This window comes from Nonomuraea sp. NPDC049625 (assembly GCF_040675285.1).
Lineage (GTDB): Bacteria > Actinomycetota > Actinomycetes > Streptosporangiales > Streptosporangiaceae > Nonomuraea > Nonomuraea angiospora_A.
This window is the reverse complement of the sequence record NZ_JBFAOQ010000001.1, coordinates 1,040,344-1,094,935: the sequence shown is the minus strand read 5'-3', so window position 1 is coordinate 1,094,935 and position 54,592 is coordinate 1,040,344. Positions and strand designations below refer to the sequence as shown.

Annotated in this window: 54 protein-coding genes and 2 pseudogenes (1 of these 56 cut by a window edge); 33 read left to right on the top strand and 23 right to left on the bottom strand. The window is 70.5% G+C overall.

The window, feature by feature from the left end; all coding sequences use genetic code 11:
- Positions 1-461, bottom strand: partial view of an extracellular solute-binding protein gene (locus tag AB0J87_RS05365; RefSeq protein WP_363962732.1) — the start only. Its footprint begins 898 nt before the window's first position; the window shows 461 of its 1,359 coding nt (coding positions 1-461); the start codon lies at positions 459-461; the stop codon falls past the left edge of the window.
- A 192-nt stretch (positions 462-653) separates the two neighbouring features.
- Complete coding sequence (locus AB0J87_RS05360; protein WP_350729881.1) at positions 654-1,649, bottom strand: LacI family DNA-binding transcriptional regulator; 996 nt, start codon at positions 1,647-1,649, stop codon at positions 654-656.
- 238 nt (positions 1,650-1,887) lie between these two features.
- Between AB0J87_RS05360 and AB0J87_RS05355 the strand changes: the two genes are divergently transcribed.
- Positions 1,888-5,169, top strand: a complete 3,282-nt coding sequence (locus tag AB0J87_RS05355; RefSeq protein WP_363962731.1) for a discoidin domain-containing protein — start codon at positions 1,888-1,890, stop codon at positions 5,167-5,169.
- On the opposite strand, the gene AB0J87_RS05350 is transcribed toward AB0J87_RS05355, so the two are convergent.
- Positions 5,166-6,038, bottom strand: coding sequence for a sugar kinase (locus AB0J87_RS05350; RefSeq protein WP_363962730.1), 873 nt, complete (start codon positions 6,036-6,038; stop codon positions 5,166-5,168). The genes AB0J87_RS05355 and AB0J87_RS05350 overlap by 4 nt on opposite strands.
- Before the next feature lie 176 nt (positions 6,039-6,214).
- On the opposite strand from AB0J87_RS05350, the gene AB0J87_RS05345 reads away from it, so the two are divergent.
- From AB0J87_RS05345 to AB0J87_RS05330, 4 genes are all read left to right on the top strand, one after another.
- On the top strand, positions 6,215-6,949 hold the full coding sequence (locus AB0J87_RS05345; protein ID WP_355191304.1) for a hypothetical protein: 735 nt from the start codon (positions 6,215-6,217) through the stop codon (positions 6,947-6,949).
- A 137-nt stretch (positions 6,950-7,086) separates the two neighbouring features.
- A complete protein-coding gene (locus tag AB0J87_RS05340) occupies positions 7,087-7,791 on the top strand; it encodes a DUF4344 domain-containing metallopeptidase (RefSeq protein WP_363962729.1) in 705 nt (234 codons plus the stop codon).
- Positions 7,792-7,808: 17 nt separating this feature from the next.
- Positions 7,809-8,513 (top strand): maleylpyruvate isomerase family mycothiol-dependent enzyme, encoded by a 705-nt coding sequence (locus AB0J87_RS05335; RefSeq protein ID WP_363962728.1) that lies wholly within the window; start codon positions 7,809-7,811, stop codon positions 8,511-8,513.
- Positions 8,514-8,535: 22 nt separating this feature from the next.
- Positions 8,536-8,766, top strand: a complete 231-nt coding sequence (locus AB0J87_RS05330) for a DUF6343 family protein (RefSeq protein WP_350729871.1) — start codon at positions 8,536-8,538, stop codon at positions 8,764-8,766.
- An 8-nt stretch (positions 8,767-8,774) separates the two neighbouring features.
- Here AB0J87_RS05330 and AB0J87_RS05325 read toward each other — a convergent pair whose 3' ends face one another.
- From AB0J87_RS05325 to AB0J87_RS05315, 3 genes are all read right to left on the bottom strand, one after another.
- A complete protein-coding gene (locus tag AB0J87_RS05325) occupies positions 8,775-9,011 on the bottom strand; it encodes a DUF3040 domain-containing protein (protein WP_355191299.1) in 237 nt (78 codons plus the stop codon).
- Positions 9,012-9,125: 114 nt separating this feature from the next.
- Positions 9,126-9,377, bottom strand: a complete 252-nt coding sequence (locus AB0J87_RS05320) for a type B 50S ribosomal protein L31 (RefSeq protein WP_350729869.1) — start codon at positions 9,375-9,377, stop codon at positions 9,126-9,128.
- Positions 9,378-9,405: 28 nt separating this feature from the next.
- The gene (locus AB0J87_RS05315; RefSeq protein ID WP_363962727.1) at positions 9,406-10,191 is read right to left on the bottom strand and encodes an SDR family oxidoreductase; all 786 of its coding nucleotides are present in this window, start codon (positions 10,189-10,191) and stop codon (positions 9,406-9,408) included.
- A 98-nt stretch (positions 10,192-10,289) separates the two neighbouring features.
- Here AB0J87_RS05315 and AB0J87_RS05310 point away from each other — a divergent pair, with 98 nt between their 5' ends.
- Both AB0J87_RS05310 and recQ read left to right on the top strand, forming a co-directional pair.
- Positions 10,290-11,486 carry an MFS transporter gene (locus tag AB0J87_RS05310; protein ID WP_363962726.1) on the top strand — a complete coding sequence of 399 codons (1,197 nt, stop codon included), beginning with the start codon at positions 10,290-10,292 and terminating at the stop codon, positions 11,484-11,486.
- Between the two features lie 537 nt (positions 11,487-12,023).
- The gene (recQ, locus tag AB0J87_RS05305) at positions 12,024-13,835 is read left to right on the top strand and encodes a DNA helicase RecQ (protein ID WP_363962725.1); all 1,812 of its coding nucleotides are present in this window, start codon (positions 12,024-12,026) and stop codon (positions 13,833-13,835) included.
- Positions 13,836-14,129: 294 nt separating this feature from the next.
- Here recQ and AB0J87_RS05300 read toward each other — a convergent pair whose 3' ends face one another.
- The 3 genes and pseudogenes from AB0J87_RS05300 to AB0J87_RS05290 form a co-directional block, all read right to left on the bottom strand.
- The gene (locus AB0J87_RS05300; RefSeq protein WP_350730364.1) at positions 14,130-14,438 is read right to left on the bottom strand and encodes a hypothetical protein; all 309 of its coding nucleotides are present in this window, start codon (positions 14,436-14,438) and stop codon (positions 14,130-14,132) included.
- Positions 14,439-15,113: 675 nt separating this feature from the next.
- Positions 15,114-15,218 (bottom strand): annotated as a pseudogene (locus tag AB0J87_RS05295) (maleylpyruvate isomerase N-terminal domain-containing protein); the annotation flags it as partial.
- The gene (locus AB0J87_RS05290) at positions 15,200-15,598 is read right to left on the bottom strand and encodes a hypothetical protein (protein WP_363963119.1); all 399 of its coding nucleotides are present in this window, start codon (positions 15,596-15,598) and stop codon (positions 15,200-15,202) included. The pseudogene AB0J87_RS05295 and the gene AB0J87_RS05290, both read right to left, overlap by 19 nt.
- A 14-nt stretch (positions 15,599-15,612) precedes the next feature.
- On the opposite strand from AB0J87_RS05290, the gene AB0J87_RS05285 reads away from it, so the two are divergent.
- Positions 15,613-16,020: a CocE/NonD family hydrolase gene (locus AB0J87_RS05285; RefSeq protein ID WP_363962724.1), complete on the top strand. Its 408-nt coding sequence runs from the start codon at positions 15,613-15,615 to the stop codon at positions 16,018-16,020.
- 354 nt (positions 16,021-16,374) lie between these two features.
- Here the strand turns inward: AB0J87_RS05285 and AB0J87_RS05280 are convergent, their stop codons facing one another.
- Positions 16,375-16,842, bottom strand: a complete 468-nt coding sequence (locus tag AB0J87_RS05280; RefSeq protein WP_363962723.1) for a nuclear transport factor 2 family protein — start codon at positions 16,840-16,842, stop codon at positions 16,375-16,377.
- A 136-nt stretch (positions 16,843-16,978) separates the two neighbouring features.
- Between AB0J87_RS05280 and AB0J87_RS05275 the strand changes: the two are divergent.
- From AB0J87_RS05275 to AB0J87_RS05260, 4 genes and pseudogenes are all read left to right on the top strand, one after another.
- Positions 16,979-17,113, top strand: a pseudogene (locus AB0J87_RS05275) (Ada metal-binding domain-containing protein); the annotation flags it as partial.
- A 42-nt stretch (positions 17,114-17,155) separates the two neighbouring features.
- Entirely contained in the window at positions 17,156-18,049 is an 894-nt protein-coding gene (locus tag AB0J87_RS05270) for a helix-turn-helix domain-containing protein (protein ID WP_363963107.1), read from the top strand.
- Positions 18,050-18,287: 238 nt separating this feature from the next.
- Entirely contained in the window at positions 18,288-19,073 is a 786-nt protein-coding gene (gene thyX, locus AB0J87_RS05265; RefSeq protein ID WP_363962722.1) for an FAD-dependent thymidylate synthase, read from the top strand.
- A 396-nt stretch (positions 19,074-19,469) separates the two neighbouring features.
- Positions 19,470-19,769, top strand: coding sequence for a hypothetical protein (locus AB0J87_RS05260; protein WP_350729856.1), 300 nt, complete (start codon positions 19,470-19,472; stop codon positions 19,767-19,769).
- Here AB0J87_RS05260 and AB0J87_RS05255 read toward each other — a convergent pair.
- Entirely contained in the window at positions 19,762-20,586 is an 825-nt protein-coding gene (locus tag AB0J87_RS05255) for a lysophospholipase (protein WP_363962721.1), read from the bottom strand. The two genes, AB0J87_RS05260 and AB0J87_RS05255, sit on opposite strands and share 8 nt — an antisense overlap.
- Before the next feature lie 173 nt (positions 20,587-20,759).
- On the opposite strand from AB0J87_RS05255, the gene AB0J87_RS05250 reads away from it, so the two are divergent.
- Genes AB0J87_RS05250 through AB0J87_RS05235 form a run of 4 tightly spaced genes read left to right on the top strand, consistent with a single transcriptional unit; the run spans position 20,760 to position 22,838 of the window.
- The gene (locus tag AB0J87_RS05250) at positions 20,760-21,248 is read left to right on the top strand and encodes a methylated-DNA--[protein]-cysteine S-methyltransferase (RefSeq protein ID WP_363962720.1); all 489 of its coding nucleotides are present in this window, start codon (positions 20,760-20,762) and stop codon (positions 21,246-21,248) included.
- The gene (locus AB0J87_RS05245; protein ID WP_363962719.1) at positions 21,245-21,958 is read left to right on the top strand and encodes a 2OG-Fe(II) oxygenase; all 714 of its coding nucleotides are present in this window, start codon (positions 21,245-21,247) and stop codon (positions 21,956-21,958) included. Before AB0J87_RS05250 ends, AB0J87_RS05245 begins: the two co-directional genes overlap by 4 nt.
- Positions 21,955-22,212, top strand: a complete 258-nt coding sequence (locus tag AB0J87_RS05240; RefSeq protein ID WP_350729851.1) for an Ada metal-binding domain-containing protein — start codon at positions 21,955-21,957, stop codon at positions 22,210-22,212. The genes AB0J87_RS05245 and AB0J87_RS05240 overlap by 4 nt, the downstream gene beginning before the upstream one ends.
- On the top strand, positions 22,212-22,838 hold the full coding sequence (locus tag AB0J87_RS05235) for an alpha-ketoglutarate-dependent dioxygenase AlkB (protein WP_355191462.1): 627 nt from the start codon (positions 22,212-22,214) through the stop codon (positions 22,836-22,838). The genes AB0J87_RS05240 and AB0J87_RS05235 overlap by 1 nt, the downstream gene beginning before the upstream one ends.
- Here AB0J87_RS05235 and AB0J87_RS05230 read toward each other — a convergent pair.
- From AB0J87_RS05230 to AB0J87_RS05215, 4 genes are all read right to left on the bottom strand, one after another.
- On the bottom strand, positions 22,822-23,499 hold the full coding sequence (locus tag AB0J87_RS05230; protein ID WP_363962718.1) for a helix-turn-helix domain-containing protein: 678 nt from the start codon (positions 23,497-23,499) through the stop codon (positions 22,822-22,824). The two genes, AB0J87_RS05235 and AB0J87_RS05230, sit on opposite strands and share 17 nt — an antisense overlap.
- An 81-nt stretch (positions 23,500-23,580) precedes the next feature.
- Positions 23,581-25,176, bottom strand: coding sequence for a serine/threonine-protein kinase (locus tag AB0J87_RS05225; protein ID WP_363962717.1), 1,596 nt, complete (start codon positions 25,174-25,176; stop codon positions 23,581-23,583).
- Between the two features lie 48 nt (positions 25,177-25,224).
- A complete protein-coding gene (locus AB0J87_RS05220; protein WP_363962716.1) occupies positions 25,225-26,028 on the bottom strand; it encodes an alpha/beta hydrolase in 804 nt (267 codons plus the stop codon).
- Between the two features lie 32 nt (positions 26,029-26,060).
- Entirely contained in the window at positions 26,061-26,507 is a 447-nt protein-coding gene (locus AB0J87_RS05215) for a helix-turn-helix domain-containing protein (RefSeq protein WP_363962715.1), read from the bottom strand.
- 41 nt (positions 26,508-26,548) lie between these two features.
- Between AB0J87_RS05215 and AB0J87_RS05210 the strand changes: the two genes are divergently transcribed.
- Complete coding sequence (locus AB0J87_RS05210; RefSeq protein ID WP_350729842.1) at positions 26,549-26,911, top strand: nucleotide pyrophosphohydrolase; 363 nt, start codon at positions 26,549-26,551, stop codon at positions 26,909-26,911.
- 329 nt (positions 26,912-27,240) lie between these two features.
- A complete protein-coding gene (locus tag AB0J87_RS05205; RefSeq protein WP_363962714.1) occupies positions 27,241-28,281 on the top strand; it encodes a hypothetical protein in 1,041 nt (346 codons plus the stop codon).
- 320 nt (positions 28,282-28,601) lie between these two features.
- Here AB0J87_RS05205 and AB0J87_RS05200 read toward each other — a convergent pair whose 3' ends face one another.
- Positions 28,602-30,098, bottom strand: a complete 1,497-nt coding sequence (locus AB0J87_RS05200; RefSeq protein ID WP_363962713.1) for an MFS transporter — start codon at positions 30,096-30,098, stop codon at positions 28,602-28,604.
- 89 nt (positions 30,099-30,187) lie between these two features.
- Between AB0J87_RS05200 and AB0J87_RS05195 the strand changes: the two genes are divergently transcribed.
- Complete coding sequence (locus AB0J87_RS05195; RefSeq protein WP_363962712.1) at positions 30,188-33,343, top strand: BTAD domain-containing putative transcriptional regulator; 3,156 nt, start codon at positions 30,188-30,190, stop codon at positions 33,341-33,343.
- 3 nt (positions 33,344-33,346) lie between these two features.
- Here AB0J87_RS05195 and AB0J87_RS05190 read toward each other — a convergent pair whose 3' ends face one another.
- Positions 33,347-33,790, bottom strand: a complete 444-nt coding sequence (locus AB0J87_RS05190) for an SRPBCC domain-containing protein (protein WP_350729830.1) — start codon at positions 33,788-33,790, stop codon at positions 33,347-33,349.
- Between the two features lie 97 nt (positions 33,791-33,887).
- Between AB0J87_RS05190 and AB0J87_RS05185 the strand changes: the two genes are divergently transcribed.
- Both AB0J87_RS05185 and AB0J87_RS05180 read left to right on the top strand, forming a co-directional pair.
- Complete coding sequence (locus AB0J87_RS05185; RefSeq protein ID WP_363962711.1) at positions 33,888-35,102, top strand: amidohydrolase family protein; 1,215 nt, start codon at positions 33,888-33,890, stop codon at positions 35,100-35,102.
- An 11-nt stretch (positions 35,103-35,113) separates the two neighbouring features.
- Positions 35,114-36,142, top strand: coding sequence for an alpha/beta hydrolase-fold protein (locus AB0J87_RS05180; RefSeq protein WP_363962710.1), 1,029 nt, complete (start codon positions 35,114-35,116; stop codon positions 36,140-36,142).
- Here AB0J87_RS05180 and AB0J87_RS05175 read toward each other — a convergent pair.
- Positions 36,139-36,681 carry a TetR/AcrR family transcriptional regulator C-terminal domain-containing protein gene (locus AB0J87_RS05175; RefSeq protein WP_363962709.1) on the bottom strand — a complete coding sequence of 181 codons (543 nt, stop codon included), beginning with the start codon at positions 36,679-36,681 and terminating at the stop codon, positions 36,139-36,141. The two genes, AB0J87_RS05180 and AB0J87_RS05175, sit on opposite strands and share 4 nt — an antisense overlap.
- Before the next feature lie 80 nt (positions 36,682-36,761).
- On the opposite strand from AB0J87_RS05175, the gene AB0J87_RS05170 reads away from it, so the two are divergent.
- The 3 genes from AB0J87_RS05170 to AB0J87_RS05160 are packed head-to-tail and all read left to right on the top strand — an operon-like array spanning position 36,762 to position 39,439.
- Positions 36,762-37,916: an FAD-dependent monooxygenase gene (locus tag AB0J87_RS05170; RefSeq protein ID WP_363962708.1), complete on the top strand. Its 1,155-nt coding sequence runs from the start codon at positions 36,762-36,764 to the stop codon at positions 37,914-37,916.
- Positions 37,917-37,957: 41 nt separating this feature from the next.
- On the top strand, positions 37,958-38,584 hold the full coding sequence (locus tag AB0J87_RS05165) for a TetR family transcriptional regulator (protein ID WP_363962707.1): 627 nt from the start codon (positions 37,958-37,960) through the stop codon (positions 38,582-38,584).
- Between the two features lie 15 nt (positions 38,585-38,599).
- Positions 38,600-39,439: an NAD(P)H-binding protein gene (locus tag AB0J87_RS05160; RefSeq protein WP_363962706.1), complete on the top strand. Its 840-nt coding sequence runs from the start codon at positions 38,600-38,602 to the stop codon at positions 39,437-39,439.
- Positions 39,440-39,460: 21 nt separating this feature from the next.
- Here AB0J87_RS05160 and AB0J87_RS05155 read toward each other — a convergent pair whose 3' ends face one another.
- Together AB0J87_RS05155 and AB0J87_RS05150 are read right to left on the bottom strand one after the other, a co-directional pair.
- Complete coding sequence (locus AB0J87_RS05155; protein WP_363962705.1) at positions 39,461-40,465, bottom strand: hypothetical protein; 1,005 nt, start codon at positions 40,463-40,465, stop codon at positions 39,461-39,463.
- A gap of 142 nt (positions 40,466-40,607) precedes the next feature.
- Complete coding sequence (locus AB0J87_RS05150) at positions 40,608-41,339, bottom strand: alpha/beta hydrolase (protein WP_363962704.1); 732 nt, start codon at positions 41,337-41,339, stop codon at positions 40,608-40,610.
- Between the two features lie 297 nt (positions 41,340-41,636).
- Between AB0J87_RS05150 and AB0J87_RS05145 the strand changes: the two genes are divergently transcribed.
- On the top strand, positions 41,637-43,058 hold the full coding sequence (locus tag AB0J87_RS05145; RefSeq protein WP_363962703.1) for an ankyrin repeat domain-containing protein: 1,422 nt from the start codon (positions 41,637-41,639) through the stop codon (positions 43,056-43,058).
- 106 nt (positions 43,059-43,164) lie between these two features.
- On the opposite strand, the gene AB0J87_RS05140 is transcribed toward AB0J87_RS05145, so the two are convergent.
- A complete protein-coding gene (locus AB0J87_RS05140; protein WP_363962702.1) occupies positions 43,165-44,007 on the bottom strand; it encodes an SDR family NAD(P)-dependent oxidoreductase in 843 nt (280 codons plus the stop codon).
- Positions 44,008-44,097: 90 nt separating this feature from the next.
- On the opposite strand from AB0J87_RS05140, the gene AB0J87_RS05135 reads away from it, so the two are divergent.
- Positions 44,098-44,676, top strand: a complete 579-nt coding sequence (locus AB0J87_RS05135; protein WP_350728649.1) for a TetR family transcriptional regulator — start codon at positions 44,098-44,100, stop codon at positions 44,674-44,676.
- 226 nt (positions 44,677-44,902) lie between these two features.
- On the opposite strand, the gene AB0J87_RS05130 is transcribed toward AB0J87_RS05135, so the two are convergent.
- Entirely contained in the window at positions 44,903-45,301 is a 399-nt protein-coding gene (locus tag AB0J87_RS05130) for a VOC family protein (RefSeq protein WP_363962701.1), read from the bottom strand.
- A 92-nt stretch (positions 45,302-45,393) separates the two neighbouring features.
- Between AB0J87_RS05130 and AB0J87_RS05125 the strand changes: the two genes are divergently transcribed.
- Positions 45,394-46,383, top strand: coding sequence for a YafY family protein (locus tag AB0J87_RS05125; protein WP_363962700.1), 990 nt, complete (start codon positions 45,394-45,396; stop codon positions 46,381-46,383).
- A 329-nt stretch (positions 46,384-46,712) separates the two neighbouring features.
- Here the strand turns inward: AB0J87_RS05125 and AB0J87_RS05120 are convergent, their stop codons facing one another.
- Positions 46,713-47,723 carry a LacI family DNA-binding transcriptional regulator gene (locus AB0J87_RS05120; RefSeq protein ID WP_363962699.1) on the bottom strand — a complete coding sequence of 337 codons (1,011 nt, stop codon included), beginning with the start codon at positions 47,721-47,723 and terminating at the stop codon, positions 46,713-46,715.
- Between the two features lie 222 nt (positions 47,724-47,945).
- On the opposite strand from AB0J87_RS05120, the gene AB0J87_RS05115 reads away from it, so the two are divergent.
- The 6 genes from AB0J87_RS05115 to efeB all read left to right on the top strand — a co-directional run bounded on the left by AB0J87_RS05115 (position 47,946) and on the right by efeB (position 54,424).
- Complete coding sequence (locus AB0J87_RS05115; RefSeq protein WP_363962698.1) at positions 47,946-49,232, top strand: extracellular solute-binding protein; 1,287 nt, start codon at positions 47,946-47,948, stop codon at positions 49,230-49,232.
- Complete coding sequence (locus AB0J87_RS05110; RefSeq protein ID WP_363962697.1) at positions 49,229-50,188, top strand: sugar ABC transporter permease; 960 nt, start codon at positions 49,229-49,231, stop codon at positions 50,186-50,188. Before AB0J87_RS05115 ends, AB0J87_RS05110 begins: the two co-directional genes overlap by 4 nt.
- Positions 50,185-51,027, top strand: a complete 843-nt coding sequence (locus tag AB0J87_RS05105) for a carbohydrate ABC transporter permease (RefSeq protein WP_363962696.1) — start codon at positions 50,185-50,187, stop codon at positions 51,025-51,027. The genes AB0J87_RS05110 and AB0J87_RS05105 overlap by 4 nt, the downstream gene beginning before the upstream one ends.
- A 137-nt stretch (positions 51,028-51,164) precedes the next feature.
- The gene (gene efeU / locus AB0J87_RS05100) at positions 51,165-51,998 is read left to right on the top strand and encodes an iron uptake transporter permease EfeU (RefSeq protein WP_350728642.1); all 834 of its coding nucleotides are present in this window, start codon (positions 51,165-51,167) and stop codon (positions 51,996-51,998) included.
- An 11-nt stretch (positions 51,999-52,009) separates the two neighbouring features.
- Positions 52,010-53,155 carry an iron uptake system protein EfeO gene (efeO, locus tag AB0J87_RS05095; protein ID WP_363962695.1) on the top strand — a complete coding sequence of 382 codons (1,146 nt, stop codon included), beginning with the start codon at positions 52,010-52,012 and terminating at the stop codon, positions 53,153-53,155.
- A 15-nt stretch (positions 53,156-53,170) separates the two neighbouring features.
- A complete protein-coding gene (gene efeB, locus AB0J87_RS05090) occupies positions 53,171-54,424 on the top strand; it encodes an iron uptake transporter deferrochelatase/peroxidase subunit (protein WP_363962694.1) in 1,254 nt (417 codons plus the stop codon).
- The last annotated feature ends 168 nt before the right edge of the window (positions 54,425-54,592 follow it).

Sequence of the window (54,592 nt, the reverse complement as noted above, 5' to 3'; positions counted from 1 at the left end):
TGGACGTTCGGCACGCCGTACACCTTGCCGTCCTTGGTCACCATCTCGCGCACGTCGGGGCGCAGGTCGTTCCAGTTCTTGATGGTGCTGGTGTACTGCGTGATGTCGAGCGCCTGGCCCTGGCCGATGACGTCGTTGTAGTTCGTCACCGGGACCACGAAGACGGTCTCCATCTGGCCGCCGGCCAGCTTGGGGCCGAACGTCTTGGGGTCGAAGCAGGGCTGCTGGTCCGTGCTCTTGACCGTCACGCCCGGGTGCGCCTTCATGAACGTGGCCACGTCGTCGTCCCAGGCCTGGCGCTCCTTCGGCGCGGACTTGGCGGGCTGGCAGGCCACCGTGATCGTCACGGCCTTGGCGCCGCCGCCGGCGCCGGCTGACGGGGTGGCGGGGTTGCTGGAGCCGCAGGCTGTGGCTGAGAGGCCGAGCACGGACACGAGCAAGAGCCCAGTGGATCTCCGCATGGTCTGACCCTTCTGATGCGAGGTGCCCACACCATAGGATCGGGGACGGATGTTCGCAATATTTCGACTGCATATTGCAAGATAACGACTGGATTACGCCTGCGTGGCGACGCCTCTCACCCACCGCACGGGCTGAGGTCCCTTGGGGAGGAGAGGGGGCACCGGCCGAGACCCCCAGAGAGGAGGGGGTCCCTAGACCGTCGCGCGGGCGCGGGCGGTGGAGGCGCGGACCACGAGCTCGGGCTCGAACAGCAGCTCGTCCGCCGGCACCACCGCCTTGTCGATCTGCGCGACCAGCAGGTCCACGGCGGCCCGGCCCATGGCGTCGATCGGCTGGCGGACCGTGGTCAGCGGCGGGTCGGTGCAGTTCATCAGGGCCGAGTCGTCGAAGCCGATGACCGAGATGTCCCCCGGCACGGTGAGCCCGGCCCGGCGGGCCGCCCTGATCGTGCCCAGCGCGAGCAGGTCGCTGGCGCAGATCACGCCGGTCACCCCGCGCTTGACCAGCCGGGCGGCGGCCGCGTGCCCGCCCTCCAGCGAGAACATCGTGTGCTCGACCAGCCCGGGATCCCCGCCCTCCGCCTGGAACGTCTCCAGCTTGCGCCGCGACGGCATGTGGTCCTTCGGCCCGAGCACCATGCCGACCCGCTCGTGGCCGAGCGCGCGCAGGTGGGCCAGGGCCATCTCGGCGGCCACCGTGTCGTCGCACGACACCTGCGGGAAGTCGAGGTGCTGGACGGCCGCGTTCACCAGCACGGTCGGCAGCTTGCGCTCGTGCAGCAACTCGTAGTGCCCGTGCGCGGCGTCGGCCTGGGCGTAGAAGCCGCCGGCGAAGACGACGCCGCTGACCTGCTGCTGGAGCAGCAGGTCCACGTAGTCGGCCTCGGAGACGCCGCCGACCGTGCGGGTGCACAGCACGGAGGTGAACCCCTGCTGGGCCAGCGCGCCGCCGACCACCTCCGCGAAGGCGGGGAAGATCGGGTTCTGCAGCTCGGGGAGCACGAGGCCGACCAGCCGGGCCCGGTCGCCGCGCAGCTGGGTGGGGCGCTCGTAGCCGAGCACGTCGAGGGCGGTCAGCACGGCCTCGCGGGTCGCGTCGGAGACCCCGGGCTTGCCATTGAGCACCCGGCTCACCGTCGCCTCGCTGACTCCGACTTTCTTGGCCACCTCTGCGAGTCGTCGCGTCATGCGCAAACTATACGGCCTTCAGCGCAAGCGCTTGCAACGGCTTACGTCGATCCTACGTAGGGCTTTGCACCGCCCCACAGCCGTCTCCGCAGCCCGGGCGACTTCCTGACCAGCGAGGAAACACTGCATGCGGTGATTCTTGTCAGTCAACTGTTTGCGAAATCTCGTCGAAATATTGCGGCTATCTGCTCGACATCCTATGGTTCGGCCATCCGCCTTACCCGGAAGGGCCACCCCCATGAGAGCACTCTTAGCCGCCCTTACGTTAGCCCTCGGATTCCTGGTAGCCATCGAATTCCGTGCCGCACCCGCCAACGCGGCGGCCGACACCAACCTCGCGGCGGGCAGAACCGCCACCGCGAGCAGCTTCACCGAGGTGTACGCCGCTCCCAACGTGACCGACGGCAACCAGGCCACCTACTGGGAATCGGCCAACAACGCGTTCCCGCAATGGGTCCAGGTCGACCTCGGCGTCAGCGCGAGCGTCAACAAGCTCGTGCTGAAGCTGCCGTCCGGCTGGCCCAGCCGTACCCAGACGCTGACCGTCCAGGGCAGCACGAACGGCTCCGCCTTCAGCACGATCGTCGCCTCGGCGACGTACACGTTCAACCCGACCGCGACGATCACCTTCGCCGCCACGACCGCCCGCTACGTCCGGCTGCAGATCACCGCGAACACCGGCTGGCCCGCGGGCCAGCTCTCCGAGTTCGAGGTGTGGGGCAGCGCGCCGGACAACCCGCCGCCGGGTGGCGCCAACCTGGCGCTCGGCAAGGCGATCACCGAGTCCTCGCACACCCACACGTACGTGGCCGCCAACGCCAACGACGACAACCTCCAGACGTACTGGGAGGGCGCGGCCTACCCCAACACGCTGACCGTGCAGCTCGGCGCCAACGCCGACCTGACCTCGATCACCCTCAAGCTCAACCCCGACCCGGCCTGGGCCAGGCGGACCCAGAGCATCCAGGTCCTCGGCCGTGAGCAGAGCGCCGCCGGCTTCACCAGCCTCGTCTCCTCGGCCACGTACACCTTCGACCCGGCCACGGGGAACTCGGTGACCATCCCGGTGACCGGCAGGGCCGCCGACGTCCGGCTGCAGATCACCGCCAACTCGGGCGCTCCGGGCGGGCAGGTGGCCGAGTTCCAGATCTTCGGCACGCCGTCGGCCAATCCCGACCTGACCGTGAGCGACCTCTCGTCCTCCCCGGCCGCGCCGGTGGAGACCGACGCGGTCACGCTGTCGGCCACGGTCAGGAACGCGGGCACCGCGGCCGCCGCCGCGACCTCCGTGAACTTCTACGCGGGCGCGACCAAGGTCGGCAGCGCGAGCGTGGGCGCGCTGGCCGCGGGGGCGTCGACCACCGTGTCCGCGAACATCGGCGCCAGGGACGCCGGGACCTACCAGCTCTCCGCCAAGGTGGACGAGGACGGCAAGGTCGTCGAGCTGAACGAGGCCAACAACACCGCCACCGGCACCCTGACCGTGAAGCCGGTCGACACGGCCGACCTGGTCGCCTCCCCCGTCGCCTGGACGCCGGGGAACCCGGCCGCGGGCAACACGGTGACGTTCTCGGTGGCGATCAAGAACCAGGGCACGGTGGCCTCCAGCGGCGCCTCCCACGGCATCACGCTCACCGTCACGAACGACTCCGGCACCGTCGTCAAGACCCTGACCGGCTCGACCGGCGGCGCCATCGCGGCGGGCGCGACCACGAGCCCGGTGAGCCTGGGCACGTGGACCGCGGCCAACGGCAAGTACACGGTCAGGACGGTGCTCGCCGACGACGCCAACGAGCTGCCCGTCAAGCGCGCCAACAACACCAGCGAGCTGCCGCTGTTCGTGGGCCGCGGCGCGAACATGCCGTACGACACGTACGAGGCCGAGGACGCCGTGATCGGCGGCGGGGCCACGCGCGTGGGCCCGAGCAGGGACATCGGCACGATCGCCGGCGAGGCCTCCGGGCGGCGCGCGGTGACGCTCAACCAGACCGGCGCGTACGTCGAGTTCACCACCAGGGCGGACACGAACACCCTGGTCACCCGCTTCTCCATGCCCGACGCGGCGGGCGGCGGCGGGCTCAGCTCGACCCTGAACGTCTACGTCAACGGCTCGTTCCTCAAGGCCGTCAACCTGACCTCCCGCTACGCCTGGCTCTACGGCGCCGAGGCCAGTCCGAGCAACTCCCCCGGCTCGGGGCCGCCCAGGCACATCTACGACGAGGCGAACGTGCTCCTCGGCGCCACCGTGCCCAAGGGCAGCACGATCAGGCTGCAGAAGGACTCGGCCAACACCCAGACGTACGCGATCGACTTCGTGGACTTCGAGCAGGCGACCCCGGTCGCGAACCCGGACCCGGCGAAGTACGCCGTACCGACCGGTTTCACCCACCAGGACGTGCAGAACGCGCTCGACAAGGCCCGCATGGACGCCAACCTGACCGGCGTGTACCTGCCGCAGGGCGACTACCAGACGTCGAGCAAGTTCCAGGTGTACGGCAAGTCCGTCAAGATCGTCGGCGCGGGCCCCTGGTTCACCAGGTTCTCCTCCCCTGCCGGGCAGGACAACACCGACGTGGGCTTCCGCACCGAGGCCTCGGCCAACGGCTCGACGTTCGCGAACTTCGCCTACTTCGGCAACTACACCTCGCGCATCGACGGCCCCGGCAAGGTGTTCGACTTCTCGAACGTGGCGAACATGACGATCGACAACGTCTGGGCCGAGCACCAGATCTGCCTCTACTGGGGCACGAACACCGACAACATCACGATCAAGAATTCACGGATCCGCAACCTGTTCGCCGACGGCCTGAACATGACCAACGGCAGCACCGGCAACCACGTCACCAACGTCGAGGCCAGGGCCACGGGCGACGACAGCTTCGCGCTGTTCTCGGCCACCGACAACAACCCCGGCGAGCAGACCGGCAACGTCTTCGAGAACCTGACCTCGCTGCTCACCTGGCGGGCCGCGGGCGTGGCCGTGTATGGCGGCTACGACAACACGTTCAGGAACATCTACGTCGCGGACACGCTGACCTACCCGGGCGTCACGATCAGCTCGCTGGACTTCGGGATCCCGATGAACGGGTTCGGCGCCAGCCCGCCCACGACGTTCGACAACATCTCGCTGGTCCGGGCCGGCGGGCACTTCTGGGGGCAGCAGACGTTCCCGGCGCTGTGGCTGTTCTCCTCGTCCAAGGTGTTCCAGGGCATCCGCGTCAACAACCTGGACATCGTGGACCCGACGTACAGCGGGATCATGTTCCAGACCGGCTACTCCGGCAGCGCGCCGCTGAACCCGGTCAAGGACACGATCCTCACGAACGTGTCGATCAGCGGGGCGCAGAAGAGCGGCGACGCCTTCGACGCCAAGTCCGGGTTCGGCATCTGGGTGAACGAGCTGCCCGAGCCCGGTCAGGGCCCGGCCGTCGGGTCGGCCACGATCAACAACCTGAGGTTCGCGAACAACTTCCAGAACATCAAGAACACGACCTCGACCTTCACCCTCACCACCAACTAGAGGTCTGACCTGGTGGGCAACCCCTGCCAGTCGCTGACGCTGGTCACCGCGGCGGCGCTCAACAGCGCCCCGCGGTGCAGGCGTTCCTGGGGGATGAGGCCGTCGAGCGCGGCGCTGATGTAACCGGCCGCGAACGCCTCCCCCGCGCCGGCCGTGTCCACGATGGGGACCTGCCAGCCCTGCACGTCGTAGCGCATCCGGTCGGCGCGCACGCTCGCGCCCTTGGCACCGCGGTCCACCACGACCTCGCGCTCCGCCGTGAGCGCGGGCTTGACCAGGTCGAGCTCGTCCTGGCGGAGGAAGAGCAGGTGCGAGTCGCAGGCCAGCTCGCCGAGCACCTCCTCGGCCTCGCGTACCGACGGCCACAGCTCGGGCACGTAGTCGACGGAGAAGGAGACCATCACCCCGGCGTTCTTCGCGGCGCTCACGGCGGTGCGCACCGCGTCGAGCGCGTCCCGGCCGAGGCCCGCCGTGAGACCGGTCACGTGGAGCATCTTCGACGCCGCGATCCGGTCGATCGGCACGTTGCCCGGAGTGAGCCGCGAGCCCGCCGAGCCCGCGCGATACTGCGTCACTCTCTGTGAGCGGCCGACACGGGTCTCTCTGAGGATCAGGCCCGTGCGCAACCCCTCGGACACGCGCATGTCCGCGACGTCCACACCCTCGCCCCTGAGCGCGGTGAGCACCCTCGCGCCCAGCTCGTCATCGCCCACCTTGCCCAGGTAAGCGGTGCGGTGCCCGAGCCTGGCCAGCGCGATCGCCAGGGTGAACTCGGGCCCGCACACGTCCAGCCGGGCTTCGCTCTCGTGGCGAACCCGGCCGCTGGAGACGATCCCCAAGGGCTCGCCGAGCGTGTAGACGTCGGTCATGCGCCAGACTGTAGCCGGTCAAGTACTTTTCCCGCATAACCCCTGGTTGCCAGGTTGATCAAATATTTTCTGTAACATTAGCCAACCTTTTCCCCTTCTCGTGGCTCAAAGTAGTAAAGGGGTCGGCCACCCCGAGCCGGCTCCAAGTCAATACGGGGAGAGGAATCAGCACCCTCATGAGAAAGATCGCACTTGGTATCGTTTCCGCCCTTGTGGGCGGGGCCATGCTGATGTCGGGCGCGAGCACTGCTTCGGCGGCCACCAAGGTGGACACGCAGCTCAAGATCCGCGACATCGACCCTAATCCGGTCGTGGTGGAGCCCGGCTCCGAGACGACCGCGTACTTCGACATCGGGGCCAGCTCCGACGTCAAGAAGGTCGAGCTCAGCGTGGCGCCCGAGGGCGCTCGCACGCTCCGCGCCAAGGACGTCAAGGACCTCGAGGGCTGGCGCTTCGCCGTCGGCTTCACCGAGGGGGACCCCCAGGGCAAGTGGCAGGCCACCGCTGTAGCCTTCGACTCCGCAGGCAAGGAGATCGCGAAGGACACGGCGTTCTTCTCGGTCGAGCTCGAGAAGAGCAAGTCCGAGACGCGTATCTCGCGCTTCTCCGCCGACCCGTACAAGATCCGCAAGGGTCGTACGATCGAGTTCTCCGGCCGTCTCCAGGTGGATGACGACGGCTGGGAGGGCGTCCGCGGCGAGAAGGTGGACGTCTACTTCCGCGCCAACGGCTCCAGCGGCTGGAAGTGGGTCGCCTCCGCCAAGACCAAGTGGGGCGGCAAGTTCTACGCCGAGACCCGCGCCTACAAGAGCGGTACCTTCCGCGCCGTGTTCAACGGCAACGACGAGCTCGACGGCTCCAAGAGCCGCACGGACTACGTGCGGGTCTACGGCAGCTGGTGGCGTCGTTAATCCATAAGACGGAGGCCCGGTCCCTTCCCAGGGGCCGGGCCTTCCGGCTTTTCGGGGGCCCTCAGGTTTAGGGATCACGCTTTGCGTGCATGGACAGTCGCATTGCGTGGATCTACCGACCCCCGAAGGAGCCTCGTATGCCGCATCCCCTCATCGCCCTCGTCCTGAGCATGACGAGCACGCTGGGGGCGGCGCCTTCGTCCGATCTGTCCGTACGCTACGAGCAGCCGGGCTCGCCGGGCGCCGAACAGGCCAGAAAGCTCCTCAAGGACGGTGACACGCTCAGGACCCGGATCCGGCTGCCCGCGTCGGTCAAGGTCGTCGCCCGTGACTGCGACGCACCGGAGGCCACCTGGGACCTCGAGGAGCGCCGGATCACCATCTGCTACCAGCTGGTGGACAAGGTGCGCCACGTGATGGACGGCATCTCCGAGACCGAGGAGACCGACGCCCGTACCAGGTCCGCCCGCATGGACGGCGCGCTGGCCGTGCTCTTCCACCACCAGCTCGGCCACGCCCTGACCACGCTGAACGGCCTGGCCGACAGCGAGGAGCAGGCCGACCAGTTCGCGGCGCTGACGCTCGCGTCCGACGCGCCCAAGCGCGTGGTGGCCGCCGCCGAGGCCCGCCACCTGCTCGCCGGCCACTCCGGCATCGACCACCTGTCGGGGCCGCCCGAGTCGGCCACGTTCTCCTGCCTCCTGTACGGCGCCGACCCCGGCAAATACGACCGGATCGCCCAGGGCGGCTGGGTCCCGCCCGAGCGGGCGCCCACCTGCGCCGGCGAGTACGACCGGGTCAGGTCCGCCGTCGGATCGATGGCCGTGAAAGCGGGCACGTAGCGGGTAGCGTCCGGAGTATGGCCGACGAGCTGCTCAAACACTTCAATCCGTTCGACATCTTCGACGCGGAGGCCGCCCGGCTCGACCGGTTCTTCAGCGGGCTCGACGAGGCCGGCTGGCAGCGGCCGTCCCGGTGCGAGGGATGGTCGGTGCGCGACGTGCTGGGCCACCTGGCGGGCGAGGAGCTGTACAACCACGCCTGCCTCGACGGGACCGTGCAGGACCTGCTGACCCGGCTCTCCAAGGCCGGCGTGTCCGGCTACAACGACTTCAACGAGTGGTCGGTGCGGCAGCGACGCCACCTGCCCGTGGCGGAAGTGCTGGAGGAGTGGCGGGTCCAGAACGGCGAGACGCGCCGCCGCATGCGCGAGCTCGGCCCCGGCGGGCTGATCGACACCATGGCCGGGCCCTACCCGTGCGGCCGGCAGGCCTTCCACTACGACTCCGAGTACGCCACCCACGCCGACGACGTCGGCGCGCCCGTCCCCGACGCCGAGGTCGACGACCGGACGCTGTGGCGGGTGGCGGTGGGGCGGTTCGTGCTGGCCGAGCAGGAGGCCAAGGTGCAGGTGGAGCAGACGGCAGACGAGATCTGGGCCGCCGTGAACGGGGTCACGGCCTCGCTGTCGTACCCCGAGTTCGTGGAGGCCACGGTGGGGCGGCTGCCCGCGTCGCACGGGATCGACCCGCGCGTCGTCGCGGCCCTGAGGTGCCTCGCCTGACCGTTCGGAAGGGGGATCGACCATGTGGCTGCGTAACCGGGCGGGCACGGAGCCACTGAGCGCGCGCAGCCCGCTGCGCACCCGGCGGATCCTGTCCCTGGTCGCGCTGGTGCTGGGGATGGCGGCGGCGGTGTTCTTCGCGGTGCTCGCCGCGAGCACGGGGGCGGAGGTCTGGCGCTGGGAGGCCGCGATCGCGGCCGCGGTGGCCGTCGTGGCCGCCGCCGACCTGGCACTGCTGCGCCGGCGGCGCTGACTGTGCTGTCAGGTGGTCAGTACGGCGAGCAGGAGCAGGACGATCACGAGCGCGCCGGCCGTGAAGATCATCCAGACGTGCGCCAGCACCCACCTGCGCAGGCGATCACCATACGCGTGGGGGAAGTCCCCATCTGATTCGATCTTGTTGATCGCCGCGACGCGCCTGGCCAGCTCGGGGTCCTCTCGCTCAAGGGCCTGCTCGATCTCAGCGAGAATGCGGCGTTCCTTTCCAGAGAGACTCATGGCCATCACCACTGCTCCGATGCCGGTGACCACCTTTTACCCAGCAGTAGCGCAGGCATGCCCCCTCCGGCCGATCCCCCGCAGGCGCGTACATGCCTGCGGGGGGGCCGCCCGTCACTTGCGGCGGTTCGCGTAGCGCTGATTGAAGCGCTCGACGCGGCCCGCGGTGTCGAGGATGCGGCCGCGGCCGGTGTAGAAGGGGTGGCTGGCGGACGACACGTCCACGTCGACGACCGGGTACGTCTTACCGTCCTCCCACTCGACCGTCCTGTCGCTGGTGAGGGTCGAGCGGGTGAGGAACGCGAACCCGACGCTCGGGTCACGGAAGACGACGGGGCCGTACGCGGGGTGCAGGTTCTTCTTCATGGCCTGCACAACCAGATGACAACGGTTTTCATTCCCGGGCTTCCGGATCGAGTCCCAGCACCGTGCGGCCGCCGTCCACGGGGATGGTGGCGCCGTTCACGAACGCCGCCTCGTCCGAGAGGAGGTGCGCCACGACGGAGGCCACCTCGGCGGGGGTCGCGACCCGGCCGAGCGGGTGCAGCATGGCCAGCTGCTCCTCGACGGCCTGCCGCGCCTGCGGGGTCTGCGACTCCAGGAACGCCTCATACCGTTCGGTGGCCACCGAGCCCGGGGCCACGGCGTTGACCCTGATGCCGTGCCTGCCGTACTCCACGGCCAGCGCCCTGGTCAGACCCTCCGTGGCGGCCTTGGCGGTCGAGTAGGGGAGGCTGCCGGGCACCGCCCTGGTGGCCTGGTGGGAGGTGACGTTGACGATGGCGCCGGGCGTACCGGCCGCGAGGAAGTGGCGTACGGCGGTGGCGCAGCCCACCACGGCGAGGTCGAGATTGGCCGCGATCAGGGCTCTGACCTCGGCGATCGGGGACGTGTGGACGGAGGCGTCGCGGAACACGGCGGCGTTGTTGACCCAGCCGCGCAGGATGCCGGCCTCCTGGGCCAGGTCGGCGGCCCAGGCGGCGACCTCCTCGTCGGCCGCGTCGCCGATCAGCGGGATGACTCGAGGGCCGGCCCAGGCGAGGGCGTCGGGGTCGCGTTCGACGGCCACCACGGTGTCCTTCTCGCCGCCCTTCTCGCCGCCCTTCTCGCCGAGGAGCCGTTCGACCACGGCCTTTCCGATGCCACGCCCGCCGCCGGTCACCACATAGGAAAAGGTCATGACTCGACGCTATTACGCTTTTACCGTGCGCTATTCCTGACGCAGCGAAGTGACATTTATCACCGTATTTCTGACCGGTGAACGGGAACGATCCTGGAGTGATCGACGCCACCGTGCCGAAGTCCCCCATGTGGATGATCGGCGCTCTCTCGATCACGCAAACCGCCGGATATGGCGTGCTCTATTACGCGTTCTCGGTGTTCATCCCACCGATGTCCCGCGACCTCCACGCCGGGGTCGCGCAGCTGACCGGAGCGATCACCCTGGCCGTACTGGTGTCGGGGGTCGCGGCGCCGCTCATCGGCCGCTGGCTGGACCGGCACGGCGGGCGCGGGCTCATGACCGTCGGGTCGGTGCTGGGCGGGCTGGCGGTGCTGGCGTGGTCCCAGGTGCGTTCTGTGGCGCAGTTGTACCTGGTATGCGGGGTGCTGGGCGTGGCGTCGGCGATGGTGCTGTACGAGGCGGCCTTCGCCGTGATCGTGGCCTGGTTCGACGCGACCAGGCGGGCGCGGGCGTTACTCGCGGTGACCGTCGTGGCGGGTTTCGCGTCCAGCATCTTCCTGCCGCTGACGGGCTTTCTCGTGGACCTGTACGGGTGGCGCCAGGCCCTGGTCATCCTGGCCGCCGGATACGCCCTGACCTCGGTGCCGCTGCACGCCCTGGCCGTACGGAGCCGGGCCGCGCCGCCGCACGTGAACCGGCGCGAGATCGTCGGGGCGGCCCTGCGCGAACGTCCCTTCTGGCTGCTGGCGGCGGCCTTCCTGACCCAGACCGGCGCGGTGTCGGTCATGGGGGTCCTGCTGGTCACGTACCTGATCGCCCTCGGCCACTCCCCCCTCTTCGCCGCCGGCGTCGCGGGCCTGCTCGGGGTGCTGTCGGTCACGGGCCGGCTCGTCACCACCGGCCTTCAGGGCCGCTGGTCGGTGGCGTTGATCACGGCGGTGATGTTCGGGGTGCAAGGGCTGGCGGCGGTGCTGCTGCCGCTGGTCGGCAGGAGCGCGGCGGGGGCGGTGGCGGGGGTGGTGCTGTTCGGGCTGGGGTTCGGCGTGGGCACGATCGCCCGGCCTGCTCTTCTGGCCGACCGGTACGGCACGGGAGCGTACGCGTCCCTGAGTGGGGCGCTCGCGCTGCCCATCACGGTCGCCAAGGCCGTCGCGCCGCTGATGGCGGCGGGAATCGCGCAGTTCGCCGGGTATCCGGCGGTGATGGGAGCGGTGTCAGCGGCCTGCGCCCTGGGCGCCCTCTCCCTGATCGCCTACCACCGCAACGCCCACCCCAACCCCGCCACCGCCTAACCCACCTCCACTCCTTCACTCCTTCACTCACATCCCACCCACGCCCCGCCCTCACCCCACCCTCACCCCACCCACGCCCCACCGTCACCCCAGCCACGCCCAATCCCGCTCTGCTCCTCCCACCCCCAGCCATGCCCAACCGGCAAACCCCCGGCCCACCCCCAACCCCGCCACGCTCAACCGACGCTCCGCCCTCCCAACAGCACCCACGTCCAACCCGCGACCCCCCGCTGCCCATGCCACACTCCGCCCTCAATCCACGACCCCGCCCTAACCGCGCCCCGCCCCACTCGCGCGAAGGACCCCATCCGCTTATCCCCCTCGGGAGACGACCCCCGGCCCTCACCCACAATGGGACTCCTAAAGGACACTGGGCCGGAGCGCGGCCGACTGGGCTCGAAGGGCGCCTTATGGGCTGGCTCACGGACCGATCACCGTCGGGCAGACTGGGGGATGCCAAGGCGAGCGCGTTGGAGCCCCCGATCGCCGTCGGCGGAACTCACGAAACGCTCACCCGCGAACACGTAAGGTAGCCACATGGATACCCCCACCGACGTTCTGCACCGCGTATTCGGCTACGACTCGTTCAGGGCGGGGCAGCAGGAGATCATCGACCACGTCGTGGCCGGCGGCGACGCGCTCGTGCTCATGCCCACCGGCGGCGGCAAATCGCTCTGCTACCAGATCCCCGCCCTGGTGCGCCGCGGCGTGGGGGTCGTCATCTCACCCCTGATCGCGTTGATGCAGGACCAGGTCGACGCGCTGCGGGCGCTCGGCGTACGCGCGGGGTTCCTCAACTCGACGCAGGACTTCGACGAGCGGCAGCTGGTCGAGTCGGAGTTCCTGGCCGGCGAGCTCGACCTCCTCTACCTCGCTCCCGAGCGGCTGCGCGTGGACGCCACGCTGCGGCTGCTGGCCAAGGGCGAGATCTCGGTGTTCGCCATCGACGAGGCCCACTGCGTGGCGCAGTGGGGGCACGACTTCCGGCCCGACTACCTCGAGCTGTCCACGCTGCACGAGCGCTGGCCCGATGTGCCGCGCATCGCGCTGACCGCCACGGCCACCCCGGCCACGCACGCCGAGATCTCCTCCAGGCTCGGCCTGAGCGAGGCCCGCCACTTCGTCGCCAGCTTCGACCGGCCCAACATCCACTACCGCATCACACCCAAGAGCGAGCCCAAGCGGCAGCTGCTGGAGTTCCTGCGCACCGAGCATCCGGGCGATTCCGGCATCATCTACTGCCTGTCGCGCTCCTCGGTCGAGAAGATCGCCGAGTTCCTGGTCGACAACGGCATCGCCGCCGTGCCGTACCACGCGGGTCTCGACGCCCGCACCCGCGCCACCCACCAGTCCCGCTTCCTGCGCGAAGACGGGCTGATCGTGGTGGCCACGATCGCGTTCGGCATGGGCATCGACAAGCCCGACGTACGCTTCGTCGCCCATCTCGACCTGCCCAAGTCGGTCGAGGGCTACTACCAGGAGACCGGGCGCGCGGGCCGCGACGGCCTCCCGGCCACGGTGTGGATGGCGTACGGCCTTCAGGACGTCGTCCAGCACCGGCGGATGGCCATGGAGGGCGACGAGGCCCACCGCCGCCGCCAGGTGGTCCACCTCGACTCCATGCTGGCGCTGTGCGAGACCGTCGGGTGCCGCCGGGTGATGCTGCTCGACTACTTCGGCCAGAAGGGCGCCGAACCCTGCGGAAACTGCGACACCTGCCAGAATCCGCCCGAATCCTGGGACGGCACCGTCCCCGCCCAGAAGGTCCTGTCGGCGGTGTTGCGGCTGGCGCGGGAGCGGCGGCAGAAGTTCGGGGTGGGGCAGGTGGTCGACATCCTGCTCGGCAAGAAGACCGCCAAGGTGCTGCAGCACGGCCACGAGACGCTCACCGTGTTCGGAGTGGGCACTGACCTGGGCAACGCGGAGTGGCACGGGGTGGTGCGGCAACTGCTGGCGCAGGGACTGCTGGCGGTCGAGTCCGACTATGGAGCGCTGGTGCTCACGGACGACAGCGCTTCGGTGCTCCGGGGACAGCGCGAGGTCCTGCTGCGCCGCGACACTCTGCGCCCCGCCCGGGCCAAGGTAGCCTCCTCATCGAAAGCCCAGACGGTGGCCGAGCTATCCGCCGAAGCGGCCCCGCTCTTCGAGCGGCTCCGATCCTGGCGGGGCGCCACCGCGAAGGAGCAGGGGGTGCCCGCGTACGTCATCTTCCACGACGCGACCCTGAGAGAGATCGCCACTGCCCGACCGTCCTCACTGTCGGAGCTGAGCAACATCAACGGCGTCGGCGAAAACAAACTGGCGAAGTACGGCGAACCCCTCCTGGAGGTCCTCCAGGAGGACACCTAACCCCCACCGCCCCGGCCCCTGCCGCCCGCCTCAGGCGTGCGTTCACCTTGTGCAGGAAGGCGAGGCGTGGTGGTGGCGACGGCCGCACGAAGAACGGTCGTCGCCACCACGTTGGTCGGCCGGGTCACGGCGATCGGGTGTCGCCGCCCCGCTGACGACCGGCCGGACGTGTGCTGGGCTCTGTGGTCGGTGTCCCCGACGTGGTTGCGGTACAGGATGATCGTACGGCGTGTGAGCGGGAAATGCTGGATGGGCTGGATTGTTCTATCTTTGAGGTTGGGGTCGTTGAGCTGGTCAGAGGGCTGTTGGCCAGTTCGGGTCACGGCCGAGATAGGCCAGAAGGTAGTCCTGGGCCGAGGCGCGCGGGGGCAGGGTCCTCGGCGGGGCGAACCTGTGCGGCCGGTCAACGTCCGTGACGAACAGATGGGCCAGGTCCAGCAGTTCCTCGGCCATGAGGTCCGGGATCGGGTGCTGTTCGCCGCAGGCCCTGGCCACGTCCCAGCCGTGCACGGCAATCTCGATCGCACCCGCGGCGGCCACCATGGGCGCGGTCAAATGGCGATCGCCTATGGAGACCATCCCGGGATGGGTGACCGCGCCCACCCACACACCCAGCACCTCTGTGGCGCGGTCCCTGAGAAGGAGCGCCGGGTTGGCCCCGCATCCCTGCCTTCGCGGCGCAGAGCCACTGAAGCACAAAGCGGCGCTGTCTCCCTCTCCGGTCGCGGACGCAGCCACCCCGCGGACACCAGAGCGCGAAGAGGCGCTGTCGCCTCCCCCGGATGCGGACGCGTCCGACCCGCGAAGGCCCGTACCCGGTGAGGCGCTGCCCCCTCCATCCAACGCGGGTGCGTCCGAACCGCGAAAGCCCGTGCCTGATGAGGCGCCGCACCCTCCATCGGATGCGGACGCGTCCGAACCGCGAAGGCCCGTACCCGGTGAGGCGCCGCACCCTCCACCCGACGTGGACGCAGCCGAACCACGAAGGTCCGTGCCCGATGAGGCGCCGCACCCTCCGCCTGACGCAGATGCAGCCGAGCCGCGGATGCCGGAGCGCAATGAGGCGGTGTCTGCACGGCCGGACGTGGGTGCTGTCGGCCTTCGAAGGCTGCGCTGTGGAGGAGTGCCGATGCCGTCGCCTGGTGCGGGGGTGGTCGGCCTTTGGGGGGCCGGGGTGGGCGGCATGCGTGGGTTGGGGGGTCTTGGCGTTGGGACAGGGGTGACGGACATACGTGGCGGTGCTGGGGGGATGTGGCCGGAAGCGGCGTCGTTCAGGGTTCGGAGTGAGTCGGCCATGTGGTCGAGCAGGTGCTGGAGGTTCCAGTCCGCGCAGGGAGTGGGACGGCAGAGGGCGGCCGGGGTGACTACGCGGAGGCTGCCCAGCGCGTAGTCGATCGCCCGTTCCAGCAGCGCAACCCCCGCGGCCAGTGCCTTTTCTTGATCGCACATATCGCCTCCTCTCTCACATGCAGACCCGCGTGCCCGGGAAAAATCATCGGCCCCGCATACGCTTGGGAGCCGGAGCCGGAGCCGGAGCCGGAGCCGGAGCCGAAGCCGAAGCCGAAGCCGAAGCCGAAGCCGAAGCCGAAGCCGAAGCCGAAGCCGAAGCCGAAGCCGGGGGGAGAGAGATCTGTCACCGACTCGCCGAACGTCGGCGTGACCGCAGCCGGAGGGCAGTTTCTGCCTTGGGCCTGATCAGCGGACTGCTCGACCGTTTCCTCGGATTGCCCGAGGCCACGACGCCCGACATCGAGGTCACCCACGGCTGAGCGTTCCGATGCCCGATGGCGTGGTGCTGTTCGCCGGCCGCTATCGACTGCACGGTGCGGGGCCGCTGCGTTTGGTGCTCGTACGGACTCCGTACGGCAAGCGCGAGCTCGACGCCAAGGGCACCGCTCGCGTGCCGGGCAGGCGCGGTATGCGGGTCATCGTGCAGAACGTACGCGGCGCGTTCGGATGCGGTGGCCGGTTCGCGGCCTTCCAGCAGGAGAGGGAGGACGGGCTGTCTGCGGGTGCCTGGTTGCCGCGAGCAGGCGTGGTGCGACGGGCGTTGTGCGACGGTCGAGGTGCGACGGTCGAGGTGCGACGGGCGGCTGGCGACGGGCGGGGGCCAGTTACCTGGATACACGCACGCGGTGGGCGGTCGGGCCGTACTTCGATCCGCAGCTGGAGGCGATGTGCCTGAGGTTACAGCCGTCACCCTCAGCCTGGAGGTTATAGCTGCCAGCCCTCGGCCTGGGGTTGCGGCCATCGCCCAGGCTGGGGTTACGACCATCGCCCCAGCCTGGGGTTGCCGCCCGTCGCGCCCCGGCCTGGAGGTTCCGCCATCGCCCCCAGTCTGGGGTTGCCGCCCGTCGCGCCCCGGCCTGGAGATTCCGCCGTCGCCCCCAGTCTGGGGTTGCCGCCGTCGCGCCCCAGCCTGAGGTTGCCGCCGTCGCTCCCCGGCCTGGGGGTTGCGGCCAGCGCATCCCGGCCTGAGGTTGCGGCCATCGCGCCCCAGCCCGGGGTTATGATCGCCGCCCCAGCCGGGGCTTTCGGGCTAGTGATGGGTGGTGGTCGCTTCGGGTTGATCCTGCTGGTCCGACGTCGTGGGTGAGCGGAACCATGCCGCGCCGCGTTGTGTGTCCATGTATTCGCGGACCCGCTTGACCAGGCCGGACTCCAGTTCGAAGATGAAGCAGTATTCGTTGTCGTAGTGGCCACCGTGGGCAAGGGTGGCCTGCAGTCGCATCTCGACGACCACGGTGCCCCCGTCGGCGTAGAAGCCGGCGAACTCGATGGACACGTTGTCGACGAAGACCGTGGCGAATTCCTCGGTCAGGAAGCGCACGATGCGGTCCCGGCCGATGAGATGGTGGGTTCCATCGATGGCGCGGGAGGTCGCGTTGCCGGCAGGGGCGAGCCACTCCGCGTCAGGGGCGAAGACGTCGCGGACGCGGTCGGCATCACGTGTGGCGAAGACCCGCCAGGCGTCGATGATGAGTTGCTTGTTCGATGCGGCGCTCATGGAATGTCCTTAAGGAGATGGGTGAGCCCGAATTCTCGCGGGGCCCTGATCAGCAGGTCTGGTCACATTCGGCCAGGACTGGCAGCCTGTCCGGATCCGTCCGATCCGGTGAGCCGGTGGATGCCATGCTGGAAACGTGAACGCAGTCGGCGCCGTCCTGACCACCGGTATCTACTGTCGGGACGACTGCCCGGGCCGCCCGCTCCCGGCGAACACCACCCGCTACCCGTCCGCGGCCGCGGCGGAGGCGGCCGGGTACCGCGCCTGCCACCGGTGCCGCCCGTACCGGCAGGAACCGGCCACCGTCGCGGACATGCCCGAACTGGTGTGCCGCGGGGTCGAACTCATCGCCGACGGAGCGCTGGACGACGCGTCGGAGAGCAGTCTCGCCGGTCGGCTCGGCGTGTCCCCACGTCACCTGCGGCGCATGTTTCTTCAGCATGCCGGGGTCACGCCCGACCAGCTCGCCCGCTCCAGGCGCGCGCACTTCGCCCGCCGGCTGCTCGACGACACTGACCTTCGGATAGCCGACATCGCCTTCGCCGCGGGCTTCGGCAGCGTTCGGCAACTCAACCGGGTCCTCATGGGGACCTTCCGTGGCGCCCCGCGTGAGCTGCGGGCCCGACGGCGGGTCACCGACCGCCTCCAGGCCGACGGCGGACTGGCCCTCCGGCTCGCTCACGACAAGTCATTCGATTTCGCGGCCACACTGCGCCACCTGGCCGCACGCGCGACACCGACCGTCGAAGCGGTCTCGTGCACCTCTTATCGGCGCACCATCCTGATCGATCACGACCCCGGCATGATCGAGATCACCCAGCGATCCCCGACCGAGCTCCTGCTCGTCGCCCATCTCCCCCGGCTCAACGGACTCATCCACCACGTCCACCGGGCCCGGAGCATCTTCGCCCTCGACGGCTCTGCGAGGACGTGCGGTTCGTGGGATCCGTTCGAAGTCGGTGTGCATGACATCGTGCGTGCCGGGGTTCCGGACGCCGCACGGGCACGGGCGATCCTGGGTGACCTCGCCGGTCGGTTCGGCGCGGTCGTGCCCGGCCTGGCCCCAGTCGGCCTCACCAGGATGTTTCCGCGACCTGACGTCCTCGCTCGGGCCGATCTCGATGCGCTGCCCATCTCCGATGCCACCGTCCACGCCTTACGATCGTTCGCGCAGGCGGCCGCGGACGGCTCGGCGACCCATCGATAGAAGCCGGAGCCCGCCGCGTTCGCTCCGGCGGGCTCGAGACGGTCGCGAGATCGGGGAGGCCGAAGCTGCAAGCCACGGCGCCTGCCGACCTTGGGCGTGGGATGCCCGCGAGGAGCGTCCAGAGGCGGTCGAACTCTCGCCGAGCGAGGAGCGTCCAGGGGCGGTCGACTCGCGCCGGGTGGCAGGAGCTGGTTGGCTTGGGGCCGTCGAAAGCGGCCGATCCGAGCGGGGGCTCTCCATGCGCAGTGTCGAACCCGAGGTCTTCATCGTCTCCCGTCCGTCGCTGGACTACGACGAGCTGGCCCGCTACCTGGCCGAGGTCGGCGGCGAGAGCTGGCTGGAGCGGCTCGATCGCGGCGACCTCGACGCGCAGAACCTCGCCGAGTTCGCCGGTCGGCTCTGCTACCGCTCCTTCGAGCCCGGCCTCAATCCCAACGTGGTCAGGATCAGGGAGAACCAGGACGATTACCTGCGCAACATCCTGGCCAGCGCACACGGCTCGGTCCTGGAGCACATCAGCTTCAGCTTCGTGCTCCACAACGTCAGCCGGGTGCTGACCCACGAGCTGGTGCGGCACCGCCCGGGCGTGGCCGTGTCGCAGGAGTCGCTGCGTTTCGTCCGGCTGGACGAGCTGCCGTTCTGGTTCCCGGAGTGGGCACGGGAAGACGACGAGCTGATGAAGCGGGCCACGGCGGTGCTGGAGCAGCTCGAGCAGTTCCAGCTGTGGATGGCCGAGCACTTCGGTCTCGATGAGGAGGGCGTGCCGTTCTCGGAGAAGAAACACCGCACGTCGTTCATGCGCCGGTTCGCCCCGGAGGGTGTGGCGACCGGGCTGGTGTGGACCGCGAACGTGCGCACGCTGCGGCACACGATCGAGGCCCGCACCGCCGCCGGCGCGGAGGAGGAGATTCGCCTGCTGTTCCAGCGCATCGGCGAGCTCATGCGCCAGGAAGCCCCCGCTCTGTTCGGCGACTACGTCGTCGAGGAGGGCGGGGCCTGGGTGCCAGGATGGCGCAAGGTCTGAGCGGTCGCGTCAGGCTCCAGGCTGTTGGCGCTCATGCTTCCAGCGAGTCCGGGTCGCTAGCCGGAACCTCCCGGTATCGCCCGGAGTACAGGTTGCATGAAGTGGTTGATGATGGTGACGCTGTTGGTGGTCGCGGCTGGGTGTTCGGCCGAGGTGCCCGCGCCCGTGGCTGGGTCGGCCGTTCCGGGTCCCGTAAGCCCCAGCGCGGTAGGCCCGAGCGCCGTAAGCCCGAGTCCCATAAGCCCGAGCGCCGTTAGTCCAAGCACCGTAAGCCCGAGCTCCGTAGGCCCGAGCGCCGTAAGCCCGAGCTCGGTAAGCCCGAGCCCGACGGCTACCAGGGCTGCGTGTAACGGGACCTCGGTGCTTCTCGGCGGGGGGTTTCCCGAGGTGCGGGGGGTGGGGCGGGATGCGGAGCTGTGGGGGCTGTTGTTCGTGGCGGGTCCGCCTCTGGCGCGCGGCGAAGAGATCAAGATCGTGTGGCGGATGACGGGTGAAGGGCCGCTGCGGGTCAAGGCGACGCTTCCCGACGGTACGCCTGCCAAGCTCGCCTGGGGGCCCGAGGAGCATGGCGGGTCGAGCTGGCACAAACCCGGCGAGGAGTGGGGTACGGGGTTCGTCTTCCCGAAGCGGGGCTGCTGGAAGATCGAGCTCACCCGTACGCGGGGCTCCGGGTACGTATGGCTGCCGGTCAAATAGCCCGGTCGATGAAGGCCGTCACGTCGTCCAGGACCTCGGCCTTGTTGGTCTCGTTGAAGACCTCGTGCCTGGCGCCCTCGTAGATCCGTTCGGTCAGGTCCGTACCCTTGATCGCCTCGACCCCCGGACGGCTCCCGTTCAGCGGGACGAGCTCGTCGTCGGCCCCGTGCACCCATAGCGTGGGCAGGGGACCGAGCCGGCCGCCCTTGGCGATCGTGGCCAGCGTCGTGGCGAACGCCTCCAGCGTGGCGCGCTTGAACGGGCCGTGCCACACCAGGGGGTCGGCGGCGTAGGCGGCGCCCACCGAGAGGTCGCGGGAGAGGGTCGCCGGGTCGATGGGGACGTCCGGGGGCTCCTCGTAGGCCAGGAGGGTCGGGACGACCGCCCATTCGCCGATCACCGGGCCTGACAGCACGAGCGCCGCCAGGCCGTCGCCGTAGCGCTGGGCGTAGCGGGCCGCGATCATGCCGCCCATCGAGTGGCCGATCACCACGACCGGGACGCGGGGGTGGTCGTCCCTGGCCTGCTCCTCGACGGAGTAGACGTCGGTGACCACGTCCTCGAAGTCCGCGATGTGCACCCGGTCGCCGGCCGACTTGCCGTGGCCCGTGTGGTCGAGGCCGTAGACGGCGGCGCCGTGGCGGACGAGCCGATCCGCCACGTACTCGTAGCGGCCGATGTGCTCGCCGTACCCGTGGATCAGGACGGCCACGTAGCGCGGCCGGCCATGAGGCCATACGCGGACCGTGTTGAGGCCCGTGGTGCCGGTGAAGGTGTGCTCGCGCGACTCGGCCATGGTCACCGAGCGTACGCCCATGATCGCGTGATCGTCCACTGACTGGGACGCGGCTTGAGGCGTGCGGGTGGCGGGGACGGCCGGAGGCGGTGGCGACGGGGGAAGCCGAGGTGCGGGGCCGAGAGGGGATGAGGAGGGGGCTGTGATGTCCGAAAACCGCTGACTTTTGAGGGCCTGGCGGTGTTGAAGAAGGTATGGACATCCACAGCATCATCGAAAGCCCGTTGGGCCCGATCCTGCTCGTCGGTGACGGCTCCGCGCTGACGCGCGTGTCGTTCGACGTGGGCGGAGGAGCTGGTCTGCGGTGGGAGCCGGCCGCGTTCGAGGAGGTCGAGCGGCAGTTCGCCGAGTACTTCGCGGGCGAGCGGGTCGCGTTCGACCTGCCGCTCGCCACCCGCGGCACCCCGTTCCAGGAGCAGGTGTGGGCGGCCCTGGATGAGCTGCCGTACGGGACCACGACGAGCTACGGCGCGCTCGCCGCACGGGTGGGCGCGCCACGTGACCGGATCCGCGCGGTCGGCGCGGCCGTCGGCGCGAACCCGCTGCTCGTCGTCCGCCCCTGCCACCGCGTCGTCGGGGCGGACGGCTCGCTGACCGGGTACGCGGGCGGCCTCGAGCGCAAGCACGAGCTGCTCACGCTGGAAGGCGCCCTGCAGCCGCAGCTCTGGAGCGTCGTCGGATGAGCTCGGCGAAGCTGACGGAGGAGACCAAGATGGACTGGGCGAAACTGACGGAAGAGGTCAACTCGTACGGGTGCGCGCTGACGCCGCCGGTGCTCACCCCCGAGGAGTGCAAGGAGATCGCCGGCCTGTACGACGAGATCGGGCTGTTCCGGTCCACGATCGACATGGAGCGGCACCGGTTCGGCGCCGGGCAGTACCGCTACTTCAGCCGGCCGTTCCCGCCGCTGGTGGAGAAGTTGCGGGCGGAGTTCTACCCGCGGCTGCTGCCGATCGCCCGCGACTGGGCGGCCAGGCTGGGCCAGCCGGCGCCGTGGCCGGACGACCTCGACGAGTGGCTGGACATGTGCCACAGAGCGGGGCAGACCAGGCCGACGCCCATCCTGCTGCGGTACGGACGGGACGACTGGAACGCGCTGCACCGCGACCTCTACGGCGACCTGGTGTTCCCGCTGCAGGTCGTGATCGGGCTGGACCGGCCGGGCGAGGACTACACCGGCGGCGAGTTCCTGCTGGTGGAGCAGCGGCCGCGGGCCCAGTCGCGAGGGACGGTGACGCTGTTGCCGCAGGGGCACGGGCTGATCTTCACCACGCGCGACCGGCCCGTGCGCTCCTCGCGGGGCTGGTCGGCCTCCCCCGTGCGGCACGGGGTGAGCACCGTCCGGTCGGGGCTACGGCATACGCTGGGGCTCGTCTTTCACGACGCGAAATGACGTACACGCTGGTGGGGGCCGACGGCCGCCCGTATGCGAGCCCGGTGCCCGGCACGCTGGGCGGGCATCGAGGGGCCCGGCTGTACGGGCGGCTGGACTGCCCCTCGGCGCTGCGCTCCATCGCTCGTGGGGGATATATCCGGCATCGTGTCTTCTTCGCGGACGCCGGTGACGCGGTGGCGGCCGGGTACCGGCCGTGTTCGAGGTGCTTGCCGGAGGCGTACCAGGCATGGAAGGGCCGGGAGACAGCGTGATGCGGGAGATCGCGCCGGGCGCGGTACACGTGCCCGGCTGGCTGACGCTGGACGAGCAGCGCCACCTCGTCGAGGCGTGCCGCGGATGGGCCATGGGGCCGGTGCCGATCCGGCACACCGTGCTGCCCCGGGGCGGCGTGATGTCGGTCCGGACGGTGTGCGTGGGATGGCACTGGCAGCCGTACCGGTACACGCGCATCGCCCACGACGTGAACGGCCGGCAGGTGGCCGAGTTCCCCGCGTGGCTCGGCGAGCTGGGGCGGCGCGCCCTGGCCGACGCGTACGGACGCCCCGGCGACACGTACGAGCCCGACACCGCTCTGATCAACTTCTACGACGGCCAGGCCAGGATGGGCATGCACCAGGACAAGGACGAGAAGTCCGACGCCCCGGTGGTGTCGCTGAGCATCGGCGACCGGTGCCTGTTCCGCTTCGGCAACACCGAGACGCGCGGCCGGCCGTACACGGACGTCGAGCTCGCCTCAGGCGATCTGTTCGTGTTCGGCGGGCCGTCGCGCTTCGCCTACCACGGCGTGCCGAAGGTCCATCCGGGCACCGGCGATCCCGCCACTGGCCTGGCCTCCGGCCGCCTCAACATCACGATGCGCGTCACCGGCCTGCGGTGACGTAGTCGAAGTCCTCGTCGGAGAGTGTGCGCCGCAGCGTCCGCAGCACCTTCGCCGGGTCGTCGTCCGGCCCCTGTGCGTAGAAGGGCCTGCCGTCACGGCCGAACGTGATCGCCGCGTCCCCCTCCCACTTGCCCAGCACGTCGGCCGCCGGAGCGAAGTCCTCCGTCGGCTCGAACCCGAGCGTTCGCGCGTAGTCGACGGACCCGAACACCAGGTGCCGGGCCAGCTCGATCGGCGCCTCCTGGAAGCCCGCGTACTCGCCGAAGAAGTACTGGCGGAAGCGTCGCAGGTCGCGGTCGTCGAGCACGTCGGGGCCGATCGCGTTCTTCGCCCCGAGGCAGTAGACGTCGGCGAGGTAGCCGGCCACCGTCATCCTGTCCCAGGTGTGCCGCCGCGCGACCAGCACGCACACCAGGCCGCCCAGGCCCGAGTCGGGACCCTCGTCCACCCATCCGCGGGCCGGGTCGACGGTGAGCCCCGCGCTCCAGCCGATGTTGACCCAGCACCCGACCACCTCGGGCTCGGCGGTGGGGGCCTCCGAGGCGATGGCCCGCACCAGCGGCGCCACGACGGACGGCGACACCTTCAGCGCCTTGGCGATCTCCTTCGGGGAGCGGCCCTCGGCGCGCAGCTCGCGTACCCGATCCTTCAAGTCCATTCGGGCAGCCTAGCCGTCCTGGCCACCGCCGACCGCGCCACCATGACGGTCAGGGCGGCGTGGCGAGAACGATGGACACCGTCAAGCTCCCCGGTGGAAGTAGGACCGGCGCGGCTCCTGGCTGGTCAGGCGGCCGATGCAGCGCAGGAAGCGCGTGCCGGTCTCGAACTGCGCCTGCGACGGCGGCATCACGTCCGCCATCCAGCCGGCCGCGCCGGTGTTCCTGGCCGTGCCGACCCTGCTGGCCAGGAGCACCGTCCGGCTGCAGATCCGCTTGATCGTGGGGTGCTTGGCGAGGTCCTGCTGCACGTACGTGTCGGCGTCCGACGGGATCGGGACGACCGCGAACGTCTCCCACGAGTGCAGCTCCTCGCACCCGACCCGCCTGGCCTTCGTGTCACCCGAGATGATGACCAGGCCGCCCCAGCACTCCGACTCCTGCACGCACGCCGCCTCACCGCCGCGCACCTTGCTCGCCGGGCAGTTCTCCGTGTACGTCTTCAGCCCCTTGAACACGGTCTTCGCCTCTTCCGTGGCGCTCGTGGAGGCCGACGCGCTGGGAGTCGACGCCTGGTTGCCGCCCGGCTCCCTGGTGACGTACGTGTAGACGACCACACCGACGCCTATCGAGATCACCAGGGCCAGAGCGGCGGCGATCGAGACCAGCGCCCTCGAGGCACCGCGCCGGGCGGGTGGCACGGTGTCCGCGTGGCCGCCCGGCGGCGGGCCGGTGACCGGCGGACCCATCATCGGCTGCGGCCCCGGGTGACTCGCGTGCTGCCCCATCGGCGGCGGCCCCGGCCGGCTCAGGTGCTGCCCCATCGGCTGGGAGGGGGTCTGCGGTGCGGCGTGCCGTCCCCCGGAGGGGGCCGGGGCGGGCCCGAGCGGGACTGCGGCGAGAGCGTCGCGGAACGCCTCCGCGGTGGGCGTGCGCTCGCGCGGGTCGCTGGCCAGCGCCTGGCGCAGCACGGCGGTCAGCTGGGGTGGCACGCCAGGAATGTCCGGAACGGGCAGGCGGTGCAGGGCCAGGATCATTGCCAGGTTCGGCACGCCGCTCTCGGGGAAGCGCGGCGGGCGGCCGTTCAGCAGCGCGTAGACGGTGGCGGCCAGCGCGTACACGTCACCGGCCGGGGTCGGCTCGGCCAGCTCGAACGCCTCGGGCGGCGCGTACGACGGCGTCAGGGACTCGCGCGTCACCGACGCCTCGGGCCCGGACGCGGGCATGGTGGCCAGCCCGAAGTCGGACAGCGCCACCTGGCCGTACCGGTTGACCAGGATGTTGCCCGGCTTCACGTCCCGGTGCAGCACCCCCTGCGCGTGCGCGGCGGCCAGCGCGTCGGCGATCCGTACGCCCACGTCACGCGCCTCGACCGGCGAGAGCCTCCGTCCGGACAGCGACCCGCCGGGGCACAGCTCAAGCACCATGTACGGCCGCCCGTCGGGCAGCAGCCCCGCGTCATAGACGGCCACGACGTGCGGGTGACCGGACAGGGCCCCGGCGGCCGTGACCTCGCGCATGAACCGGCGCCGGTCGCGGTCGGACAGCAGCACCCGGTTGTCGACCTTGAGCGCGACCTCGCGACCCACGGCAGACTGCACGGCGAGGTAGACGACACCGAAGCCGCCCTGGCCGAGAACACCCTTGATCTCATAGCCAGAAACCGATAATTCGGACACGCGCGGAAGCGTACAGGTTCGGGGCGACACCCACTGGAGCGAGGTGATTCAGCCGGCGGTCTGGAGGACCTCGCGGAGCCGGGCCGCGTATGCCCGGGGATGGCTGGTGTTGCCGTTGTGCCCGCCCGGGAACTCCACCAGCTCCGTGCCCAGCAGCTCCGCCAGCTCGACCGCGCACCGGCGGTCGAAGACGTGCTGCGGGGTGGTGTGCCCGGCCGCGGGCAGGATGCGGGTACGGCACCCGCTCAGGTCGAGCTCGTCCTCGACGACGGCGGTGAAGTCGTGGCGGATGAAGAAGTCGAAGTTCGCCTGCCGTTGCGGCGTGATGGGCTGCGGGGTCAGGTCGGCCTCGGCGTCCTCGGTGATGCCGAGCACCCGCTTCACCTGGCCGATCGCCGCGGGCAGGCCGCCTTCGCGGTAGAGCGACTGGAGCTCGGCCAGCTCCTTGCCGTGTTCGGCCCGTTCGGACCCGGGCAGCAGCCACGGCGAGACGGGCTCGTGCGCGATGAGCAGGCTGAGCTGTTCGGGGTGCTCGACGGCCAGGTGCAGCCCGATGGAGGCGCCCAGGCTCTGACCCAGCATGATCACGGGCCGGTCGGTGAGGTGGGCGAGCAGCCGGTGCACGTCGTCGGCGTGCTCGCGCACGCTCACGCCGGTGCCGGGGACCGTGCTGCGGCTGAGCCCGCGCCGGTCGTACGTGATCACCGTGTACGCGTCCACCAGCCGATCGACCAGGTCAACGGTGCGACCGGCGTCGCCCTCGCCGCTCTGCGAGATCAGCAGGAGCGGGCCGCTGCCGCGCACCTCGTAGTAGAGGTCGACGCCCGGGATGCGCAAGATGTCTGCGTTCATGACCTCAAAGCTAATCCATCAAATCTGATACATCAAGTTCGATGCATTATTCCGGGGATCAGTTTGGCGGCCAGTTCCTCCAGGACCGCCACGGTCTCCGCCACGCGCCGCGGGTCCTCCGTGCCCAGCGCGACCCCCAGCGCGGCGTCGATCGGGGTATCCCTGACCTGCGTCACCCGTTCGGACACCCCAGGCGCCTCACGGATGATCGTGCGCCGCCGATCCGCGGGATCCGTCTCGGCGATCACCGCGCCCACGGAGCGCAGCCGCGCGATGGCCGCCGACACGGCGCTCTGCGGCAGCCCGGTACGGGCGGCGATCTCACCCACGGTGGTGTCGGGATGCCCGCGCAGGTCGCTCACCACGATCAGCACCGTGCGCACGCTCGTGGAGTGCTCACCGATGCCCTCGGTCGGCATGGCCTCCTCGCCGATCTTCATCAGCGTCCGGCCCAACAGGAACAGCTCGACCCCATTCACGAGCAGCAACATACCGGCGGTGATGGGTAGGGTCGTGCGACGTGACGACGGACTTGGAACGCCTTGCCGAACGCCTGCGCGAGTTCGCCAGGGCCAGGGACTGGGAGCAGTTCCACACCCCCAAGAACCTGGCGATGGCGCTGGCGGGCGAGGTCGGGGAGCTGGTGGCGGAGTTCCAGTGGCTCACGGCCGACGAGTCCGCGCAGCCCGATCCCGATGCGCTCGCCCGGATACGTACCGAGCTGGGCGACGTCACCCTCTACCTGGTCCGGCTGGCCGACGTGCTGGGCGTGGACCTGGTGGAGGCGGCCCAGGCCAAGCTGGACGACAACGACCGCCGCTACGACGCCGACCGCTACCGCGGCTCGGCCAGGAAGGCCCCGCCCTCCTCGCACTCCGGCTGAAACCTGGCAGCACTCACGACCTTACAGACTGCGTCCTTTGCTGTAAGTTCGCTGGGAATCGGATCAAGGACGCGATGACGAGCCATCGCGGCGACCTGGACCTTTCACTCCGCGTGACCGCCGAGCCGGATCGGCCGGAACTCCGCCCTGGAGTGGATCTTCGCAGCACGAGAGCCGACCACACCCCGTTCGACATTGTGTTCGATTCTTGAGCGCGTCACTTTCTGTGCTTCTTGACCGAATGTGCCACTTTGTGGCGTGATGCGGATGTTTTGGATCTAGAGATTTTTAGATCCTCCTTATCTGCAACAAGAACGGAAAGATCAACTATGAGACGCACACTGACCGCGTTAGGCATCGGCCTGAGCCTGCTGGGATCCACCGCCATCTCCACCCCGGCGCAGGCCGAGGGCGAGATAACGGTGGCCCCTCTCGCCACCGTGTCGGCCGCTCAGGAGATCGCGCGGTTCTGGCTCGCCGACGGAGCCGCCAACCTGAAGAACGCCACACCCTATGCCGTACAGACCGAGGTCCAGGGGGAACGCGTGTCCACCCCCGTCTCCCCGGACACCAAGCCCGGCTCGGTCGCGCCGGTGGCGGGCCCAGCCGAGCCGAAGGGCAAAACGCCCACGAGCACGGGCAAGGTGTTCTTCATCGGTGGTGACGGGCAGCCGCACTGGTGCACGGGCACCGCACTGCAGTCGCAGTACCGCAACCTCGTCGCCACGGCCGGTCACTGCGTGTACGACATCGAGCGCTCCGACACCACACTCGGCAAGTGGGTCTTCGTCCCCGGCTACACCGCCGGCACCACTCCGTGGGGCCTGTACGTCGGGAAGCAGGCCTTCGCCCACTTCGACTTCTCCACGTACCAGAGCTACGACCGCGACTTCGCTTTCGTGAACGTCTACAACGGCGTGGTCTCGCCCTCCCCCGACGTGCTGACCGACACCGGGAGGCTGGTCGACAACACCGGCGGGCAGGGCTTCGCCTGGAACCAGCCGACGGACTCCATGATGGACGTCTTCGGCTACCCCGCCGGACCCAACCCTGACGGACGGCGGCCCTACACGGGCGAGAACCTGGAATGGTCCACCGGGTCGATCTCCACCATGACGCTGTCCGGTCTCCCCGGCGACCTGTTCCTCGGCGTCGAGTCGCCGTTCACCGGTGAAGGCTCCCTCGGTTCTTCCTGGCTGTACCAGTACAGCAGTGACTACCGTGCCGGCTACCTCAACGGCATCACGATCAGCGTTGCCGACATCAATGGCGACGGCCGCTACGACACCGGCGTCTCGCCGTACTTCGACGGCGCGGTGAACGTCATCTACAAGGCCGCCGCAGCGGCCTGGACCGGCTCGATCGCGTAGAGCAGCTACCGCGGCCGCTGCGCCTGCCCGGACAGGCGCAGCGGCCGCTGTCACGGACCGTCGCGCATGTGGTTCTTCCCGCCGGGGCCGGAGGACCTGTGGCGGCTCGCGCCCGGCGTGGGGGCGTTCTGGCTGGTCTGGGGGAGCTTCGCGGTGCCGCTGGGGCTGATCGGGGCGCTGGTGGTGGGGTTCGTCGCCGTTCGTGCTCGCGGTGGTGCCGGCCGTGCTGCTCCTGGTCGCCCGTCGCCGGGAAGCCGTGGAACGCGACGACGCCGGACGGGCCTCGGAGGCCGGTCCGGCGTGAGTCGCGGTACAGGGGGTCATGCCGCGTGGCGCCTGAGGATGGCGAGCGTGAGGGCGGCCAGGCCGATGAAGGTGATCGCGCTGACCAGCGCCACCGTGTTGAGCCCCGTGGTGAACGCGGCCCGCGCCAGGTCCAGCAGGTCGGGCTGGTCCTTGGCGGCGATCACCGCGGCGGTGATGCTCTCGCGGACCGCCTCCACCGGCAGGTGCTCGGGGAGCTGCCCGCGGTAGACGGCGCTGCCGAGGCTGCCCAGCGCGGCCACGCCCACCGCGACGCCGAACTCGCCGCCCGTCTCCGACAGCGAGGCCGCGGAGCCGGCCTTCTCCGCCGGCGCGGCCGTCATGATGACGCCGTTGCCCACGCCCATCGGCAGCGCGATGCCCGCGGAGGCCAGGACGAGCCCGGTCACGACCAGCCCGGTGCCGCCGGCGCTCGGCACCTGCGTGTGCAGGAACAGCCCGACCGCGCCCACGGCGAATCCGCCGGCCATCACGTACGCGGTGCCGACGCGGCGGGCGAGGGCGGGGGCCAGCGTCAGCGCGACGATCATGGCGAGGTTCTGCGGCACGAGCCAGAGACCCGCCTCCAGCGGGGACTTGGCCTCGACGGTCTGCAGGTACTGGGTGGTCATCAGCGTCGTCCCGGCCATCACGACGCCGCCGAGCAGCATGGTCCCGAGCGTGGTCGCGAAGGCCCGGTTGCCGAACAGGCGCAGGTCGAGCAGGGGGTCGGCGAGCCGGCGCTGCCGCCGTACGAACACCACGGCGAACGCCGCCCCGGCCACGACCGCCGCCACGGGCACCGGGTGCCAGCCGCTTCTCGCGATCTCCTTGAGCCCGTACACGACCGGCAGGATGGTCGCGAGCGACAGCGCGACGCTGGCGAGATCGAGCCGGCCCGCGTTCGGGTCGCGGTACTCGGGCAGCAGCGTCCGCCCGGCCACCAGCAGCGCCACCATGAACGGCACCCCCATCAGGAAGGCCGCCCCCCACCAGAAGTGCTCGAGCAGCAGCCCGCCCACGATCGGCCCGGCCGCCATGCCCAGCATGAAGCAGCCGAACCAGAGCCCGATCGCGGTCCCCATCTGCTTGGCGTCCTGGAACATGTTCCTGATCAGCGCCATCGACGACGGCATCAGCGTCGCCCCCGCGATGCCGAGCAGCGCCCGGGCCACGATCAGCATCTCGGCGCTCACCGAGTACGCGGCCACCACCGAGGCCGCGCCGAACGCCGTCGCCCCGATCATCAGCAGCCGGCGCCGCCCGATCCGGTCGCCCAGCGTCCCCATGGTGACCAGGAACCCGGCCAGCATGAAGCTGTAGATGTCCATGATCCAGAGCTGCTGCGGAGCGCTCGCCCCGAGGCCGGTGCTGAGGTGCGGCAGCGCCAGGTAGAGCACGCTGACGTCGACCGAGAGCAGCAGGGCCACGGAGGCCAGGACGGCCAGCCCGGTCCATTCCCGGCGGCCCGCGCGGGTGCCGGGAAGTGTGCCCTCGAGTGTGGTGGTGTTCATCTCGTTCCCCTTTCAGTTGTCTTCACAGTGCTGTAAGGGGCTTCCGATGTTCTTTTCGTGGGCTTAAGGCCGCGCATAAGGTGACGGTCATGCGTTTTGGGGTGCTGGGTCCGCTGGCCGTGTGGACGGATGCCGGCGAGAGCGTCACGGTTCCCGGGCTCAAGGTACGGGCGCTGCTCGTGGACCTGCTCGTCCACGAGGGCCATCCCGTGTCCGTGGACCGGCTGGTCGACGACCTGTGGGGCGCGGAGCCGCCGGGCAATCCGGCCGGGGCGCTGCAGGTGCGCGTCTCGCAGCTGCGCAAGGCGTTCGAGGACGCCGAGCCCGGCGGCAAGAACCTCGTCGTCTCCCGCGCCCCCGGCTACCTGCTGCGCCACGAGGCCGGGGCCGTGGACGCGGCGCGCTTCGCCGGCCTGCTGGCCCGGGCGGAGGCCACCGACAGCCCGCGGACCAGGGCGGGGCTGCTGGCCGACGCGCTGGCGCTGTGGCGGGGGCCGGCGTACGCCGACTTCGCCGACGAGGAGTACACCAGGTCGGCCATCCTGCGCCTGGAGGAGCAGCGGCTGTCCGCGCTGGAGCAGCACGCCGAGGCGCGGCTGGAGCTGGGCGAGCACGGCCTGCTGGTGGGCGAGCTGGGCGATCTGGTGGCCAGGCATCCGCTCAGGGAACGCCTGCGCGCCGTCCACATGCGGGCCCTCTACCGCGCGGGACGCCAGAGCGAGGCGCTGGCCTCGTACGGCGAGCTGCGGGACCGGCTGGCCGACGAGCTCGGCCTGGACCCGGGACCCGAGCTGGTCGCCCTGCACCAGGCGATACTCGGGCAGGACCCGGCCCTGAGCGTGCCCGCCGACCGCCCCGTCACGAACCTGCCCGCCTCCGTCAGCAAGCTCATCGGCCGGGACGAGGCGCTGGCCGAGGTGTGCGCGCTGGTCGGCGACGAACGGCTGGTGACGCTCACCGGCAGCGGCGGGGTCGGCAAGACCCGGCTGGCGCTGGAGGCCGCGAACCGGCTGGTGGACGGGTTCGCGGACGGGGCCTGGCTGGTCGCGCTCGACCAGGCGTCCCGGTCCCCCGCCGAGGCCGTGCTGGCCGCCCTGGACATCCGCGAGGACGCCGGCGCGCCCGCCGGGGAGCCGGCCTCCCAGGGGGACCGGACGCTGGAGCGGCAGCTCGGCGCGGCGCTCAGGGCCAGGCGGATGCTGCTGGTCCTGGACAACTGCGAGCACGTGGTCGAGCAGGTCGCCGAGCTGGCCGAGGCGCTCCTGCGGGCCTGCCCCGACCTGCGGATCCTGGCCACGAGCAGGGAGCCGCTGGCCGTGGCCGGCGAGGTGCTGTGGAGCGTGCCGCCGCTCGACGTGCCGGGCAGCGCCGATCTGGCTGTCATGGCACGTTCGGACGCGGTCAGGCTGTTCGTGACCAGGGCCGCGGCCTCCGCCCGCGGGTTCGCGCTCGACGCGCGCAACGCGGCGGCCGTGGCGCAGCTCTGCCTGCGGCTCGACGGCATCCCGCTGGCGCTGGAGCTGGCCGCGACCCGGGTGCGGGCGCTGGGCGTCCAGGGCGTGGTGGCCAGGCTGGACGACCGGTTCAAGCTGCTGGCCTCGGGGCAGCGGGGCGCGCCGGCCCGGCAGCAGACACTCACCGCGGTGATCGACTGGAGCTGGGACCTGCTGTCCGACGACGAGCGCCGCGTCCTGCGCCGCCTCGCCGTGCACGCCGACGGCTGCACGCTGGAGGCCGCCGAATCCGTCTGCGACGCCGCCGAGCTCGACGTGCTGGACCTGCTGGCGCGCCTGGTCGACCGCTCGCTCGTGGTCGTCGTCGAGGCCCCCGCCGGTGTCCGGTACCGGCTGCTGGAGTCGGTGTCGGAGTACTGCCGGGCCAAGCTGTCCGACGCGGGCGAGCTCGACCGGGTACGCCTCGCGCACCTGCGCCACTACCTGGCGCTGGCCGTACAGGCCGAGCCGGAGCTGTACGGGCACGACCAGCGGGACTGGCTGCTGCGCCTCGACGCGGAGGCCGCCAACCTGCGGGCGGCGCTCGACACGGCGGTCGCCGGCAAGGACGCCGGCAGCGCGGCCCGGCTGGTGAACGCGCTGGCCTGGTACTGGTTCCTGCGCGGCCGGCTGGCCGAGGGCCGGCGGTCGCTGGCGGCGGCCCTGTCCGTCGATGGGGCCGCCTCCCCGGTCCGGGCGCGGGCGGCGGCCTGGGAAGCCGGGTTCGCGCTCATGCTGGGCGAGGAGGTCGACTGGGAGCCCGTGCTGGCGGCGGTCGAGGACCCGGGCGAACGGGCCAGGGCCGAGCTGTTCGTGAGCATGCACGTCAAGGACATGCCGACGGGGCAGGAGCTGGTGGGCCGGGCGCTGCCCACGTTCAGGGAGACCGGCGACCGGTGGGGCGTCGCGGCGGCGCTCGCCAGGCAGGCCAGGGACGCGTTCACGACGCGGGACATCCAGGCGCTCGAACGGACCGGCGAGGAGAGCGCGCGGCTGTTCACCGAGCTGGGCGACCGGTGGGGGCTGCTGCAGGCCACGGCCTGGCTGGCGTCGCTGGCCGAGATGGCGACCGACGCGGAGCGGGCCACCCGGCTGTTCGGCGAAGGGCTGCGGATGGCCGAGGACCTGGGGCTGTGGCCGGAGGTCTCCACGCGCATCGCCTGGCTGGGCTGGATCGCGATGCAGACCGGCGACTATGACCGCTCCATTGAGTTCTGCGAGCGAGCCATGAAGCTGGCGCAGAGCCAGGGCTACATGGAGGGCGCGATCATGGGTGAGATGGGCCTCGCCTTCGCCGCGCGCCGGGCCGGGCGGCTGGACCTGGCCGAGACGCATCTGCGCCGGCTGCTCGAAGGGGTGCCGCGCGGCGCGGACGTCGAGCCCCCCTTGTACGTGCCGGACACGCTGATCGAGCTGGGCTACCTCACGGAGCTGCGCGGGGACCCGGCCGCGGCCATGGAGCTGCACGTGGAGGCGCTGGCCGCGGCCCACAGGATGGGCGACGTCAGGACGATGGCGTTCGCCGTGGAGGGCGCGGCCTCGGCCGCCGGGCCGACCGAGAAGGCGGCCGTGCTGCTGGGGCTGGCGGCCGCGGCCAGGGAGCAGAACCAGACCCCGGCGGGGGCGGCCGAACGGGCCGACGTCGAGCGGGCGGCGGCGCGGGTACGCGAGGCGCTCGGCGAGGAGGCCTTCGCGGCCGCGTACCGGGAGGGCGCCACCCGCAAGCTCGACGAGACGGCCGACCTGCTCTGAGGGCTAGGCAAGGTACTCGGCCAGGCGGTCGAAGAACTCGATCCAGCCCGCCTTGGCCTGCTCGGCGTGCGCGGGGTCGGTGTTGACGCCGTACTGGTGGAAGCGCATCCCCGTCTTGCCGTCCGCCTCGGTGAAGTCGATCGTGACGACCGACGCCGGCCCCTCGCCCGGGTTGTCCGGGTCGCCCGTGGTGAACACCAGCCGCTCCGGCTCCGTCACCTCGCGGTAGGTGCCGTCCAGCGTCGCCTCGAACCCCTCCTCGCCCACCAGCGTGGCCCGCCAGACGCCGCCGGGGCGGGTGTCCAGGGTGATCCGGCCGACCGGCGTGCTGAGCATCCGCGGCCCGAACCACTGCGAGAAGCGCTCCGGCTCGGTCCAGGCGGCCCACACCAGCTCGCGGGGGGCGTCGAAGAGGCGGTTGATCTCGTATTCGGCGGTCTGGGTCATTGTCGTGTCCTTTCCGGTTCGTTCGATGGCTCAAAGGTCGCAGGGCGCGCTTCAGATCTCCTTCTCGTCGCCTTAAGGCGCGTGGCAGGCTGGCGGTATGAGGATCATTCGCGCCGCCAGAGTGCTCACCGGCCGGCCCGGAGAGGTGATCGCCGACGGCGAGGTCCTCGTCGACGGCGACCGGATCGTCTCCGTGGGGCCGCGCGGCAGCGGGGGCGAGGCCGCCGAGGTCCTCGACCTGCCGGGCCACACGGTGCTGCCCGGGCTGATCGACGCGCACGTCCACCTGGGGTTCGACGCGAAGGTGGACCCGGTGACCCGGCGCAGCGCCGAGAGCGACCACCACCTGCTGTTACGCATGGCCGAGAACGCGCGCAAGCTCGTCTCCGCCGGCGTCACCACCGCCCGCGACCTGGGCTCGCGCGGCTTCCTCGACCTGGCCCTGCGCGACGCGATCGAGGAGGGCCTCACGGTCGGCCCGCACATCGTGGCCGCCACCAGGCCCATCACGATCACCGGCGGCCACTGCTGGTACATGGGCGGCGAGGCCGACGACGAGCCCGCCATCCGCCGCGTCGCCAGGGAGAACCTCCGGGCGGGCGCCGACTGCCTGAAGGTGATGGCCTCCGGCGGCCTGATGACGCCGGGCGCGCCGCCGAGCTGGGTCCCGCAGTACGGCACCGAGCAGCTCAGGGTCGTCGTGGAGGAGGCCGCGTCGCGCGGCAAGGGCGTCGCCGCCCACGCCCACGCGCACGCCTCCATCCGCAGCTCCATCGAGGCGGGCGTCACGACGCTGGAGCACTGCACGTTCTTCGGCCCGTCGGGGCACGACTACGACGCCGAGCTGGCCGACCTCGTCGCAGCGAGCGGCACGTACGTGTGCCCCACCGTGCACGGCGTGTTCTGGCGGATGCGCGAGGCTTACGGGCCCGAGATGATCGACGCCTGGCTGAACGCGGTGGCCGCCATGCGGGAGGCCGGGATCCGGCTCGTCGCGGGCACCGACGCCGGGTTCACCAACGGCGGCATCGCCAACGAGACCGACGGGTACGTCGCCGGCCTGGAGGTGTTCGCGGAGGCCGGGTTCGGCCACGCGGAGATCATCGAGATGGCCACCGTGCGCGCCGCCGACGCCTGCGGGGTGGGCGGGGTGACCGGCAGCCTGGAGGCGGGCAAGCGGGCCGACCTGATCGCGGTCAAGGGCGATCCGCTCGAACGCCTGGCCGACCTGCGCGATCTCACACTCGTCCTGATCTCCGGTCGTTCCGTCACGCAGACGGGCATCGACACGGTGACCTCGTCCGTCGGCTGAGAGGATTCTTCATGCTGCCCTGGTCCGCCGAGCTGGCCGGCCGTCTCGACCACGCCGTCATCGACAGCGCCCTGCTGCGCGGCAACCCCCTGGGGGATCCGCACGAGCGCCCGATCATGGTGTACGTCCCGCCCGGGTACGACGACGATCCCTCCCGTCGCTACCCCTCGATCTACGTGCTGCTCGGCTACACCGGCCACGTCGCCATGTGGCTGAACCGGGCTCCGTTCCGGCAGCCGTACCCGGAGCTCGCGGACGCCGCCTTCGCCTCCGGGGAGGCCCTGCCCGCGATCGTCGTGTACGTGGACGCGTGGACCTCGCTCGGCGGCAGCCAGTTCCTCGACTCCCCCGGCACCGGGCGCTACCACTCCTACCTGCGGGACGAGGTCGTGCCGTGGGTGGACGCCCGCTACCGCACGATCGCCGACCGCGACCACCGGGCGGTCACCGGCAAGTCGAGCGGCGGCTACGGGGCCATGGTCACCGCGATGCTGGCGCCCGACGTGTTCGGCGCGCTGGCCACGCACGCCGGCGACGCGTTGTTCGAGGTGTGCTCGCGCGGGTCGTTCCCCGAGGTGGCGCGCAGGCTGCGGGACATGTACGACGGCTCGTACGACACGTTCCTCGCCGACTTCCGCGGCCGCCTGGCCGGGACCAAGGAAGGGGACCTGGAGCTGCTGGAGATGTACGCGTACGCGGCCGCCTACTCCGCGGACCCCGACGGGACCGTACGCGTGCCCTTCGACGACACCGGCGCCGTCGTGCCGGAGGTGTGGGAGCGCTGGCTGTCCTGGGATCCCGTGCTGATGGCCCCGCGGCACGCCGAGGCCCTGCGCTCGATGCGGGCGATCTGGGTGGACGCCGGGAGCAAGGACGAGTACTTCCTGGACTTCGGGGCGGTGGCGTTCCGGCGGGCGCTGGAGGCGGCGGGCGTCAAGGACGAGAACGTCTATTTCGAGCTCTTCGACGCCGGCCACGGCGCCATCGAGTACCGCTACCCGCTCGCCCTCGCCTGGTTGTCCCGCCGTCTGACCCCCTAGGTCCGCAGGCTGCGCACGCCGGCGAGGATCAGCTCCAGCCCGGCGCGGAAGGCCGCGTCGCGCTGCTCCCGGGGCCAGGTCTCGGCCTTCCTGGCCTGCTCCTCGACCGTGTAGCCGTTCACGTAGGCCATGACGGTGTCCACGGCCACGGCGGCCCTGTCCGCGGGGATGCCCGCCGCGGCCAGGGCCGCGACGAGCGCGTGGAAGCCGGCCACGGCCTCGTCTCCCGCGTGCTGGAACGTCGCCATGAGGCGGGCCCCGTCCCGGTGGGCCAGCATGAGCTCGCGGATGCCGATCGCGACGATCCGCAACTGCTCGTCCCAGGGGCCGTCGAGCGGCGGTGCGGGGCCGTCCTGCGGGGTGACCAGGTGCGCGACCATCGCGTCCAGTAGCGCCTGTTTGCTGGGGTAATGCCGATACAGCGCCCCGGCCTGCACCCCGAGCCGGCCGGCCAGGCGGCGCATGGTCAGCCCGTCCAGGCCGACCTCGTCGAGCAACTCGATCGCCGCCCGCAGGACCTGGTCGCGCCGCTCCCCCATGAGACCTCCTTGACAGTACGGCTCCGCCAACGTGAACAATGTACACGTGAACGTTGTTCACGTCGGACAGGGAGGACGGCATGAGCGGACAACGGGTTCTGGTGATCGGGGCGGGCCTCGGCGGGCTGGCCCTCGCGCACGCGCTGGCGCGCGCGGGGATCGACGTACACGTGTACGAGGCCGACGACGGCAGCGGCGATCGTTTCCAGGGCTACCGGATCGGGCTGGCGCCGCTCGGGTGGGCGGAGCTGCGCGCCTGCCTGCCGGAGCGGCTGTACGCGCTGGCGGAGGCGACCAGCGGCGACCTGGACGGCCCCGGGCTGCTGTTCGACGAGCGGCTCACGCTGCTCAGCAGCGACCTGCTGGGACCGCCGGACGAGACCCGGGCGGTCGATCGTCAGGTGCTGCGGCGGATCCTGCTCGGCGGTCTCGGCGACCGCGTCACGCACGGCAAACGCCTGACCGGGGTCGCCGAGACCGGCGAGACGGTGACGGCCCGCTTCGCCGACGGCACCCAGGCCACGGGCGACGTGCTGGTCGGCGCCGACGGCGGCAACTCGGTGGTCCGCCGCCACGTGGCCCCCGAGGTGGGCCACGTCGATGCCGGCCTGTGCGGCGCGATGGGCCGCACGCCGATCACCGAACGCTTCGCGGAGCTGGTGCCGGGCCGGGGCACCATGGTCAAGGGCCCGGGGATCACGCTGATGCTGGGCCGCATGCGGTTCGCCAGGGAGCCCTCGGAGGCCGCCGCCGAGCTCGTACCCGGGCTGGTCCTGCCCCACCGGGACAGCTACGTGCGGTGGGTGCTGCTCGTGCCCCCGGAGCACCCGGCGTCGCGGCAGGCCCTGGTGGACGCCCGCGAGCTCGTCCTGGAGCTCATCGACGGCTGGCACCCCGACCTGCGGGAGCTCGTGCGCTCGGCGGACATGAGCGCCGCGGGCCCCGCCAAGGTCTACGACCGTCCCGTGCCCGCGTGGCCGGCGGGCCGGATCACGCTCCTCGGCGACGCCGCCCACCTGACGCCGGCCAGCGGCGGCAACGGCGCGAACACCGCCATCCAGGACGCCCGGCGGCTGGGCGACCGGCTGGCCGAGGTCCATCGGGGCGAGCGGGACCTCCGGTCGGCTCTGACCGAATACCAGGCCGACCTGCTGGAACGCGGGAACGCGGCGGTGGAGCACGGCAAGGAGGCCATGAAGCGGTTCGTCCCGGCGGGCTCTCAACCATCCAGGTGACACTTGTCAACCGAACGATTGATGCTCTACCGTCCTTGCACATGGCGGCACGGAGGGCGCCGCGCCCTGAGGAGCGCGGCAAGGCGGCGGAGCTGACGCGGGAGCGGATCCTGCGGGCCGCCGTGAGCGAGTTCGGCGAGAAGGGATATTCCGGCGCGCGCACCGCCGGGATCGCCGCCCGCGCCGGCGTCAACCAGCAGCTGATCTCCTACTACTTCGGCGGCAAGCAGGGGCTGCTGGAGGAGCTGCGGCGGCGCCGGCAGGCGGACGAGTCCGCGTCCGACGCCTCGTCCACCTCGTTCGCGGAGTCGGTCGGGGCCCAGCTGGAGCGCACGCTCGACGACCCGGAATGGGCGCGGCTGGTGGTGTGGCAGGCGCTGGGCGACTGCCCGTTCGCCGACGCCGAGGAGGGACAGCGGTACGCGCAGGCGCAACGCGCCCGGATGGCCGAGTCGCTGGAGCGGATGCGCGGGCGGCAGGAGGCCGGGGAGGTCACCGATCGGGTCGATCCGGCGTTCGCGCTGCTGGTCGCCTATGCGGTGGTGTTCGCGCCGATCACGATGCCGCAGTTCGTCCGGGACATCTTCGGCGACGAACCGCTCTCGCCCGAGGTGCGCCGCCGCCTGCACGGTGAGCTGGTCAGGCTTCTCGGCCAGGCCGAGGATTAGGGAGGTTCTGCGGCGATGGTGATGGTGGTCTTCGGGGCTCGGGGCAGTGTGGGGCGCCATGTCGCCGCCGGTCTGCTGGCGGCCGGCGAACGGGTGCGGGTGACGAGCAGGGACCCGGAAAAGGGCGGCCTGCCCGCTTCCGCGGAGGTCGTGGCGGCCGATCTGGACCTTCCTGAGACGTTGCCCGCCGCGCTGGAGGGCGCCACGAAGGTGTTCGTGTACGCCAAACCGGACGGTGTCGCGGGCTTCGTCGAGGCGGCCAGGGCGGCCGGGGTGCGGCAGGTGGTGCTGCTGTCGTCGGCGGCGGTCGTGATCGAGGGCTCCGAACACAACCCGATCGCCGTGCACCACCAGGTCGTCGAAACGGCCGTGGAGGGCTCGGGACTGGACTGGACGTTCATCCGGCCGGGGATGTTCGCGACGAACACGCTGTGGTGGTGGCAGGCGGCGATCCGGGGCGGGGGCGTGGTGCGGCTGCCGTACCCGGAGGCCGAGACCGCCCCCATCCACGAGAAGGACCTGGCGGCGCTCGCGGTGACGGCGTTGACCGAGCCCGGGCACGAGCGGCGGGCGTACACCGTGTACGGGGTGGAGTCGCTCACCTTGCGGCGACAGGTCGAGCACATCGGGGAGGCGATCGGGCGTCCGATCGCCGTCGAGGTGGTGTCGGAGGCGCAGGCGCGGGAGGAGATGGGCCGGACGACGCCGGCGGTCGGCGTCGAGGTGATCATGAAGCAGTGGGCGGCCCGCGACGGCATACCCGCGCAGACCTCGACGGCGGTGGAGAAGGTGACCGGCCGCCCGGCGCGCACGTTCGCCGAATGGGCCGTCGACCACGCGGACGACTTCCGCTGAGCGCGGGTGCGGCCGGCGTCTTCACCTGTTCTGCGGGGGTGTCTTCTTCCTGCGGCCGCGTCGGGGGCTCGACCCGCGCGGGTTCTGCGGCGGCCCGGGCCTGGGCTCGACTCCCGGCGCGTACCCGGGTGAGCGATACAGGGGCCGGCCTCCGTACCAGCCCCACATGAGGCAGATCAGCCCCACGAGCAGGGCCAGGACCGGCACCAGGTAGAGCAGCGCGTCGAGCCGGAGCAGCCCGGCGGCGGTCACCCCCGTGATCGACGCGACCAGCACCCAGCCCGGCCCGTGCCAGTACGGTTTCCCCAACGGCCTGTCGGACTCCTCCCAGCCCCGGGGCGTGCGCCGCCGGAGCCGCCCCGCCGGCCACAGCCGCGTGCCGTCCCCGGTTATCACGACCGCTCGCCTGAACGGCCCTCCCCCGATCCGCACCTGCGCCTTCAGTCCCTCCGCCCGCTCGTCGACGGCGGGATCCCAGTGGACCCGCTGGTAGTACGGCCTCGCCCCGCGCTCGGGGACGAGCTTCAGGTACGGGCTGAACCAGCGGACCCCCCTTGTCCTGTACTCCAGGATCAGCGGCCGGACCTGCCACCGCACCTCGGCCGCCGACGCCGCGTGCCGGTTGAGCAGGAACCGGGCCAGCACCAGGACGAGCCCGAGCCCGTAGACGCCCCCGACGACGAACGGAGCTCGCCTGAGCATGTCCCCGGGAGGGGGCACGTCCTCATGCCCGGCGGGGAACACCAGACCGCCGGGCTCGGCCGGGTCGTAGCGGATGGGCAGCACCGAGCCCCGCACGAAATGTTCGGAGTCGGCCTGGATCATCGTCTGATGGCTGTTCCTGCCGTCGGACCAGTCCAGGTAGAACATCTCCGGATTGCCCTGGTCGTCGAAGTCGATGTACTGCACCGTGGCCGAGGCCCGCGCCGTGGCGCGAGACTCCGCGTCGGCGACGCCGGCGGCCTGGACCGCGAGCACGCCGAACGCCACGAGCGCTCCCAGGGTGAAACCCCCGAGCGACACCAAGGCGATACGCGATATCGGCCGTAAGCCATGCACCCACACAGTTTGGCGCGAGGGTCTTTCGCCACGCTTTCATCAGTCTGTCGCCGTTCTCCGCGCCTTCCGTCCGTAGTCGGCTGACGCGTCAGCCGACTACGGACGGGTGTCAGCCCAGATGCCGGGCGAAGAACCGCAGCGAGCTGTCCGTCTCGAACCGCGGCAGATCCCCGTGCTTGCCGGGATTGGCGTGCAGCGTCTTCTCGGCCGAAGCGAAGGCGTCGAACAACGCCAGGCCCTCGGCCCGCGGCACCCGCTCGTCGTCCCACTGGAGCAGGAACTGCACCGGTACGGTGATCCGCGCCGCGCTCTCGGCCAGCGTGGTCGCCCCGAGCAGGCCCAGCACCGCGGCGCCGACGCGGGATTCCGCGGCGACGAACGGGACGCCGAGCCCGCAACCCATCGACACACCCCAGTAACCGACCGGACCTGCGCCGACGTGGTCGAGCTGCTGGAGCGCGGTCAGGACCGCCTGCCATTCCGCGACGGCCTGACCGGCCAGAAGACTGTGCATGGCGAGGACCTGCGCGGTCGCGTCCTCGCCTGCGGCCGCGCGGGCCCGCATCTCGGTCGCGATCCGGCCGAACTCCTCGCCCTTCGGCCGCTCGCCGTGGTTGGGCGCGTCGATCGCGGCGACCGCGAACCCGCCCTCGGCGACGAAGTCGTGCGCGCGGGCCAGGATGCCGGGCGCCTTCTTGTGCTGCCCGCCGCCGTGTCCCATCAGGATCAGGGGACGAGTGCTCGGGGCGGCTTCCGGCGTCCACAGCACGCCGGGGATCTCGCCGAGGGTGAAGAGCTGTTCGGTGACGCCGTCCGACGACGTCCGGGAGATGAAGCGCATGGCGTTTCAAGCCTTTCGGGAGGCCTTCTGCGGGCGCTCCCTAGACCATGCGTGGGAGGGAGCCCCGACCTGTCACAGCGTTGATCGGTCTCACCTCCTCGAGTTCGCGGCGATGCACGGCGCCGCCGAAGCTATCACAACACGTGGAGGGAGTACGCTGTGGCTGGCGTTTCGGGACGCGACCGGTCCGCGGAAAGGGCTCAGCCCACCCGATCTTCATGGTGTTCAGTCATGGTGCAGTTCCTCCTTTTCGGCCCGAAGATGCGGACGTCGGGCATAACCGGAAGGGAGGTCTTCGTGGCGAACCGTCTGCCCGAAAACCCCAGCCTCGACCACCTGAAGAACGAGGCCAAGCAACTGCTGCGCGGCGTACGCGCGGGCGAGCTCCGCGCACTCGCGACGGTCGGCGGGTGGTATCCGGGTGCGCCGTCAGAACTGCGGTTGGCCGACGCGCAACTGGTGGTCGCCCGCAAGTACGGCTTCACCAGCTGGCCCCAGTTACGGGCACACCTGGCGATGCTGGGCAGGTTCGCGCGCCGGCCGCACGAGGTGGGCCCCTCGGCCGACCCCGCGACCGAGTTCCTGCGGCTGTCCGGCCTGGCCTACCACGGACCCGCGAGGACCGTGGCGGCGGCGCGGCTGCTGGACAGGCGTCCCGAGACGGCCGGCGCGTCGGTGTGGACGATGGCGGCGCTCGGCGACGCCGCCGGGACGGCCCGCGCGGTCGCGTCCGACCCCGCATCGGCCCGGGCCTCCGGCGGCCCCTTCGGCTGGGAGCCGCTGCTGTATCTGACCTGTTCACGGGTGGCGCAGGCCGACGCCGTGGGGACGGCGCGGGTCCTGCTGGACGCGGGAGCCGATCCGAACACCGGCTACCTGCCCGAAGGGCTCGGACCGCCGTTCACCGCCTTGACGGGCGCGCTGGGCGGCGGGGAGCTGGGGCAGCCGCCGCATCCGCGGGACCTGGAACTGGCCCGGGTGCTCCTGGAGGCCGGGGCGGACGCCAACGACGGCCAGGCTCTGTACAACCGCGGAGTCATGGGCGACGACACCGGCTACCTGGAGCTGCTGCTGGAGTTCGGGCTCGGCGGCGGGGACGGCGGGCCATGGGCGGCCAGGCTGGGACGCGTACAGGACTCCCCGGCCCGCATGCTGGCGAACACGGTGCTGACGGCCGCGTTGCGTGGCCAGGCAGGCCGGATGCGATGCCTGCTGGCACACGGCGCGCCCGCGGACGCCAAGAGCGACGGGCATCCGTTCTTCGGCGGGCACACGGCGCTGGAGCTCGCGCTGCTGGGCGGGCATACGGAGGTCGCGCGGCTCCTGTCCGACGCGGGGGCCTCCGGCACCCTGCGCGGGCTGGACGCCGCGGAGGCCGCGATCATGCGAGGGGATCGGGAGCAGGCCGGGCACCTGCTGAGCGCCGATCCCGGACTGGCCGGGCAACTCCTGACACGGCGGCGGGATCTGCTCATCAGGGCCGCGGAGTACGGCCGGGTGCCTGCCGTACGGCTGGCCTGCGGGCTGGGGTTCGACGTGAACGCGCGCCTGCCGGCGACGGCGTTGCACAAGGCGGCGCGGGCAGGCGACCTGCCGATGGTGCGAGCGCTGGTGGAGTTGGGAGCCGACCCGTCAGTACGGGAGCACGACTACGACGCCACGCCGCTGGAGTGGGCACAGTTCGCCGGCCAGGCCGAGGTGGTGGACTTCTTGCGCTGATCACCACCACCATCTCATCATCAAGCATCCCGGTCCCCCGCACGCCCCCAGCCTCCGCGGCGACCCGGCCTGCTCCTTGCGCTTGCTGCGGGACCGCCGCGGTGCGTTACCGAGTTGTGGCGATCTGTCCGAGCAGGTCCGTCGTCACGCGGTCGAGGCGGGCCGCGGCGTCCGGGTCGAAGTCCTTGCCGGTCATCGGCAACGGCTTGCCGCGCATGTAGGCGGTGACGGCGGATCCGGGCGCGGCGTCCAGCAGTGCGGCGATCGGCACGATCGCCTTGCCGACCGGCATCGCGAAGAACCGGGCGAGCGCCTTGGTGACGGCACGCCTGGGCTGCGGCAGCGGGTCGGCCATGCCGGTGTTCACGAAGCCGGGGTTGTAGAGGACATAACGCGTACGGGCGGCCGGGTGGCGAGCGGGGAAGCCGGCTCCCAGCAGGTCGTTGCAGCGCGAGGACTGCATCGCCGCGCGCATCCCCGTGTAGCCCTCGCGCCACTGGAGGTCGTCCCAGTTGACGCGGCCCGGCAGTCCGCCGGGTCCGGCGATGTTCATCACGACGGGCGCCTGCGCGCGTTCCAGGTGCCCCATCAGGCCGTGGCCGATGACGAACCGGCTCAGGTAGGCGAGCGCGAAGGTGAACTCCAGCCCGTCCGCCGTCTCCTCGCGCTTGGGCCGGAACCGCTGGGCCGCGAACACCAGCCCGTCCACGGCCTCGGTGGTCGCCTTGACCTCCTCGACCACCTGCCGCATGCCCGCGACGGTACTCAGATCGGCCCGGAGAAACACGGCCCTGCCCTCGGCGCCGAGCCGGTGCGCCTCGGCGAGGAAGGCACGCCCCTTGTCCTCCCCGCTGGCCACGGCGATCACGCTGTCCCCGCGCCCCAGGAAATGCAGCCCGAGGCCCTTGCCCATGCCGTCCGTGCCGCCGGTGATCACGTATGTACGCATTCCCGAGCCCTCTCAAGTCATCGATCGGTGACAAGAATGCTAGGCCCGGTGGATGGTTAAGTCAACGTACGATGACTTAGGATGATTTGCATGGACCAGCCGAAACGCCGCGACAAAGCCGCCACCCGCGCCAAGCTGCTCGACGCCGCCCGCCTGCGCTTCGCCCGCCAGGGCTACGACGGCACCGGCGTGCGTGAAATCGCGGCCGACGTGGGCGTCGATCCGGCTCTGGTCTTCCGCTACTTCGGCTCGAAGGAGCAACTCCACGAGGAGGCCGTACGCGTGGAGATCCCGGCCGGCCTCACGGACGATCCGGCGCGTCCGCTCACCCACATCACCGACACGCTGCTGCACGATGTCGTCTTCGCCGACTGGGAGCAGTTCGCCGGCGAGCATCCGCTCCTGGTGATGCTGCGCTCCGCGGGACGCCCGGCCATCCGCGAACAGCTGCGTACGCAGATCTGCGAGGGCTACCTGCCCGACTTCGCCGAGAGGATGGGAGGCGAGAACCCCGCCCTGCGGGCCGAGATGGTGGGCGCGCTGCTGCTCGGCATGGGCGTGATGCGCTCGCTCCTCGGCAGCCCCGCCCTGAGCGACGCCTCCTTCGAGGAGACGCGCGCGCTGGTCGCCCGCCTGGTCACGGCCTTGAGCGATCAACCCCCTCGATAACCCCAGTTATGCGCCTTTTGTCGCGGAGCGCCGACCCGGCGTGGGGCTGACCCGAGTCACTCGCTCAACATCGCCACGACCGTCCGGGAGACGCAGGGTACGCCGCTTCTGCACGAGTGGCGCGAGAAGACGGAGAAGGGCGAGGTCATCGGGAACCGCATGATCGACGGCTACCCCTCGGTTCTCGTGGGCAGGGTGCGGCGTTCGTGCTCGGCGGTGCGTGGCGTCAACCTGCGAACTTCTCGACAGCCGCCGGGGTGACGGGGGTGAAGAAGTTGACGAGGTTGCCGTCGGGGTCGCGGAACAGCAGCGACCGGTTGCCCCAGGGCATCGTGGTGGGCTCGTTGACGAAGTCGGTCACGAAGCCGGTCAGGTTCTGGTGAACGCGATCCACGTCGTCGACGAGGAACTCGGTGATCACGCTGTGGTTGTCCGCCGGGCGGGCAGAACCCGGGGCGAACAGCGGGACGGTGCGAGTGCCGGCGATCGCGAGGGTGGCCTTGGGGGTCCTGAGTTCGGCGAAGTCCTCGGTGGCCCACACCGCACGCACCCCTGTGGCTCGTTCATAGAACTCGACGAGGCGCGCGACGTCGCTGGTGATGATCCGGATAGAGACGAAGTTCATGGGGAGCTCCTTGGCTGTGCTGGTGTCGTGCGCTTCGCAGACTAGGAGAAATAGTGGACAGAATCGGTCCTGTATTCGCATAGGCTGCGAACATGCCTCGACCCACTGGGCGCGTGCTGACACTCCTGGAGCTGCTGCAGTCGGGCGGCATCCGGACCGTGGCCGAACTCGCCGACCGGCTCGGCGTCGAAGGACGTACCGTGCGGCGGTATGTGGACCAGCTGATCGATCTCGACGTGCCCGTGGAGTCGGTGCGCGGCCGCTACGGCGGGTACCGGCTCGCTCCCGGGTACCGCCTGCCGCCGCTCATGCTCAGCGACGACGAGGCGCTGGCCGTGCTGCTCGGCCTGGTCGCCGGCCGCCGAGCAGGGTTGATGACGACGCAGCACACGGCCAGCGAGACGGCATCGGCCAAGATCCGGCGGGTGCTGCCCAAGCACCTCGCCCGCCGGCTCGACACACTCCTGGAGTCTCTCGCCTTCACGGATCAGCCCGGCGAGTTCGCCGCCCCGGACGCCGGGATCCTGCTCACCATCGCCGATGCGGTACGCCACCGCCGACCGGTCTCGATCCGCTACACCGACCGCGACGGGCGGCTCAGCGAACGCACGCTGCACGCGTACGGGATCGTCGCCCATTCGGGCCGGTGGTACGTCACCGGCAACGACGCCCGGATCGGCGAGGACCGGACCTTCCGGCTCGATCGCATCGCGGACGCGAGGGCCCTGCCCGGCTCATTCGACGCGCCCGCAGGTCCGGGTCCGGCACAGCGCGTGTTGTCAGGGTTCGCCACGGCTGAGTACCGGCATGAGGTGACCTTGCGGATCCACGGGACAGTTGAGCAGATTCGCGCCCACCTTCCCGCCAGCGTCGCGAGCCTGGAGGAGCACGAGCCCGCGGCCGGCGAGGACCGGGCGAGCGAGCGCTGGCTGCGCGTCGAGCTACGGGTGGAGCGGCTCGACTGGTTGCCTCCGGCACTCGCCGCACTCAACCGGCCGTTCGTCATCGAGCGCCCCGACGAACTGCGCGACCGCGTCATCGCGCTCGCCGATCACCTCGCGTCCTACGCCCGCCAAGCCTGACGGCGAGGAACCAATGTCATGAGATGGCACACCTGGTCGTCGTCCAGCAGGGGCCGGCCGCCGGACGCGACCAGGCCGAGAGTGAGGACCGGACGGTCAGCGCCGGCACCACCGTGGTGCACACGAACCGCACCGGCTTTCCCGAAACCAGCTCCTGTCGCACACCGAGTTACCGGCTCCGGCCCGAACTCGGGGGTGTCTGCTGGTGTCTCGCCTGTTCAGGGATATCGGCAGGCCCACGGGGGCCTTCGGCGGGCGGGGTGGGCTCCAGCAGGCCCACCACCCGGATGGGCAACGGGTGGGCGAGCCTGGCCCACCTACCCGGATGCCTACTCGTGGCGGGCCGTGCTGTCTCGGACGATGAGTTCCGTTGCCAGTTCGACCCGCTTGGTCTCCGGGACCTCGCCGCGGCCCATGGCCAGGACCGTGCGGGTGGCGAGGGCGGCCATCTCCTGCAGCGGCTGGCGTACCGTGGTCAGGGGTGGCCAGGCCGACTTGGACAGGGGCAGGTCGTCGAAGCCCACCACGCTCAGGTCCTCGGGGACGCGAAGGCCGCGCTGGCGGGCCGCCTCGAACACGCCGAAGGCCATCAGGTCGCTCCCGGCGAAGATCGCCGTCGGGGGCGTGTCCAGGGAGAGCAGCGCGTGGCCCTCGTCGTGGCCCGACTCCACCAGGAACGTGCCGCGGCGGATCAGCTCGGGCTCGATCGGCGCCCCGGCCGTCTCCAGGGCCGCGCGGTAGCCGTCCACGCGGGCCTGGCTGCACAGCATGTCCGTGGGGCCGCTGATCATGCCGATGCGCCGATGGCCGAGTTCGAGCAGGTGGCGGGTGGCGGCCAGGCCGCCGTTCCAGTTGGTGGCCCCGACCGACACGACGCCGGGGGCGGGCTCGCCCTCCGGGTCGACCACGGCGAACGGGAGCGAGCGCGCGCTGAGCTGGGCCTGGATGCCGGTGGACAGGCGCGAGGCGACGATGACCACGCCGTCGGTACGGCGGGCGGCCAGGCGTTCGAGCCAGTCGCGGCCCGGTCCGGCATGGGTGTGCAGGACGGAGATGACCACGCTGGCCCCGGCCTCGTGGGCCGCCCCCTCCGCGCCGCGCACGATCTCCATGGCCCACGGCGACTCGATCTCGGCGAAGACCAGGTCGACCAGGCCGGCCGGGGTGTCGTCCTGGCTGATGCGCCGCTGGTAGCCGTGTTCCTGCAGGAGTCGTTCGACTCGATGGCGGGTCGCCGGAGCGACCTCTGGACGTCCGTTGATGACCTTGGACACCGTCGGAATGGAGACCCCGGCCTCTTCCGCGATCAGTGCGATCGTCACCCGCCGCTTCGCTGACACGTTCGGGAGTGTATCCGAAAGTTTCGGTTTGGGATCGCTCCCACCCGAGGTGTTGACGCTTTACGCAGCGTTTACCTACGATCCAGGCAGCGAAACTATCGGGGAGATAACGAAATTTTCGCACGGTGCGCCGCACTGTGCCCCATGAGTCACGCTGAGTCCCGCGAATCACGTGCAGGGGTCCGTACGGCAGGCCGAGCCAGTCTGAGGGAAGGACCCCTGATGAAACGCAGTCTGGTGTTGATCGCGACCGCAGTGCTCATGACCGGCTGCGGCGGTGGGGGCGGTGGGGGCAGCAGCACGGCCCCCCAGCAGAGCGGCTCGGCCGCCAAGGTCACTCTTGAATGGTGGCACCTGTCGACCACGGAGCCGCTCAAGTCCCTCTGGGCGCAGCGGGCCAAGGAGTTCGAGGCCAAGCATCCCAACGTCACCATCAAGGCGACCGTCCTGGAGAACGACGCGTACAAGGCCAAGCTGACCACGATCACGCAGTCGGGCAAGGCTCCCGACCTGTTCGCCACGTGGGGCGGCGGCGTGCTCAAGCAGCAGATCGACGCCGGGCTGGTCAAGGACATCTCCTCCGACGTCGCCGACGTCCTGCCCAGCTTCACGCCGGCCGCGCTGACCGCGTACCAGGTCGACGGCAAGACGTACGGGCTCCCCACCGACATCGGCCTGGTCGGCTTCTGGTACAACAAGAAACTCTTCGCCAAGGCCGGCGTCACGCAGCCGCCCGCCACGTGGTCGGCGTTCCTCGAGGACGTCAAGAAGCTCAAGGCGGCGGGCGTCACCCCGATCGCCCTGGCCGGCAAGGAGAAGTGGCCGGGCCACTACTACTGGGCCTACCTCGCCATGCGCATCGCCGGCCTCGACGCGCTCAAGCAGGCGGCCGTCGACCACGACTTCACCAAGCCCGACTTCGTGGCCGCCGGACAGCAGGTCAAGGCGCTGGCGGACCTGCAGCCGTTCCAGAAGGGCTTCCTCGGCGCGGGGTACGGCACCCCGGACGGCCAGGCGGCCACCGTGGCGAACGGCAAGGCCGCCATGGAGCTGATGGGCCAGTGGGCGCCCGCCGTGCAGAAGGACGCCGGCAAGGGCCTCGGCGACGACCTGGGCTTCTTCCCCTTCCCCGCGGTCGAGGGGGGCAAGGGCTCGATCTCCGACGCGTTCGGCGGTGGCGGCGGCCTGGCCGTGGGCGCGGACGCCCCCGCGGAGGCCGTGCAGTTCGTGAAGTTCATGACCGAGATGGACAACCACTCCAAGGCCGTGGCGGCCGGCGGCGTGCTGCCGGTGCTCAAGGGCGAGGAGAGCGCGGTCACGGACCCCAACCTCAAGCAGGTGGCGACCCAGCTGGCCGCGGCCGGCGGCTACCAGCTCTACCTCGACCAGGCCTACCCGCCCGCCGTCGGCCAGCAGGTCAACGACAGCGTCGCCGAGCTCATCGCCGGTACGAAGACGCCGGAGGAAGTCGGCAAGGCCATCACCGAAGTGGCCAAGAGCGAAGGATGACGACCCTCGTCAAGGGGCCGGAGGCGGTCACGCGTCCGGCCCCCTCCCCTGCCGCCAGGCGGCGCGGCCGCTGGGTGACCATCGCCCTGTTCCTGCTCCCCGCCCTGGTCCTCTTCCTGCTGCTGGTCGTCGCACCCATCCTCGTGGCGTTCTACGCCAGCGTGTTCAGGTGGAACGGCTTCGGCGGCCTGCCGACCAACTTCATCGGGCTCGACAACTTCACCCGGCTCTTCGGCACCGAAATTTTCGGCCAGGACCTGTGGCACCTGCTGGTCCTCGTGCTGCTGTCGGTCTGCGTCCAGCTCCCGTTCTCGCTGGCCATCGCGATGCTGCTGAACCAGCGCATCCGCGGGCGGGCGCTGTACCGGGTGGTGTTCTTCGCGCCGTACGTGCTCTCCGAGGTCATCACCGGCGTGCTGTTCTCGCTGATCCTCTCGCCCGAGTCCGGCATGGCGAACCAGGTCCTGTCGGTGTTCGGGCTCGACTCGGAGTGGCTGGCCGACCCCGACACCGTGATGCCGTCGCTCTTCCTGGTGATGATGTGGAAATATTTCGGCTTCCACATGATGATCTATCTCGCGGGGCGGCAGAGCATCCCGAACGAGCTCATCGAGGCCGCCCAGATCGACGGGGCCACGAGCTGGAAGACGTTCCGGCACATCACGCTGCCGCTGCTCGGGCCGACGATCCGGATCAGCGTCTTCCTGTCCGTCATCTACACGATCCAGCTCTTCGACCTGGTGTGGATCCTCACCCAGGGCGGGCCGTCGCACTCGTCCGAGACGATGGCCGTCACGATGATGGACTGGGGCTTCAAGCGCTCCCAGGTCGGCTACGCCAGCGCGATCAGCGTCGTGATGTTCGCGCTCAGCCTCGTCTTCGCCCTCGTCTACCAGCGGTTCGTGATGCGCCGCGACCTGGCGGGCGCGACCACCTCGATGGGAGAGCGCCGATGATCCATCGCAAGAAGTCCTCGCCGCGGCGCAACACCCTGCCGCTGCATCTGATCGCGTGGGTCGTCGGCCTGTTCATCATCATCCCGGTGGTGTACGCGCTGATCGGCGGCTTCAAGTCCACCAGCGAGCTGTCCACCAACCCGCTCGGGCTGCCCAACACCTGGGCCACAGAGAACTACACCGACGTGATCGGCTCCGGCTCGTTCTGGCTGCAGCTGTGGAACAGCACGTTCATCGCGGTCGTGACGACCGTGCTGACCGTCGGGGTGTCGGCGCTGGCGGGGTTCGTCTTCGCCAGGTTCGCCTTCCGCGGCAGGGAGCTGTACTTCACGCTGTTCACGGCCGGGCTGATGTTCCCGTTCGCGGTGGCCATCCTGCCGATCTTCGTGCTGCTGCGCACGTTCGGGCTGCTGGGCAACCCGCTCGGCGTGATCCTGACGCAGGCGGCCTTCGGCCTGCCGCTGACGATCATCATTCTGCGCGGCTTCTTCCGCGGCATCCCAGGCGAGGTCGAGGAGGCGGCCATCATCGACGGCTGCAGCCCGTTCGGCTTCTTCTGGCGGATCCTGCTGCCGATGGCCAGGCCCGCCATCGCCACCGTCTCGGTGCTGGCCATCGTGGGGAGCTGGAACAACTTCATGCTGCCGCTCGTGGTCTTCAACGAAGAGTCGAGCTGGACACTGCCGCTGGGCATCCAGCAGTTCCAGGGCCAGTACGCCTCCGACACCGCCCGCATCCTCGCCTATCTCGTCCTGGCCATGGTGCCCGCGCTCGGCTTCTACGCCGTCGCGGAACGTCACCTGGTCGGCGGTCTCACCGCGGGCGCGACGAAGGGGTGATCACCTTCCACCTGCGAACGTGACTCGCCGCACACTGTCGCTTCCAGCTCTTGCGCTAGGTATGCTTCGCCTGCCCTAATTTAGGTAAGCCTTTCCTCAGGGAATGCCAAGCAAAACCTCAGCAAACGGGAGTGACGGTGCTCGCCAGTTACCTCATCGGACTGCGCGAAGGTCTCGAGGCGGCACTCGTCGTCTCAGTCCTGGTCGCCTTCCTGGTCAAAAGTGACCGCAAGGACAAGCTCCCGCAAGTGTGGACGGGAGTCGGCGCGGCCGTCGCGCTGTCCGTGGGGTTCGGGGCACTGCTGACGTTCACCGCCGCCCATCTGGGACACACCGGGCAGGAGCTGTTCGACGCGATCACCTCGCTGCTCGCCGTCGTGTTCGTCACCTGGATGATCTTCTGGATGCGGCGGGCGGCCCGCGCGCTCTCCGGCGAGCTGCGGGGCAAGCTCTCCGACGCGCTGGAGCTCGGCTCGATCGCGGTGGTCGTGATGGCGTTCCTCGCCGTCGCCCGCGAGGGGCTGGAGACGGCGATCCTGTTCTTCGCCTCCGTTCAGGGCGCCGTCACCACGCCGGAGCCGCTCATCGGCATCAGCCTGGGGCTGCTCACCTCCGTACTCATCGGCTGGGGCCTCTACCGCAGCGCCGTGAAGATCAACCTCACCAAGTTCTTCACCTGGACGGGGCTGCTGCTGATCCTCGTGGCCGCGGGCATCTTCAAGTACGGCGTGCACGACCTGCAGGAGGCCAACATCCTGCCCGGCCTGAGCACGTACGCCTTCGACATCAGCAGCGTCATCCCCGCCGACTCCTGGTACGGCACCCTGCTGTCGGGCATGTTGAACATCACGCCCCAGCCCAGCGTCGCCGAGGTCATCGCCTGGGCCTGCTACCTCGTCCCCACCCTTTTCTTCTTCCTGCGCAACACGCGGGTGAAGTCCACGCCGTCGCCCGCTTCCTCCGCGGCCTGAACAGGAGCATCATGCGCACCCCCATCCGCCTGTCCTTCGGGGCGCTCGCCCTGGCGACGCTGGCCGCCTGCGGCTCGGGCAACGCCCCCGCCGCCTCCCCCGCCTCCGGCTCCGCCCCCGCCAAGCCGGGCAAGGTCACCGTGGCGGCGTCCGACACGGAGTGCAAGGTCGGCGCGTCCGAGGTCGCGGCGGGCACCACGACGTTCACGATCACGAACGGCGGCACCAAGGTGACCGAGTTCTACGTGTTCGCCCCCGGTGACCGGGTCATGGCCGAGGTCGAGAACATCGTTCCCGGGCTGACCAGAGAGCTCATCGCCGAGCTGCCGGCGGGCGCGTACGAGACCGCGTGCAAGCCCGGCATGGTCGGCAAGGGCATCCGCAACGCGTTCAAGGTGACCGGCGAGCACAAGGCGCTCACCGAGGACGCCAAGCTCGCCGACGCGGTCGCCAGCTACAAGCGCTACATCAAGTCGCAGAGCGACACGCTGCTGGTCAAGACGCAGGAGTTCGTGGACGCGGTCAAGGGCGGGAAGATCGACCAGGCCAAGGAGCTGTTCCCGGTCGCGCGTACGTACTGGGAGCGCATCGAGCCGGTGGCCGAGATCTTCGGCGACCTCGACCCGGCCATCGACGCCCGCGAGGCGGACCTGGCCGACGGCGAGGAGTGGACCGGCTTCCACAGGATCGAGAAGGACCTGTGGATCAAGAAGGACATCAGCAAGGACGGCGCCATCGCGGACAAGCTGATCGCCGACGTCAAGACGATCGTGGACAAGTCGAACGCCGCCGAGCTGACTCCCCTGAACCTGGCCAACGGCGCCAAGGAACTGCTCGACGAGGTCGCCACCGGCAAGATCACCGGCGAGGAGGACATCTGGTCGCACACCGACCTGTGGGACTTCGACGCCAACCTCGAAGGCTCCAAGGCGGCCGTGCAGTCGCTCAGGCCGGTGCTGGAGGATCGGGCTCCCGACCTGGTCAAGACGCTGGACGAGAAGTTCACGGCGGCCGAGGCGGCGCTGGACGCGCACCAGAAGGGCGACGGCTGGCAGCTGCACAACGAGCTGTCCAAGGCTGAGCTGAAGACCTTGTCGGACGCGATCAACGCGCTGGCCGAGCCGATCAGCAAGATCGCGCCGGTCATCACCAAGTAGCGGGAGGTGACGGCAATGAGCCAGCGGGTGAGCCGCAGGGGGCTGTTCGGGCTGGGAGCCGCGGGCGCCGCCGTGGTCGGGGCCGGGGTCGTGGCCGCGAACACACTCTTCGAGGAGCCGCCGGTCGCGCACGCCTCCTCGACCTCCGACCCGTTCCCCTTCTATGGCGAGCACCAGTCGGGCATCGTCACTCCGGCGCAGGACCGGCTGCACTTCGTGGCGTTCGACGTCACCACGGACAAGCGCGCCGAGCTGGTCGAGCTGCTGCAGGAGTGGACGGCGGCGGCCGCGCGGCTCACGCAGGGCAAGGAGGCCGGGTCGTACGGTGCGGTGGGCGGCGCGCCGGAGGCCGCGCCCGACGACACGGGCGAGGCGCTGGGACTGCCCGCGTCGGGGCTGACGCTGACGATCGGGTTCGGGGCGTCGCTGTTCGACGAGCGCTTCGGGCTGAAGGACAAGCGGCCGGCCGCTCTCGCCGACTTGCCGAAATTTCCGGGAGAGCAGCTCATTCCGGAAATTTCCGGTGGGGACATCTGCGTGCAGGCGTGCGCCCACGACCCCCAGGTCGCCGTGCACGCCATCCGCAACCTGGCCAGAATCGGCTTCGGCAAGGTCTCCGTACGCTGGTCGCAGCTCGGCTTCGGCCGTACGTCGTCCACGTCCCGCTCCCAGACGACCCCCCGCAACCTGATGGGCTTCAAGGACGGCACCAACAACCTCAAGCTGGAGGACGCCGCCCTGCTCCGCGACCAGCTGTGGGCCGCCGCGCAGGACGGCAGCGACTGGATGGCGGGCGGCTCGTACATGGTGACCAGGAAGATCCGGATGGCGATCGAGACCTGGGACCGCACGTCGCTCGTGGAGCAGGAGCAGATCTTCGGCCGGGACAAGGGCGAGGGGGCTCCGCTGGGCAAGAAGGCCGAGTTCGACCCGGTGGACTTCGCGTCCAAGGGGGCCGACGGGCAGCCGAACATCAAGGACGACGCCCACGTACGGCTCGCCCACCCGACCTCCAACGGCAACGCGCACCTGCTGCGCCGCGGCTACAACTTCGTGGACGGCTCCGACGGCCTCGGCCGCCTAGACGCGGGCCTGTTCTTCATCGCCTACCAGCGCGACCCGCGCAAGCAGTTCGTACCGGTACAGATGAACCTGGCCAAGCACGACGCCCTCAACGAGTACATCAAACACGTCTCCAGCGGCCTGTTCGCCTGCCCACCCGGGGTCCGCGACGCCGGCGACTACTGGGGCCGCACCCTCTTCGGATAGCCAGCAGTAGGTTGCGCGCCGCCACCCACCCGTTGCCCTATTACCAAGTGGGCCTGCTGGACCCCGCCCCGGCCAAAGGTCTTCGCGGGGAGCGCTTCGCGCTCGGGGCTCAGGCGTCCTCATTTGGGCGCCTGGCGGCGCAACCCCCGCGCCTCGCGGCGCCATCGC

Excerpts from the sequence above, each read along its gene's own strand:
- efeB (WP_363962694.1), top strand. The coding sequence starts at position 53,171 with ATGAGCCAGCGGGTGAGCCGCAGGGGGCTGTTCGGGCTGGGAGCCGCG.
- AB0J87_RS05250 (WP_363962720.1), top strand. The coding sequence starts at position 20,760 with ATGGACATCCACAGCATCATCGAAAGCCCGTTGGGCCCGATCCTGCTC.
- AB0J87_RS05345 (WP_355191304.1), top strand. The coding sequence starts at position 6,215 with ATGAGAAAGATCGCACTTGGTATCGTTTCCGCCCTTGTGGGCGGGGCC.
- AB0J87_RS05320 (WP_350729869.1), bottom strand. The coding sequence starts at position 9,377 with ATGAAGAAGAACCTGCACCCCGCGTACGGCCCCGTCGTCTTCCGTGAC.
- AB0J87_RS05175 (WP_363962709.1), bottom strand. The coding sequence starts at position 36,681 with ATGGGGGAGCGGCGCGACCAGGTCCTGCGGGCGGCGATCGAGTTGCTC.
- AB0J87_RS05190 (WP_350729830.1), bottom strand. The coding sequence starts at position 33,790 with ATGACCCAGACCGCCGAATACGAGATCAACCGCCTCTTCGACGCCCCC.
- AB0J87_RS05130 (WP_363962701.1), bottom strand. The coding sequence starts at position 45,301 with ATGAACTTCGTCTCTATCCGGATCATCACCAGCGACGTCGCGCGCCTC.
- AB0J87_RS05325 (WP_355191299.1), bottom strand. The coding sequence starts at position 9,011 with ATGAGTCTCTCTGGAAAGGAACGCCGCATTCTCGCTGAGATCGAGCAG.
- AB0J87_RS05355 (WP_363962731.1), top strand. The coding sequence starts at position 1,888 with ATGAGAGCACTCTTAGCCGCCCTTACGTTAGCCCTCGGATTCCTGGTA.
- AB0J87_RS05115 (WP_363962698.1), top strand. The coding sequence starts at position 47,946 with ATGAAACGCAGTCTGGTGTTGATCGCGACCGCAGTGCTCATGACCGGC.
- AB0J87_RS05335 (WP_363962728.1), top strand. The coding sequence starts at position 7,809 with ATGGCCGACGAGCTGCTCAAACACTTCAATCCGTTCGACATCTTCGAC.
- AB0J87_RS05200 (WP_363962713.1), bottom strand. The coding sequence starts at position 30,098 with ATGAACACCACCACACTCGAGGGCACACTTCCCGGCACCCGCGCGGGC.
- AB0J87_RS05125 (WP_363962700.1), top strand. The coding sequence starts at position 45,394 with ATGCCTCGACCCACTGGGCGCGTGCTGACACTCCTGGAGCTGCTGCAG.
- AB0J87_RS05110 (WP_363962697.1), top strand. The coding sequence starts at position 49,229 with ATGACGACCCTCGTCAAGGGGCCGGAGGCGGTCACGCGTCCGGCCCCC.
- AB0J87_RS05280 (WP_363962723.1), bottom strand. The coding sequence starts at position 16,842 with ATGAGCGCCGCATCGAACAAGCAACTCATCATCGACGCCTGGCGGGTC.
- AB0J87_RS05230 (WP_363962718.1), bottom strand. The coding sequence starts at position 23,499 with ATGGACTTGAAGGATCGGGTACGCGAGCTGCGCGCCGAGGGCCGCTCC.
- AB0J87_RS05195 (WP_363962712.1), top strand. The coding sequence starts at position 30,188 with ATGCGTTTTGGGGTGCTGGGTCCGCTGGCCGTGTGGACGGATGCCGGC.
- AB0J87_RS05255 (WP_363962721.1), bottom strand. The coding sequence starts at position 20,586 with ATGGGCGTACGCTCGGTGACCATGGCCGAGTCGCGCGAGCACACCTTC.
- AB0J87_RS05105 (WP_363962696.1), top strand. The coding sequence starts at position 50,185 with ATGATCCATCGCAAGAAGTCCTCGCCGCGGCGCAACACCCTGCCGCTG.
- AB0J87_RS05350 (WP_363962730.1), bottom strand. The coding sequence starts at position 6,038 with ATGACCGACGTCTACACGCTCGGCGAGCCCTTGGGGATCGTCTCCAGC.
- AB0J87_RS05180 (WP_363962710.1), top strand. The coding sequence starts at position 35,114 with ATGCTGCCCTGGTCCGCCGAGCTGGCCGGCCGTCTCGACCACGCCGTC.
- AB0J87_RS05205 (WP_363962714.1), top strand. The coding sequence starts at position 27,241 with ATGAGACGCACACTGACCGCGTTAGGCATCGGCCTGAGCCTGCTGGGA.
- AB0J87_RS05170 (WP_363962708.1), top strand. The coding sequence starts at position 36,762 with ATGAGCGGACAACGGGTTCTGGTGATCGGGGCGGGCCTCGGCGGGCTG.
- AB0J87_RS05235 (WP_355191462.1), top strand. The coding sequence starts at position 22,212 with ATGCGGGAGATCGCGCCGGGCGCGGTACACGTGCCCGGCTGGCTGACG.
- AB0J87_RS05160 (WP_363962706.1), top strand. The coding sequence starts at position 38,600 with ATGGTGATGGTGGTCTTCGGGGCTCGGGGCAGTGTGGGGCGCCATGTC.
- AB0J87_RS05245 (WP_363962719.1), top strand. The coding sequence starts at position 21,245 with ATGAGCTCGGCGAAGCTGACGGAGGAGACCAAGATGGACTGGGCGAAA.
- AB0J87_RS05165 (WP_363962707.1), top strand. The coding sequence starts at position 37,958 with ATGGCGGCACGGAGGGCGCCGCGCCCTGAGGAGCGCGGCAAGGCGGCG.
- AB0J87_RS05270 (WP_363963107.1), top strand. The coding sequence starts at position 17,156 with ATGCCCGAACTGGTGTGCCGCGGGGTCGAACTCATCGCCGACGGAGCG.
- AB0J87_RS05340 (WP_363962729.1), top strand. The coding sequence starts at position 7,087 with ATGCCGCATCCCCTCATCGCCCTCGTCCTGAGCATGACGAGCACGCTG.
- AB0J87_RS05220 (WP_363962716.1), bottom strand. The coding sequence starts at position 26,028 with ATGAACGCAGACATCTTGCGCATCCCGGGCGTCGACCTCTACTACGAG.
- AB0J87_RS05360 (WP_350729881.1), bottom strand. The coding sequence starts at position 1,649 with ATGACGCGACGACTCGCAGAGGTGGCCAAGAAAGTCGGAGTCAGCGAG.
- AB0J87_RS05135 (WP_350728649.1), top strand. The coding sequence starts at position 44,098 with ATGGACCAGCCGAAACGCCGCGACAAAGCCGCCACCCGCGCCAAGCTG.
- recQ (WP_363962725.1), top strand. The coding sequence starts at position 12,024 with ATGGATACCCCCACCGACGTTCTGCACCGCGTATTCGGCTACGACTCG.
- AB0J87_RS05185 (WP_363962711.1), top strand. The coding sequence starts at position 33,888 with ATGAGGATCATTCGCGCCGCCAGAGTGCTCACCGGCCGGCCCGGAGAG.
- AB0J87_RS05315 (WP_363962727.1), bottom strand. The coding sequence starts at position 10,191 with ATGACCTTTTCCTATGTGGTGACCGGCGGCGGGCGTGGCATCGGAAAG.
- AB0J87_RS05240 (WP_350729851.1), top strand. The coding sequence starts at position 21,955 with ATGACGTACACGCTGGTGGGGGCCGACGGCCGCCCGTATGCGAGCCCG.
- AB0J87_RS05285 (WP_363962724.1), top strand. The coding sequence starts at position 15,613 with ATGCCCGATGGCGTGGTGCTGTTCGCCGGCCGCTATCGACTGCACGGT.
- efeO (WP_363962695.1), top strand. The coding sequence starts at position 52,010 with ATGCGCACCCCCATCCGCCTGTCCTTCGGGGCGCTCGCCCTGGCGACG.
- AB0J87_RS05140 (WP_363962702.1), bottom strand. The coding sequence starts at position 44,007 with ATGCGTACATACGTGATCACCGGCGGCACGGACGGCATGGGCAAGGGC.
- AB0J87_RS05150 (WP_363962704.1), bottom strand. The coding sequence starts at position 41,339 with ATGCGCTTCATCTCCCGGACGTCGTCGGACGGCGTCACCGAACAGCTC.
- AB0J87_RS05330 (WP_350729871.1), top strand. The coding sequence starts at position 8,536 with ATGTGGCTGCGTAACCGGGCGGGCACGGAGCCACTGAGCGCGCGCAGC.
- thyX (WP_363962722.1), top strand. The coding sequence starts at position 18,288 with ATGCGCAGTGTCGAACCCGAGGTCTTCATCGTCTCCCGTCCGTCGCTG.